The organism is Ureibacillus sp. 179-F W5.1 NHS (genome assembly GCF_045369345.1).
In the GTDB taxonomy this organism is placed as follows: Bacteria; Bacillota; Bacilli; order Bacillales_A; family Planococcaceae; genus Ureibacillus; species Ureibacillus halotolerans.
This window is the reverse complement of sequence record NZ_JBIQFG010000023.1, coordinates 1-51,983: the sequence shown is the minus strand read 5'-3', so window position 1 is coordinate 51,983 and position 51,983 is coordinate 1. Positions and strand designations below refer to the sequence as shown.

At 36.0% G+C, this 51,983-nt stretch carries 52 protein-coding genes and 1 rRNA gene; 4 read left to right on the top strand and 49 right to left on the bottom strand.

Annotated features, from left to right (window positions below; all coding sequences use genetic code 11):
• Positions 1-489: 489 nt before the first annotated feature.
• Positions 490-1,989 carry a lysine--tRNA ligase gene (gene lysS, locus ACH0B5_RS11410; RefSeq protein WP_174232682.1) on the bottom strand — a complete coding sequence of 500 codons (1,500 nt, stop codon included), beginning with the start codon at positions 1,987-1,989 and terminating at the stop codon, positions 490-492.
• Positions 1,990-2,383: 394 nt separating this feature from the next.
• On the opposite strand from lysS, the gene ACH0B5_RS11405 reads away from it, so the two are divergent.
• Positions 2,384-2,863 (top strand): DinB family protein, encoded by a 480-nt coding sequence (locus ACH0B5_RS11405; protein WP_122972257.1) that lies wholly within the window; start codon positions 2,384-2,386, stop codon positions 2,861-2,863.
• A 36-nt stretch (positions 2,864-2,899) separates the two neighbouring features.
• On the opposite strand, the gene dusB is transcribed toward ACH0B5_RS11405, so the two are convergent.
• The 8 genes from dusB to ACH0B5_RS11365 form a co-directional block, all read right to left on the bottom strand.
• Positions 2,900-3,913, bottom strand: coding sequence for a tRNA dihydrouridine synthase DusB (dusB, locus tag ACH0B5_RS11400; RefSeq protein ID WP_341362936.1), 1,014 nt, complete (start codon positions 3,911-3,913; stop codon positions 2,900-2,902).
• A gap of 91 nt (positions 3,914-4,004) precedes the next feature.
• Positions 4,005-4,535 carry a 2-amino-4-hydroxy-6-hydroxymethyldihydropteridine diphosphokinase gene (folK, locus tag ACH0B5_RS11395; RefSeq protein ID WP_341362935.1) on the bottom strand — a complete coding sequence of 177 codons (531 nt, stop codon included), beginning with the start codon at positions 4,533-4,535 and terminating at the stop codon, positions 4,005-4,007.
• Entirely contained in the window at positions 4,528-4,899 is a 372-nt protein-coding gene (gene folB, locus ACH0B5_RS11390; protein WP_122972259.1) for a dihydroneopterin aldolase, read from the bottom strand. Before folB ends, folK begins: the two co-directional genes overlap by 8 nt.
• 20 nt (positions 4,900-4,919) lie before the next feature.
• The gene (gene folP / locus ACH0B5_RS11385; RefSeq protein ID WP_406927840.1) at positions 4,920-5,783 is read right to left on the bottom strand and encodes a dihydropteroate synthase; all 864 of its coding nucleotides are present in this window, start codon (positions 5,781-5,783) and stop codon (positions 4,920-4,922) included.
• A gap of 178 nt (positions 5,784-5,961) precedes the next feature.
• A complete protein-coding gene (cysK, locus tag ACH0B5_RS11380; RefSeq protein WP_122972261.1) occupies positions 5,962-6,891 on the bottom strand; it encodes a cysteine synthase A in 930 nt (309 codons plus the stop codon).
• Positions 6,892-7,012: 121 nt separating this feature from the next.
• Positions 7,013-7,969, bottom strand: a complete 957-nt coding sequence (locus ACH0B5_RS11375; protein ID WP_122972262.1) for a peptidyl-prolyl cis-trans isomerase — start codon at positions 7,967-7,969, stop codon at positions 7,013-7,015.
• Positions 7,953-8,834, bottom strand: a complete 882-nt coding sequence (gene hslO / locus ACH0B5_RS11370) for an Hsp33 family molecular chaperone HslO (RefSeq protein WP_341362934.1) — start codon at positions 8,832-8,834, stop codon at positions 7,953-7,955. The genes ACH0B5_RS11375 and hslO overlap by 17 nt, the downstream gene beginning before the upstream one ends.
• 18 nt (positions 8,835-8,852) lie before the next feature.
• Positions 8,853-9,620, bottom strand: coding sequence for a type III pantothenate kinase (locus tag ACH0B5_RS11365; RefSeq protein ID WP_406927839.1), 768 nt, complete (start codon positions 9,618-9,620; stop codon positions 8,853-8,855).
• Between the two features lie 212 nt (positions 9,621-9,832).
• On the opposite strand from ACH0B5_RS11365, the gene ACH0B5_RS11360 reads away from it, so the two are divergent.
• The gene (locus ACH0B5_RS11360; protein WP_406927838.1) at positions 9,833-11,809 is read left to right on the top strand and encodes a methyl-accepting chemotaxis protein; all 1,977 of its coding nucleotides are present in this window, start codon (positions 9,833-9,835) and stop codon (positions 11,807-11,809) included.
• Positions 11,810-11,965: 156 nt separating this feature from the next.
• On the opposite strand, the gene ftsH is transcribed toward ACH0B5_RS11360, so the two are convergent.
• From ftsH to ACH0B5_RS11340, 4 genes are all read right to left on the bottom strand, one after another.
• Positions 11,966-14,026, bottom strand: a complete 2,061-nt coding sequence (gene ftsH / locus ACH0B5_RS11355; RefSeq protein WP_122972266.1) for an ATP-dependent zinc metalloprotease FtsH — start codon at positions 14,024-14,026, stop codon at positions 11,966-11,968.
• A gap of 131 nt (positions 14,027-14,157) precedes the next feature.
• The gene (gene hpt / locus ACH0B5_RS11350; RefSeq protein WP_122972267.1) at positions 14,158-14,700 is read right to left on the bottom strand and encodes a hypoxanthine phosphoribosyltransferase; all 543 of its coding nucleotides are present in this window, start codon (positions 14,698-14,700) and stop codon (positions 14,158-14,160) included.
• Positions 14,701-14,877: 177 nt separating this feature from the next.
• Positions 14,878-16,281, bottom strand: coding sequence for a tRNA lysidine(34) synthetase TilS (gene tilS / locus ACH0B5_RS11345; RefSeq protein WP_341362931.1), 1,404 nt, complete (start codon positions 16,279-16,281; stop codon positions 14,878-14,880).
• Positions 16,282-16,316: 35 nt separating this feature from the next.
• Positions 16,317-18,710: a SpoIIE family protein phosphatase gene (locus ACH0B5_RS11340; RefSeq protein WP_341362930.1), complete on the bottom strand. Its 2,394-nt coding sequence runs from the start codon at positions 18,708-18,710 to the stop codon at positions 16,317-16,319.
• 238 nt (positions 18,711-18,948) lie between these two features.
• Between ACH0B5_RS11340 and ACH0B5_RS11335 the strand changes: the two genes are divergently transcribed.
• On the top strand, positions 18,949-19,131 hold the full coding sequence (locus ACH0B5_RS11335; RefSeq protein ID WP_341362929.1) for a hypothetical protein: 183 nt from the start codon (positions 18,949-18,951) through the stop codon (positions 19,129-19,131).
• A gap of 136 nt (positions 19,132-19,267) precedes the next feature.
• Here the strand turns inward: ACH0B5_RS11335 and ACH0B5_RS11330 are convergent, their stop codons facing one another.
• From ACH0B5_RS11330 to metG, 25 genes are all read right to left on the bottom strand, one after another.
• Positions 19,268-19,690, bottom strand: a complete 423-nt coding sequence (locus ACH0B5_RS11330; RefSeq protein WP_122972271.1) for a S1 domain-containing RNA-binding protein — start codon at positions 19,688-19,690, stop codon at positions 19,268-19,270.
• Positions 19,691-19,889: 199 nt separating this feature from the next.
• Entirely contained in the window at positions 19,890-20,315 is a 426-nt protein-coding gene (locus ACH0B5_RS11325; RefSeq protein ID WP_341362928.1) for an FtsB family cell division protein, read from the bottom strand.
• 46 nt (positions 20,316-20,361) lie between these two features.
• Positions 20,362-20,859 (bottom strand): spore cortex biosynthesis protein YabQ, encoded by a 498-nt coding sequence (gene yabQ / locus ACH0B5_RS11320; protein WP_122972273.1) that lies wholly within the window; start codon positions 20,857-20,859, stop codon positions 20,362-20,364.
• Positions 20,856-21,155, bottom strand: coding sequence for a sporulation protein YabP (gene yabP / locus ACH0B5_RS11315; protein WP_122972274.1), 300 nt, complete (start codon positions 21,153-21,155; stop codon positions 20,856-20,858). The genes yabQ and yabP overlap by 4 nt, the downstream gene beginning before the upstream one ends.
• Before the next feature lie 142 nt (positions 21,156-21,297).
• Positions 21,298-21,588: an RNA-binding S4 domain-containing protein gene (locus ACH0B5_RS11310; RefSeq protein WP_122972275.1), complete on the bottom strand. Its 291-nt coding sequence runs from the start codon at positions 21,586-21,588 to the stop codon at positions 21,298-21,300.
• A gap of 3 nt (positions 21,589-21,591) precedes the next feature.
• Positions 21,592-23,058, bottom strand: coding sequence for a bifunctional methyltransferase/pyrophosphohydrolase YabN (gene yabN / locus ACH0B5_RS11305; RefSeq protein ID WP_406927837.1), 1,467 nt, complete (start codon positions 23,056-23,058; stop codon positions 21,592-21,594).
• Between the two features lie 8 nt (positions 23,059-23,066).
• Positions 23,067-24,671, bottom strand: a complete 1,605-nt coding sequence (locus ACH0B5_RS11300; RefSeq protein ID WP_122972277.1) for a putative polysaccharide biosynthesis protein — start codon at positions 24,669-24,671, stop codon at positions 23,067-23,069.
• A gap of 151 nt (positions 24,672-24,822) precedes the next feature.
• Complete coding sequence (gene spoVT, locus ACH0B5_RS11295; RefSeq protein WP_122972278.1) at positions 24,823-25,359, bottom strand: stage V sporulation protein T; 537 nt, start codon at positions 25,357-25,359, stop codon at positions 24,823-24,825.
• A 169-nt stretch (positions 25,360-25,528) separates the two neighbouring features.
• Complete coding sequence (gene mfd / locus ACH0B5_RS11290) at positions 25,529-29,053, bottom strand: transcription-repair coupling factor (RefSeq protein ID WP_406927836.1); 3,525 nt, start codon at positions 29,051-29,053, stop codon at positions 25,529-25,531.
• A gap of 182 nt (positions 29,054-29,235) precedes the next feature.
• Positions 29,236-29,463 (bottom strand): anti-sigma-F factor Fin, encoded by a 228-nt coding sequence (locus ACH0B5_RS11285; protein ID WP_122972280.1) that lies wholly within the window; start codon positions 29,461-29,463, stop codon positions 29,236-29,238.
• 74 nt (positions 29,464-29,537) lie between these two features.
• Positions 29,538-30,101: an aminoacyl-tRNA hydrolase gene (pth, locus tag ACH0B5_RS11280; protein WP_122972281.1), complete on the bottom strand. Its 564-nt coding sequence runs from the start codon at positions 30,099-30,101 to the stop codon at positions 29,538-29,540.
• A gap of 141 nt (positions 30,102-30,242) precedes the next feature.
• On the bottom strand, positions 30,243-30,872 hold the full coding sequence (locus ACH0B5_RS11275) for a 50S ribosomal protein L25/general stress protein Ctc (protein ID WP_341362925.1): 630 nt from the start codon (positions 30,870-30,872) through the stop codon (positions 30,243-30,245).
• Positions 30,873-31,057: 185 nt separating this feature from the next.
• Positions 31,058-32,017, bottom strand: coding sequence for a ribose-phosphate diphosphokinase (locus ACH0B5_RS11270; RefSeq protein WP_122972283.1), 960 nt, complete (start codon positions 32,015-32,017; stop codon positions 31,058-31,060).
• Positions 32,018-32,043: 26 nt separating this feature from the next.
• A complete protein-coding gene (gene glmU, locus ACH0B5_RS11265; protein ID WP_122972284.1) occupies positions 32,044-33,414 on the bottom strand; it encodes a bifunctional UDP-N-acetylglucosamine diphosphorylase/glucosamine-1-phosphate N-acetyltransferase GlmU in 1,371 nt (456 codons plus the stop codon).
• 181 nt (positions 33,415-33,595) lie between these two features.
• Positions 33,596-33,886: a septation regulator SpoVG gene (gene spoVG / locus ACH0B5_RS11260; protein ID WP_122972285.1), complete on the bottom strand. Its 291-nt coding sequence runs from the start codon at positions 33,884-33,886 to the stop codon at positions 33,596-33,598.
• 167 nt (positions 33,887-34,053) lie between these two features.
• Entirely contained in the window at positions 34,054-34,428 is a 375-nt protein-coding gene (locus tag ACH0B5_RS11255; protein ID WP_122972286.1) for a RidA family protein, read from the bottom strand.
• 1 nt (position 34,429) lies between these two features.
• Complete coding sequence (gene purR, locus ACH0B5_RS11250; RefSeq protein WP_122972287.1) at positions 34,430-35,257, bottom strand: pur operon repressor; 828 nt, start codon at positions 35,255-35,257, stop codon at positions 34,430-34,432.
• A gap of 127 nt (positions 35,258-35,384) precedes the next feature.
• The gene (ispE, locus tag ACH0B5_RS11245) at positions 35,385-36,251 is read right to left on the bottom strand and encodes a 4-(cytidine 5'-diphospho)-2-C-methyl-D-erythritol kinase (RefSeq protein WP_122972288.1); all 867 of its coding nucleotides are present in this window, start codon (positions 36,249-36,251) and stop codon (positions 35,385-35,387) included.
• A gap of 254 nt (positions 36,252-36,505) precedes the next feature.
• Positions 36,506-36,697 carry a small, acid-soluble spore protein, alpha/beta type gene (locus ACH0B5_RS11240; RefSeq protein WP_122972289.1) on the bottom strand — a complete coding sequence of 64 codons (192 nt, stop codon included), beginning with the start codon at positions 36,695-36,697 and terminating at the stop codon, positions 36,506-36,508.
• Between the two features lie 101 nt (positions 36,698-36,798).
• Positions 36,799-37,059: a biofilm formation stimulator Veg gene (gene veg, locus ACH0B5_RS11235; protein ID WP_122972290.1), complete on the bottom strand. Its 261-nt coding sequence runs from the start codon at positions 37,057-37,059 to the stop codon at positions 36,799-36,801.
• Positions 37,060-37,206: 147 nt separating this feature from the next.
• The gene (gene rsmA, locus ACH0B5_RS11230) at positions 37,207-38,094 is read right to left on the bottom strand and encodes a 16S rRNA (adenine(1518)-N(6)/adenine(1519)-N(6))-dimethyltransferase RsmA (RefSeq protein ID WP_122972291.1); all 888 of its coding nucleotides are present in this window, start codon (positions 38,092-38,094) and stop codon (positions 37,207-37,209) included.
• Entirely contained in the window at positions 38,087-38,653 is a 567-nt protein-coding gene (rnmV, locus tag ACH0B5_RS11225) for a ribonuclease M5 (RefSeq protein WP_406927835.1), read from the bottom strand. The genes rsmA and rnmV overlap by 8 nt, the downstream gene beginning before the upstream one ends.
• A gap of 189 nt (positions 38,654-38,842) precedes the next feature.
• Positions 38,843-40,048 carry a resuscitation-promoting factor gene (locus ACH0B5_RS11220; protein WP_122972293.1) on the bottom strand — a complete coding sequence of 402 codons (1,206 nt, stop codon included), beginning with the start codon at positions 40,046-40,048 and terminating at the stop codon, positions 38,843-38,845.
• A 132-nt stretch (positions 40,049-40,180) separates the two neighbouring features.
• Complete coding sequence (locus tag ACH0B5_RS11215) at positions 40,181-40,951, bottom strand: TatD family hydrolase (RefSeq protein WP_122972294.1); 771 nt, start codon at positions 40,949-40,951, stop codon at positions 40,181-40,183.
• 250 nt (positions 40,952-41,201) lie between these two features.
• Complete coding sequence (gene metG / locus ACH0B5_RS11210) at positions 41,202-43,166, bottom strand: methionine--tRNA ligase (RefSeq protein ID WP_122972295.1); 1,965 nt, start codon at positions 43,164-43,166, stop codon at positions 41,202-41,204.
• Between the two features lie 364 nt (positions 43,167-43,530).
• On the opposite strand from metG, the gene ACH0B5_RS11205 reads away from it, so the two are divergent.
• Entirely contained in the window at positions 43,531-43,809 is a 279-nt protein-coding gene (locus tag ACH0B5_RS11205) for a transition state genes transcriptional regulator AbrB (RefSeq protein WP_122972296.1), read from the top strand.
• 75 nt (positions 43,810-43,884) lie between these two features.
• On the opposite strand, the gene rsmI is transcribed toward ACH0B5_RS11205, so the two are convergent.
• The 11 genes from rsmI to rrf form a co-directional block, all read right to left on the bottom strand.
• Positions 43,885-44,757 carry a 16S rRNA (cytidine(1402)-2'-O)-methyltransferase gene (gene rsmI, locus ACH0B5_RS11200; RefSeq protein WP_406927834.1) on the bottom strand — a complete coding sequence of 291 codons (873 nt, stop codon included), beginning with the start codon at positions 44,755-44,757 and terminating at the stop codon, positions 43,885-43,887.
• Entirely contained in the window at positions 44,757-45,017 is a 261-nt protein-coding gene (locus ACH0B5_RS11195) for a GIY-YIG nuclease family protein (RefSeq protein ID WP_122972298.1), read from the bottom strand. Before ACH0B5_RS11195 ends, rsmI begins: the two co-directional genes overlap by 1 nt.
• On the bottom strand, positions 45,001-45,750 hold the full coding sequence (locus ACH0B5_RS11190) for a tRNA1(Val) (adenine(37)-N6)-methyltransferase (protein WP_406927833.1): 750 nt from the start codon (positions 45,748-45,750) through the stop codon (positions 45,001-45,003). The genes ACH0B5_RS11195 and ACH0B5_RS11190 overlap by 17 nt, the downstream gene beginning before the upstream one ends.
• Positions 45,751-45,953: 203 nt before the next feature.
• Complete coding sequence (gene yabA, locus ACH0B5_RS11185; RefSeq protein ID WP_122972300.1) at positions 45,954-46,310, bottom strand: DNA replication initiation control protein YabA; 357 nt, start codon at positions 46,308-46,310, stop codon at positions 45,954-45,956.
• A gap of 23 nt (positions 46,311-46,333) precedes the next feature.
• Positions 46,334-47,149 carry a PSP1 domain-containing protein gene (locus tag ACH0B5_RS11180; RefSeq protein ID WP_122972301.1) on the bottom strand — a complete coding sequence of 272 codons (816 nt, stop codon included), beginning with the start codon at positions 47,147-47,149 and terminating at the stop codon, positions 46,334-46,336.
• Positions 47,142-48,146: a DNA polymerase III subunit delta' gene (holB, locus tag ACH0B5_RS11175; protein ID WP_122972302.1), complete on the bottom strand. Its 1,005-nt coding sequence runs from the start codon at positions 48,144-48,146 to the stop codon at positions 47,142-47,144. The genes ACH0B5_RS11180 and holB overlap by 8 nt, the downstream gene beginning before the upstream one ends.
• A 92-nt stretch (positions 48,147-48,238) precedes the next feature.
• On the bottom strand, positions 48,239-48,679 hold the full coding sequence (locus ACH0B5_RS11170) for a YaaR family protein (protein ID WP_122972303.1): 441 nt from the start codon (positions 48,677-48,679) through the stop codon (positions 48,239-48,241).
• Between the two features lie 125 nt (positions 48,680-48,804).
• Complete coding sequence (locus ACH0B5_RS11165; RefSeq protein ID WP_341362923.1) at positions 48,805-49,134, bottom strand: cyclic-di-AMP receptor; 330 nt, start codon at positions 49,132-49,134, stop codon at positions 48,805-48,807.
• A gap of 62 nt (positions 49,135-49,196) precedes the next feature.
• Positions 49,197-49,835, bottom strand: coding sequence for a dTMP kinase (gene tmk, locus ACH0B5_RS11160; RefSeq protein WP_122972305.1), 639 nt, complete (start codon positions 49,833-49,835; stop codon positions 49,197-49,199).
• A gap of 19 nt (positions 49,836-49,854) precedes the next feature.
• On the bottom strand, positions 49,855-51,279 hold the full coding sequence (locus ACH0B5_RS11155; RefSeq protein ID WP_122972306.1) for an aminotransferase class I/II-fold pyridoxal phosphate-dependent enzyme: 1,425 nt from the start codon (positions 51,277-51,279) through the stop codon (positions 49,855-49,857).
• A 487-nt stretch (positions 51,280-51,766) separates the two neighbouring features.
• Positions 51,767-51,882: ribosomal RNA gene (gene rrf, locus ACH0B5_RS11150) — 5S ribosomal RNA — on the bottom strand.
• Positions 51,883-51,983 lie beyond the last annotated feature (101 nt).

Genomic DNA, 51,983 nt, shown 5'->3' with positions numbered 1-51,983 from the left:
AAATTTGATAAAGCTCTAAATTTACACTGGCATCATAATGATGTCCAAAATTTTGTTTCAACTGTTAAGTTGAAACTGTATTTCATTAACGTTTTGTTGTTCAGTTTTCAAGGTTCACGTTTCGTCGCCGCTTCAATGACAACTTTTATATTATATCAACCAACATTATATTAGTCAACATATTTTTAAAAAAGTTTTTTGCCGATACGAAATAGCAACTTTTAAATACTATCACTTTCAACTCTAGTTGTCAATAACAAATTAGAAAGCATTATCATTTTGTTCACCGCTTTTAGCGACGTATAATAATTTAACATCATTTCTTTTTGAATGCAAGTGTTTTTTTAAAATATTAATAGAAAAACGAAAAAAGTTGAATATAACTTATTATATCCGCTTTTTACTCTCTTAAACCATACGATTGAATTATATCGTCATAATAAAAAGCGAGGGATAATCACTCCCTCGCTCCTTTGCTAAAACGAATTATTAATCACGGTGACGCATAGTTGGGAATAATAATACATCACGAATCGATTGTGCATTTGTTAATAGCATAATTAAACGGTCAATACCGATACCTAACCCACCTGTTGGCGGCATACCGTATTCTAATGCTTCAATGAAATCATTATCCATTTCATGAGCTTCATCGTTACCAGCTGCTTTTTCAGCAAGCTGTGCTTCAAAACGCTCACGTTGGTCAATCGGATCATTTAATTCTGTAAATGCATTTGCATGCTCACGACGTACAATGAATAATTCGAAACGATCTGTAAAACGTGGGTCTTCCGGATTTTTCTTTGCAAGTGGTGAGATTTCAACCGGGTGACCAAATACAAATGTTGGCTGTACTAAAGTTTCTTCTACTTTTTGTTCAAAGAATTCATTAATAATATGACCCACTTCATGAGCTTCTTTAATTTCAACGCCATGCTCTTTCGCTAAGCTTTGTGCTTCCTCTTTCGTCATTGGCTGCCAGAAGTCTACACCTGTTGCCTCTTTTACTGCATCAACCATGTGTACTCGTTTCCAACCTGGCGCAAGATTAATTTGATCTTCGCCATATTGAACAGTTGTTGTACCGAGAACTTCTTGTGCAACATGTGAAATTAAGTTTTCAGTTAATGCCATAATGTCTCGATAATCCGCATACGCTTCGTACAACTCAATCATCGTAAACTCTGGATTGTGTCGAGTTGAAATACCTTCATTACGGAATACACGTCCAATTTCATAAACTTTTTCAAGACCACCAACAATTAAACGTTTTAAGTGAAGTTCAATTGCGATACGCATATAAAGTTCCATATCTAATGCGTTATGGTGCGTAATAAATGGACGAGCTGCTGCCCCACCTGCAATAGAATGTAACATCGGTGTTTCAACTTCTAAATAACCATGGTTATCTAAGTAATTACGAATAGCACGAATGATTTTTGAACGAGTAATAAATGTTTGTTTACTATCTGCATTCGTCATTAAGTCTAAATAACGTTGACGATAACGTTGTTCAACGTCTTGTAGACCATGGAATTTTTCTGGCATTGGACGAAGAGATTTAGTTAGGAACGTAAATTCTTCTGCCTTAACAGAAAGTTCTCCAACATTCGTTACGAATAAATTACCACGAACACCGACAATATCTCCTAAATCGGCAGTATTAAATAATTCATACGCTTCATCACCGACACGATCTTTACGTACATAGATTTGAATTTGACCACCTAAATCTTGAATATGAGCAAAACCAGCTTTTCCTTTTCCGCGTTTTGTCATAATACGACCAGCAATTGTCACTTCTTGTGGCGACTCTTCTAATTGCTCTTTCGTAAGTTCTCCAAATTGTTCACGAATCTCTGAAGATAAATGCGTACGTTCAAATCGACTACCGAATGGATCCATTCCATTTTCACGAATATTCGTCATCTTTTGGCGTCTCACCAAAAGTTGGTCGTTTAAATCTTCAATGTTTGACACGTTTATCACTCCTTATTTTCCTTTATTCAGTATAACACCAGCTATTACGGCATGGTAACTTGGACATTTCCTTGCTCAGTTCATTTTAATAAAACTGAAGATAAAGCTTCGACGGATATCATTCTGTAACAAAACAAAATTAGTTTATATGTTTTGCTTTCACAATGACAACAGACAACCGAATATAGCGGTATTACTTCAATTAAAAACAATTATATCCATGTATAATTCATTTTCCGCCGTTAGCGATCATTTAATCCATAATGTACCTATTGTACACAATTTCTTCGTTCTATTCACCTCTTTCGATTGAAAATGTTACGAGTTTTGTTTTTTCAAGATTGATTATTACATATTTCATCCTTAGACATGCTAAAATTTCTGATAAAAGGAGGGATTTAGTATGTATCGTAATATAAACGATTTTATTCAAGAATGGGAGCGCAATAGCTCAGGTACATTAGCTATTTTTGAATCTATTACAGAAGAAAAAAAGCATTTCTCAATTGTAGAAGGTCATAGTTCTCTCGAATGGTTAAGCTGGCACTTAACTACTGCACCAGCATATTTTATGGGGCAAATCGGTATAGCACTTAATGTGGAATTAAATCCAAAGAATACTCCAGATAAATTGAGCGAAATCATGAATACGTATCGTTCAGTAAGTGAAAACATCATTCAAATTGCAAAAGAACAATTATCTGACGAAGCACTTCTTAATGAAGTAAATAGCCACGGCCAACTAACGCCAATCGGAGCAATTCTTCGTATGATGGTCGATCATCAAACCCATCACCGTGCACAAATGCAAGTACTCCTTCGACAAGCGGGACTACCTGTTCCTGGCGTCATGGGTCCAACAAAAGAACAATTAGCAAAATAAACAAAAAGGCATCCTTTACAAGGATGCCTTTTCCTTTTAAATAGCTTCCGCCTGTTGTCGCTCTTCTAATTCATCGACTACACCATTAAGTAACGCCCGAAGTTCCTGAGCTGTTTCTACTTGATTAATAGCATTTCGAACTTTTCCGTTTCCACGAATACCTTTTAAGTACCAGGATGCATGTTTACGCATTTCACGTACTGCCACACCTTCACCCTTTAGTTGCATTAAACGTTCAAAATGAAGTAAGCAAACATCCATTTTTTCACGTACAGATGGTTCGGGTTTTAATTCCCCTGTTTCAAGGTATTGTACAGTTCGGTAAATCATCCACGGATTACCTAAAGCAGCACGGCCAATCATGACTGCATCAACACCCGTTTCATCTAACATACGTTTTGCATCTTGAGGTGTTTCCACATCCCCGTTACCAATGAATGGAATATGAATGTTTTTCTTTACCTCTTTAATAATATCCCAATTAGCACGACCCTCGTACATTTGTACACGTGTACGGCCATGCATCGCAATGGCAGATGCACCGGCACGTTCAGCTGCTTGAGCGTTTTCCACAGCAAAAATATGCTCATCATCCCAACCAATACGCATTTTTACACTTACAGGTTTATCTACTGCATCAACTACCGCTGAAACCATTTCATAAATTTTTTTAGGATCTAATAGCCATTTCGCCCCTGCTTCACATTTAATAATTTTGTTTACAGGGCACCCCATGTTGATATCAATTATATCTGCATTCGTATTTTTATCTACATATTTTGCTGCTTCTACTAACGTTTCTTTATCTCCACCGAAAATTTGTAATGAAAGTGGGTTTTCACGTTCATCAATATAAAGCATATCTAATGTTTTTTTATTGCGTTGTACAAGACCTTTATCGCTAATCATCTCTGCATATACTAAGCCGGCACCGAATTCTTTTACTGTTAAACGAAAAGCAGAGTTACAAACGCCTGCCATCGGTGCTAAAACAACACGGTTATCCATAACTATATTACCGATTTGAAACGGCTTATTTTGTGTAGTCAATGGGGACTCCTCCTCTTATATTAAAAACCCTTTATATTGAACGATTTAAATCTTCATCGTTTCATTTTAAATTGAGTAGGATTTAATACTCCTACCTAGAATCTTCCGCTATCAAAAATTCTTCCACATTGTTAATATGCTTCCACTTAAGAATGCCTTCCTTTTGCAAATCCATACTTTCAACACTCGCTTCTACTAATTGAAGCTTGTCAGTCAAAGGATATTGAAGGATTTCACGGAGAGGAACTAAAACGAAAGCTCGTTCATACATTCTAGGGTGAGGAACAATTAAATTCTCAACTTCAATATTCTCGTTATTAAACAGCAAAATGTCAAGGTCAATGATTCGTGGACCCCATCGAATTTCTCGTACTCTTCCTAATTCATTTTCAATCGATTGGCATACTTCTAGCGTTTCATAAGCAGAAAGGGATGTTTGAATCAATACCGCAATATTTAAAAATGATGGCTGATCAATATAACCTATGGGAGCCGTTTCGTAAATGGAAGAAATCGCTTTTACCGCGATATTCTTTTTGCCTTGTAGCATTTTTATAGCTTGCTTTAAATTTTGTTCCCGATCTCCGATATTCGTTCCAATAGATAAATAAACGTTATTCATAAAAACGCCCTCTTACAATTTCAACTGCTACTTCCTTATAGTGACCTGGGATAGGCGGATCTGGTTTTATAACTTCCACCTTGCAGCCGAATACTTGTCCTTCATATATTGATAAAATCGTCGTTGCAATTTTTTCCGCAACGGCTTCAATTAGCTTATATGGCGTGCCTTCAATAATTTCTTTACATATATCATAAACACCCACGTAACTTACGGTATCATTCAATTCATCGGTTAGACCTGCTTGTTGAATATCTACTGCCAACGAAACAGATGCACGAAAACGTTGACCTAACTTCGTTTCTTCTGGTAATACACCGTGGTATCCAAAAAACTGCATTTCTCTTAAATGTATATAATCCATCTTCATTCTCCTTAAAGCGGTTAGTGTCTTTTAGGTAGTTCTTCACTTATCGTAAATTTCCCCATTAAGGCATCTATCATTTTTACAGTCCGGGCCACTTCTTTAACATCATGAACACGCACTATATGACAACCTTTCATCACTCCATAAGCACATGTTGCTGCGGTTCCTTCTACCCGTTCCTCTAATGGTAAATTCAATATTGTACCAATCATTCGTTTTCGAGAAGTTGCAAGTAATACAGGGTAGCCCAACTCAACTAGCTCGTCTAAACGTTGCATCGTTTCAATACTTTGCTGCAAGTTTTTCACGAATCCTATACCTGGATCTAATATAATATGTTCATCAGGAACACCTGCATTTTTTGTAATGGCTATACTTTCTTTTAAGTCGTTTAAATAGTCTTCAAAATAATCGTTATACTGTTCCTCTTTACGGTTATGCATTAAAATAATCGGAACATGCAGCTCCGCAGCAACTTTTGCCATTTTCGGATCTGCCTTCGCACCCCAAATGTCATTAATTATGTGGGCTCCTGCCTCAATTGCTGCACGGGCAACAGCTGATTTATATGTATCAATCGAAATAATAGCAGGTACTTCTTTCAATAACGCTTTTATAATAGGTACAACCCGCTCAATTTCCTCTTCATCGGATATTCGAGTATAACCAGGACGAGTCGATTCCCCACCTACATCAATAATCTTCGCGCCATTTGTGACCATTTCTTTTGCATGTTGAACGGCAGCTTCAATCGAGTTATACTTTCCTCCATCTGAAAAAGAGTCGGGGGTCACATTTAAAATCCCCATTACAACGGTTTCTTTTGTATAGTCAAGCTCTATATTATTAAATACTAATGGTTTTGGATATTTAGAAAGCATCTAAACCCCTCTTTCACTTCAATCTATGTAAATCACTTTATTTACTCGTTCAAAATAGCTAAGTTTGTTTCTCTTTTTATCATATCATTTTACTTTATATTTCTTCATTCGTCTAAATATTAAAGAAATATAAAAAGGCATCACCCTTTAGAGGTAATGCCAAAATTAATTATTAATATTAGTCTTCAAAATTGTAAAGAGCTGTAGATAGGTAACGTTCACCGTTGGATGGGACGATCGCTAAAACGTTAGAACCTTTACCAAGGCGTTTCGCTGTTTCAATTGCAGCATAAATTGCAGCACCTGAAGAAATACCTACTAGAATACCTTCTTCACGACCTGTTTTACGAGCTACTTCAAAAGCAGTTTCGTTATCTACAGGGAAGATAGAAGTGTAAACTTCTGTATTTAATACTTCTGGTACAAAGCCGGCACCGATACCTTGAATTTTGTGGGAACCAGGGTTACCGCCAGATAATACTGGAGAATCCTTTGGTTCAACTGCGATAATTTCGATATCAGGATACTTCTCTTTTAATACTTCACCAGCACCAGTAATTGTACCTCCAGTACCAACACCAGCTACAAACGCATCTAATTTTAACCCGTCAAATGCTTCTACAATTTCTGGGCCTGTAGTTAAACGGTGTACTTCAGCATTAGCAGGATTGTTAAATTGTTGTGGTAAGAAGTAACCATTTTCTTTTGCTAAACTTTCTGCTTTTGCAATAGCACCTTTCATACCTTCTGGTCCAGGTGTTAATACTAATTCAGCTCCATATGCACGAAGTAATTTACGACGTTCAATACTCATTGTCTCTGGCATTACTAAAATTGCACGGTAACCTTTTGCAGCTGCGACCATAGCTAAACCAATACCTGTATTACCAGAAGTCGGTTCAATAATTGTACCACCTGGTTTTAAAGTGCCGTCTTTTTCAGCAGCTTCGATCATTGCTAGGGCGATACGATCTTTTACTGAACTTCCCGGATTAAAAAATTCTAATTTAACGTATACATTACCTTCATTTTCATTTGTTGCATGGTTTAATTTAACGATTGGTGTGCGGCCGACTAATTCAGCAACTGAATTTGCCAATTTACTCATAATTGTCATCCCTCTCCTTAATACCTACTATTTTTATAGGTTTTACCTATTTAGTATATTACCAACTTCCTATCCTTTATGTCAATAGATTGGAACTAAATATTGAGAATATTTTACACTTTTAAGATGACGCTTCTCCATAAAACCAAGTTGCATCAAATTCTTTCCAAAAGGCCTCTGGTGTAATAGTTGACGGTAATTGTTCTAAGGCTAACACCCGTTCAATTTGACCTTTCACTTCTTCATAAGCAAAGGATTTTCCATCATTTACTTCCTTCACATGCACAATACCATAGCGGCCATCATTCATGACAAAAGGTTCACTTGTTTCGTCTGAGTCTAATTTTTCCACCGCTTCTTGGATACTTTTATCTATATTCGTTTGTGTTGTCGTAATGAATCCGATATCGCCACCTAAACTAGCTGAAGTTGTATCAAGGGAACGTTCTCGAGCAAGAACGGAGAAATCTGACCCCTCTTCCAATTCCTTTTGAACACTTTTAGCATCTTCTTCGGATTCTACAACGATAATGCTCGTCCTGTATGTAGTAGGGATGTTATATAATGATTGATTCTCTTTATAATATTCTTCTATTTGTTGCTCATCGATTACAACATCCTTTGTCAGTACTTTCTCAAGTATTAATTGAGCACGGACCTCTTGTCGTAACTCTTTGTCCGTTAATTCTTGTATCGCTGTATCCGTCTTATCCTGAGCAGAGCGCATCAACGCAATTTCTAAATCTATTTCTTCATCGGTAACTTTAATATCATATTCCTTCGCAGCTTTCTCCATGACAGCCCCATTAACGAGTGTTTGTAATGTTTCTTTTCCGTATCGACTCTCCATAGCTGCCATCCACTGTTGACGGGTTATTTTTTCCCCATCAATGGTAGCGACTACTTCGTCGCCACCATTTTCATTATTTCCATCTGGCCATAGCCAAAGAATAAACCAAAAAATATTACCAATAAATAGTATAGCTAATAAAGTTAATACCGGTTTTGTTTTTAAACGTCTTTGAGAAAGAGGTATTTGGTTCGTTGGCTTATTTACATTATTATTGTTTGATTTCATTGATAAAACCTTCAAGCTCTTGTTGATTGTAGTGGTATTTTTCTAAGCAGAAATGACATTGCGCTTCTGCACCACCGTCTTCATCTATCATTTCTTGAATTTCTTGCACACCTAAACTAATAATAGCCGCACCAAATCGCTCTTTCGAACATTGACATTTAAATTGAACAGGAGTTTTATCTAATATTTGCACATTGTTTTCCCCAAGTACTACCTCTAGTATTTTTTCAGGAGTTAATCCTTTTTCGATCATCTTAGAAACCGGTTCAATATTATTTAAATGCTGTTCGATTTGTGAAATTGTTTCTTCATCACAGCCAGGCATTAATTGAATAATAAAACCACCAGATGCTAGTACCGTATTATCAGGGTTCACTAAAACCCCTAATCCTACTGAAGAGGGTACTTGCTCAGAAACAGCAAAATAATAAGTGAAATCTTCGGCAATTTCCCCGGAAACAATTGGTGTTTGACCGGAGAACATGTCCCGTAACCCTAAATCTTTTACAACGGTAAGCGATCCTTCTGTTCCTACACCACGACGAACGTCTAGTTTACCAACGTCATTTAATTCGAAATGAACATGAGGGTTCGTGACAAAACCACGTACTTCTCCCTTCGCATTAGAATCAATTATCATTGGACCGATTGGACCATTTCCTTCTATTTTTACTGTTAGCTTATCTTCACCCTTTAACATAGCCCCCATCATCACTGCTGCTGTCATGGATCGACCAAGTGCTGCCGTCGTCGTTGGCCATGTATTATGTCGGCGTTGAGCTTCCCCTACTGTTTCTGTAGTTCTAGCTGCAAAGGCTCGTACCTTCCCATTAAAACCTAATGCCCTTACTAAGTAATCACTCATGTTGTCATTCCTCATTTCTTATTGATTTCTTTTATAAATAACATGCAACCCTTTTAACGTTAAAAATGGGTCTACGACATCGATTATCTTTGTTTCGTTTGAGATTAATTTCGCCAAACTTCCCGTTGCAATAACAAGGGGCTCCTCTTTACACTGTTCTTTCATACGACCGACAATTCCTTCTACTTGTCCAACAAACCCATAAAGAACACCTGATTGCATTGCGGAAATGGTATTCTTTCCAATAATATTTGAAGGACGCGATATTTCAATACGCGGTAGCTTCGAAGCCTTTGTAAAAAGGGATTCAGTAGAAATGGCAATACCAGGAGCAATTGCCCCTCCCATATAGTCACCTTTTTCATTAATGTAACAATACGTAATGGCAGTACCGAAATCTATAACAATTAACGGCTGACCTCCATATTCATTTAAAGCTGCTACCGCATTGACAATACGGTCCGCTCCTACTTCTTTAGGATTGTCATACTTAATATTTAACCCTGTCTTCACGCCAGGACCAACGACATAAGGTTTAATGTGGAAATACTTTCGGCACATTTCCTCCAATACATACATGATTGGAGGAACTACAGAAGAAATAATAACTCCTTCAATTTGTTCAAATTCAGTCCCGACATGCGCGAAAAAGGACTTTATTTGCATTGCATACTCATCTTCGGTTTTATGGCGATCCGTCTCCATTCTCCAATGATAAGTTAGTTTATCCTTTACATATATCCCTAATGCAATATTAGAGTTTCCTACATTTAGCACTAGAATCATTTCTTCACACCCAATTCAAGTCCATTTGAAAAAATCATATCACATTACTGGCTAAATTAAACAGTGATAGCAATTAAATCTATTCGATAAATATTCACGAGCATAGGAATATTGTTATAACAATTCTATAGTCATTTCGATACATAAAATTAACAATTCAACTCAATATTTTGTGATACTATGTAGGAAAATACTATATTAAAGGAGTTTCTATGGGTAAGGTAAAATTACATAGCTTAAAAAGTAAATTAATCGTCGTTTTCTTAACACTTTCGGTGATCCCTTTAATTATCGCAACAACTACAATCTTCGCTTCAACGAATAATGGATTTAGCAAAGTGACAGAAAACCAGCAAGACAAAATGATACATATTGTACAAACAGAATTAAAAAACATATCCGAAAACTTATTAAAAATTACGGAGATGTATTCTCAAAATGATGAGATTATAACAACCTTCGAAAATGGTGATCGGGAACAATTATTAAGTTCTGTGAAAGATGTCTACTCCCGTCTATCAGCAGAACATCAATTATCTGTTTTTGAATTTGGAGATCCTACTGGAACTGTCATGTTACGTGCCCATAACCCAGAGAAGTATGGTGATGATAAAAGTGATTTAGCAGCGATTCAACAAGCTTTAAAGGGCGAATCCGTAGCAGGATTTGAATTTGGTAATAGCGGATTATCCGTTCGCGCCTTTACTCCTATTATTTCAAATAACGAAGTCATTGGCACTTTACAAACAGGTGTGGACGGTCAATTTATTAAGGATTTAAGCGAAATGTTACAGGGGGTTACAATTAGTTTATACGATATGGAAGGACTTATCGTTCAATCTTCCGATGAGTCAAAACTTAACACTAAAATGAAAAGTAATCTCCTAACATCGGTGAAAGAAGGTGAACTATCTTCCTACCAAAATGAAGAAATAATAGAATCCATTTTGCCAATTTATGATCCTACAGGAAATGAAATCATTGCAGCGATCGGTATTGAGCAAGATATATCTATTCTTCAAGAATCAAAACAAAATATCTTTTTATTCGCAGTCGTTTTAATCGCCATTACCATCATTATTGTTTTCGTTATCTCATTCTTTATGAGTAAAAGAATTTCACAGCCTGTTGTAGAAGTTGCCAATGTCATGAATGAGCTTTCTCAAGGTAACTTACAATTGAATATAAAAGAAAGCTCACAAAAAGGGGAAATAGGTCTACTTACTAATGCAACGAAAACGATGCAAGAAAACCTGCACGAAGCAATTGGAAAAGTTGCAAAGGCAGCAACAAGCGTCAATCAAAAAAGCGATGTTTTAAAACAATTATCGACTACAATACAAGTTGGTTCGGAACAAATCTCTTCCACTATGCAGGAATTGGCATCTGGAACTGAAGGTGAAGCCCAAAACATTGCAGATCTAGCGTCGAATATTAGTAACTTCACAGAAAGTATTGAAAAGACAAATGAAAAGGGCGAGCAAGTTCATAAAGATTCTTTAAAGGTACTTGAATTAACAAACGAAGGTACTAAATTAATGCAATTATCGAACGCGCAGATGAATAATATTAATCAAATTATGCAAGATGCCGTTGGAAAAATGGGGCATTTAGAAAGTCAAACAAAAGAAATCGAAAAGTTAGTTTTAATCATTGAACAAATCGCAAACCAAACGAATCTTCTAGCGTTAAATGCAGCGATTGAAGCCGCAAGAGCCGGTGAACATGGGAAAGGATTTGCCGTTGTCGCTGATGAAGTAAAGAAATTAGCAGAACAAGTATCCTTATCCGTAACAGACATTACGCAAATCGTTTCAAATATTCATAATGAAACAGCAATGGTTGAAACATCATTAAAAGACGGATATTCAGAAGTACGTCTTGGCACAACACAAATCCATGCAACGAGTGAAACGTTTACGCAAATTAGCCATTCAGTTTCCAATATGGTAAATAACGTAGAAGAAATAATCGTTTATCTTTCAGAAAATGTTTCCCGGGCAAAATCAATGAGTGAAGCAACGGAAGAAATGGCCGCGATGTCAGAAGAATCGGCAGCAGCAATTGAAGAAACAGCTGCTACTTCGAATGAGTTTACTCGTTCCATTGACGAAGTATCGAAAAATACAGCCGAGTTGGATACACTGGCCATCGAGTTAAAACAATTAGTAGATCGATTTAAAATTTAATATTTGCAAAACGAAAAAGTACCATTCAGCTTTCAATCTGAATGGTACTTTTTATGATTTTTTTAGACGAGAAAGCAATGTATAAAAAACTGAATGAGCAGCAACCTAGCTACCCATCCAGTTATACATCATTTTCCTTTCGGAAACGTACATATATTATTTATTACGATCTTCTTGAATACCATCAGCTGGTTTAGAAGAACTATCTTCCTTTGGTAAATCTGAAACTGTCGGATCTGTCGTTTCACCAACAATTTGTTTTTCTAACGAAGTAGAACCTGAAGTTTCAACTGCTGCTTCTGTAGTACCAGCTTCATCAGTAGAAACAACTTGTGTATCTTCATTCGTTGCATTTTCATTATCTACGTTAGAATAACTTTTACGCTCCGGTAAAGTTCCGTGATCTCGTAAGTGCTCGATTTGTTGAGCATCTAAAGTTTCTACTTCGAGTAATGTCTCTGCAATTAAAGTTAATAAATCGCGTTTTTCCGTTAGAATTTGTTTTGTACGTTCATATTGCTCAACAATAATGGATTGCATTTCTTTATCAATTTCGTAAGCAATAGAGTCTGAATAATTTTGTTCAGAATTAAAGTCACGACCTAAGAATACATTTCCACCTTGGCTTGAGCCAAACTGCATCGGTCCTAGTTTATCACTCATACCATATTCTGTAACCATAGAACGAGCAATACCTGTAGCACGTTGGAAGTCATTATGTGCCCCTGTCGATACTTCCCCGAAAGTAATATCTTCTGCAACACGACCACCAAGTAGTCCAGCAATTTTATCTAAAAGCTCCGGTTTTGTCATAAAGTAACGATCTTCTTTTGGAAGCATTACTGCATAACCACCAGCTTGACCACGAGGTACAATTGTTACTTTATGCACTTTTTCTGCTTGATCAAGAGTTAATCCAACAACTACGTGACCAGCTTCATGGAAGGCAACGATTTTGCGTTCTTTTTCAGAAATGACACGGCTTGATTTAGCAGGACCTGCTATAACGCGGTCAGTAGCTTCATCGATATCAGCCATATCAATTTTCCTCTTATTACGACGAGTTGCAACAAGTGCCGCTTCGTTTAATAAGTTTTCTAAATCGGCTCCTGAAAAACCAGGTGTACGTTGAGCAATCGCTTTAAGATCTACATCATCACGTAATGGTTTGTTACGTGCGTGTACTTTTAAAATCGCTTCACGTCCCTTAACATCTGGACGACCAACCGTAATTTGACGGTCAAAACGTCCTGGACGAAGTAACGCTGGGTCTAAAATATCTGGTCGGTTTGTAGCAGCAATAATGATAATCCCTTCATTTACGCCGAAACCGTCCATTTCAACAAGTAATTGGTTTAACGTTTGTTCACGCTCATCATGACCGCCACCAAGACCAGCTCCACGTTGACGACCAACTGCATCAATTTCATCAATAAAGATAATACATGGTGCATTTTTCTTAGCGTTTTCAAATAAGTCACGAACACGGCTCGCACCGACACCAACGAACATTTCTACAAAGTCAGAACCTGAAATTGAGAAGAAAGGAACGCCAGCCTCACCTGCTACAGCACGGGCAAGTAACGTTTTACCTGTTCCCGGAGGACCAACTAATAATATCCCTTTCGGAATACGCGCACCCATTTCAGTAAATTTACGATGATCCTTTAAGAAATCAACTACTTCCACTAGTTCAGCTTTTTCTTCATCTGCACCAGCAACATCATTGAAGCGTACTTTTTTCTTTTCGGAATCATATAATTTCGCTTTACTTTTACCGAAGTTCATCACTTTATTACCGCCACCTTGAGATTGACTCAATAGGAAGAAGAATAAAATGATAATAATTACGAATGGAATAATCCCGGTAAAGAACTGTACCCAACCACTCGTTTCAGGTGCTGGTAAAAATTTGATATCTGGATCATTTTCAACAGCATCTGTTAATTTTGTCATTAAAGCTTGATTATCTTGTGGAAGATTAACAGTAAATGTTTCACCATCTTTTGCTCCTGTTAAAGATCCTTCTACTACAAGCACTCCTGCATCAGGTTGAATAGTTGCAGATTCAATTTTACCTGTATCCAACGCATTTAAAAACTCATGATAAGTTAATTCTTTAGAAGGTGTATTACCTCCATTAAAAGTACCGAAAATACCGATTATTACGAGAAAAATTAATAAATAAAATATGGTGTATCGAAATATTCGATTCATCCCCAGCCTCCTCACAACATAACAGAAAAACTATAAGTAAAATCTTATCATATCATTATTTCATCATACAACGAAAAGCACCGGTAAAATGCGTTATTTACATTTTTTGTCGAAAATTCTACAAATCTCTATTAGAATGAGTAAACTTCTCTTTTTAAGATACCGATGTATGGTAAGTTACGATATTTTTCTGCGTAATCTAAACCGTATCCAACAACAAATCCATCTGGAACTTCAAAACCAACTATATCCGCTTTCAAGTCCACTTTACGTCCAGATGGTTTATCTAAAAGCGTAACGATTTTTATCGACTTTGCTTTACGATATTTGAATAAATCTACTAAATAGCTTAAAGTTAAGCCGCTATCGATAATATCTTCAATAATAATGACATCACGACCTTCAACACTTGTATTTAAGTCCTTTAAGATTTTTACTTCCCCAGAAGATACCGTCGCATTTCCGTAGCTAGATACATCCATAAAATCCATCTCTACATATGATTCAAAACGCTTCATTAAATCTGTCATAAAAGGCATTGCACCTTTTAAAACACCGATTGCTAACGGGAACTGTTCCTTATACTCTTCTGTTAACTGAGCTCCTAGTTCAGCAATTCTTTCTTGAATTTGTTCTTCTGAAATTATAATTTTTTCAATATCATTTTGAATCATGGGTGGTTCCTCCTTGAATTGTTCAAACACCTAAAGCAATAAAATGATTTATTGCACATTCCTTAATAAAATCTGTTCATCTGTTCAAAACTTTAATCGTTTTTGTTTAACTTTATACCCAAAAATTAATGAAAATCGTTCTATTTAATAATACCTTAATTAAGTAAAAAATCGTTACTATTTTCTTTCAACAATAAGGATAAAATCATCCACGATTTGTTTTCTTGTCGATAGTTTTTTACTAACCCGAACACCAATAACGGCAAGTACCTCATCGTTCGCATCGACAAGTACTGGCCATTGTTCTCGATCTTCCAAAGGTATTTTCTCATCAATAAAGAGTCGAGATAATCTTTTTTGTTGTTCCATACCTTTTAACAAAATACGATCTCCGCTTTTTCTAGTTCTTATATAAAGCGGTGTACTAATCAATTCCGAACTGAAGTAATACGTAGTGGAGTTATTCTCCGGAGTGTGTACTACTTTTGAGGCTTCTCCTATGTATAATCGAATGCCGTTTTGCAGTTGGATCCATTGATTCATGACAACTTGTTGAATGTTGTCATTTACATTTATTTTTTCACTTAATTTTTCAAATACAACTTCATCGTATTTACGATTTGCGATAATTTGCTCCGGTAAGTCAACCTTTGCACTACCATCTGTTGATTTGCATAAATTTAAAATAGAGGACGTCATTGTAAGCCCTTGGGTAAAATTAGAATTATTATAAATATAGTTTAATAGTATTAAAATGATTCTTCTTTGTAAAGCAACTGGTTCTTTCTGTAGCAAGGGAACAGATAATGTGTATATCTGATTGTCTTTTTGATTTACAATATGGGGGAAACGCTCTAACGCTAAACGGTTTAATAATTCATCATCTTGCTGTAAAGTTTCAGCAAAGTGGACTGCGTGGGAAGAAACATGCACATTTTCCTTTTTCAATAACGGTACAATATGGTGGCGGAAGCGATTACGAGTATAATCGTCCTTCTCATTGCTTGCATCTTCTCTGTAAGACCCTCCATTCCCTTCTAAATATTCCCTTATTTCTTCTTTTGTAACCGCTAAAAAAGGGCGAATAATTGTTCCAAAGGAAAAATCCCTTTTAGAATAAATTCCCTTCATACTACTTATGTTACCGGATTTAGTTAAAGCCATTAAAATTGATTCCAATTGATCGTCTGCATGGTGTGCGGTTACTAGTTTATTGATTTGATGGGTTTTCATCATCTCTTCAAAAAACGCATAACGCTCTCTACGGCAAATGGCCTGGGAGTTGCCCCCCTCTTCCTGTAGTAATTGTGGAATCGGAATTGCGGTACTAAAAATAGGAATATTATGTTGATGGCAAAACTGTTCTACAAATAATCGATCTTCTGCAGATGTCTCTCCTCTAAGCATATGGTCTACATGGGCAACAAATAATTCAATTTCTAAATTATGTTGAAACTTCTTAAAAAAATGTACTAACCCCATTGAGTCAATGCCACCTGAGCAAGCAATGAGAAGACGGTCTCCTTTTTTTACTAATTGTTGTTCATTTATATATTTTTGTACTTTTAATTCGAACGACACATCTTCTCACCTCTCTATAATCTTACTTAGCTGTTTCATGATATTCCTTTACTTAAAGGGCTAAATACAGCCCACTTCGGAACTACATGGGAAACTGAGAACATAATCACCGTACAATCATCATCTACTGGATACAAATTCCCAAACTCCTCCATTACATCATACAAAATAGCTTCAATCGGTATTTCATTTTGAATACGAGATTTTAATAAGTTAACTAAATATTTTTCTTGTTCCTCCCAATCAAACTCACTAGAAAAGACACCGTCCGATACCATCACAACAAAATCATCGGCTAATAAATTGACTTTCTCAGTTTCAATTGAAAACACAGGCATAAATCCAACGGGTGCTGCTGCCCCATCTACCTTTAATAACCTCTCTCCACGTAAAATGTAGGTAGACATACTGCCCGCTTTCCATGACCATAATGCACCCTTTTGTAAGTCCACAAGGGCAAAGTCAATCGTTGCATACATATCGACTTCTCTATTCAAAGACATGACATAATGCAACGTATGCATGGCCGTCTCTGGATTCATATTATAGCTTAAACATTCTCTCATTAAACGGACTAATCGTCTGCTTTCACGCTGCGCCTCCCTACTTTGCCCCATACCATCAGATAACATAACAGCTACAAGTCCAGGGTGAATATGGAAAATGGCATGGGTGTCGCCGGATACCCAAGCAGAATTTTTAGCTCTACTATATATATCATACTCTATTTCATAGCGAACCGCTGAACGAAAACGTATTTGTACGTGGGCAAATGGTACTTTTTGATCTGATATTTTTTCAACTTGAAACGGCTCTGAAAATACATCATATAAAATAGGCAAAATAATTCTCTCACATAGTAAATATTGATCCTCGTGGGTTTTATTTTTATTGGCAAAGGAACAAATAACAACTCGCTCACCAACTGTATTATTTAACACATCAATTTGGAAGCAATGAACTTGTGCTCTTTTTAGTTGGTATTCTAATTCCTCTTCAATTGTTTTGAAAGATAATGTTTCGTCCTTCATATCTTCCATTAATTTATTTAAATGATTGCTTAAATCCCTTAATTGAAGGGCAATCATTTTCTTCCCATGATAAAATTGACCATTCATTTTATCGTTATATAATTGATGATCTAACTCTTCCAACAATTTTGTAGACTTTATACATTTAAGCTTAATTCGCTCTTCTGCCATCATTTGTTCTGATTCTTTTATTCCAGACTTTGCAACGAACCAATCTTCAATCAACGGTTCCATTGAATTGCTCTCTCCCCAGCAGCGATCGTAACGAAAACAGCTCATACAAGTCGCACACGGTTCAATTTTTCGTGCTTCACTTATTGTTTCAGTGGAAGTAAATCGGTCAAATACTAACTCCTTCATAAATAAAACAAAGTTTTGAAAGGACTCTAATTTTTCACTCGTATGTTCAGTGAGCCATTGTTGTCGCTGGAGTAATACTTCATCTCGTTTAGGATGAATCATATCATGTAAAAATGTAAACATACTTTGAGGGAGTGCGAAAAACACAATCCCGACAACCGCAATGGAAACAAAGTAGACCGTATCAAGTGGTAAGGTGGCATCGTAAAAGAAAAAGAATATACTTGGTATTAAACTTCCTATTACAACGCCTATTCGTCCAAGACCACTAAACAAACCTGCTACAACACCGGTCATTGCATAAACTGATATCATTCCAGTAAAGGAGAGCTTCGCTATTCCTACTAGGGCTCCGACGATAGTTGCCACCATGGCCGCAATAGGAACCCCCCCTGCGAAAGCAGCAATACAAATAGCTAAATGTAGTAAAAACGGATACAATCCAAAATAAGAAACGACAACCGATTGAACACCGGTTAAAACCATCGCCAAGATTACAAGGCCAGCTCCTACTCGCTCATAGCTCCAACCAATCGTCCAAAAGCGGTGAGGTTGGACAAAAAAGAGCTTTACAAAAATAGTCATTAAAAAAGCTAAAATAACTTCATAATAAATATAAAGTTGAACAATTAAGGGTGGTATAGCAAGGTGGACAACGCCTTGCCAAATAAATTGTCCAAAAAAGATTGCTAACCCAACAGATACACCCGTCGGAAATTTCCAAAATTTAAATCGAGTAATGAGTTCATACAAAACGAGCTGCAATCCTAAAATTAGCGCTTGTCCTAAACTTAACGTGAATGCACCGAGTAAGCCTCCGATTAACACAGTCCATTTTTCATTTTCGTATCGTTGTTTCACAATTGCCCAAAGAGGTAATAAAAACGGAACGGCCGCTTCAAACATTACCGCTCTTGATAGAAACAACGCTAACAAAAAAAAGAAAATATGAATAAAGAAATTTACTTTTTTAATAGAGAAACGCTCCGTTAAATTTTGCCATGAAGATTTTTCATTGATCATTTCAATATTAGCCATTTTTACATCTCCCTTAATTTATAGTGTTAGCGCCTATTATATAAAAGAGATTGTGTAAAATTTGTCTAGTAGTGAAATAATAGAATTAAAATTGTTCGACGTAATCTTTGGTAAGACAACAACTCCAAAATAACTGTCGGAATATTGAACGATCGTTAGAGAAACTCTTTCTTTCAAGCGATTACAAGAGTACACTAACATAGGGAAAAGATTGATTGATTTTTTGGAGGCCATTTTTATGTTAAAAAAATTATGGGTGCTTGCTCTTTTATGTTCAACCGGCTCGATTTTAGTCGTTTTAGGTACCATTCTAAAAGTACACGTTATCCTTCAGCTCGCTATGTTATTATGCGGATTAATCCTTTGTGTTGTAGGGATTTTTGCATTAATAAAATCTTTATTAGACGAAAAAAGTAAATAAATGAAGAGCACCTTTGCTCGTAGCGTAAAATTTACATAACAAAAGTTAAAAATAAAAAAGACTATTAGTGACGTTGTTATCACTAATAGTCTTTAATCTATATTACACTTTTTCTACGATTAAAACAGACAGCAAACTACCCTCTTCTAGCTCCACGGCCACCGCGTTTTGATTCAGTTGCACGTTTTAATGTTGCAAGACGCTCGTCACTATCTTTTAAAAATCGTGCCATTTTTTGCTCGAAGCTTTCTTTTGATGGACCTTGACGATCGTTTGAGCGATTATCACGTCGTGGACGACTTGGACGTTCAGGTTTTTCAGCTTGAGGCTTCGCTTTTCGGATTGATAAACCAATTTTACCATCCGCTTCAACATTCATCACTTTTACTTCAACAACATCCCCAACTTTAAGATGCTCGTTGATATCTTTCACATAGTTATCAGCAACTTCACTAATGTGAACTAGGCCTGTTTTGCCATCTGGCAGCTCAACGAATGCTCCAAAATTTGTGATTCCTGTTACTTTACCTTGTACTTTGCTGCCTACTTCAATTGACATAAAAAAAATGCTCCTCCTTAAAATTTAAGCGGCTATTTAGCCCGAAATCAAATTTAGTGTTACGTGCAATAAATCAATTCACGTTTCTCTTTTATTATAGCCAACAAAAAAAGAGTGTCAACAAGACAACTCTTTTTCTATCGACCCAAAAACACTTTTATTTTTAACTTAAAACGAAAGAACTATACATCCATAACCATTATTTGTTATTTCCGTCAGCCTTTTCACCATCATCTTTGTCTTCATTCGGGATAGTAAAAATAATTTCACCATCATCAGATAAAAAATATTCTTTACGTGCTAATTTCGCAATATATTCATCATCTTCTAGTTTGGCAATTTGTAATTTAAGCATATCCTGCTGTTCTTTAACCGTATCAAGCTTAGCAACAATTTCTTCTTTTTGCTGTTGTTTCTCTTCTAAACGGTGATGTTGTGTTATATAAGAACTAACTAAAAACACTAACGTCACTGTGGCAAGTAAACCAAATACAACCATCCTTCTACGGAAAAGAACTTTTTGTCTTTTTTTATATTGGGCTTTGCTATCTGATGATCGGACATAGTCATTTTCAAGCGTTCGAACATTATTTTGTTGTCGTTGTCGATTATAACGCTTCACCATATCCGTCACCTCCTCAAATTTCTGTACTCTATATTATACTTTTAATTCAACTCTTTTTAAAGATAGTCCTTCTAATTTTTGTATAAAATTTTCGTAAATGTTTTTCTAGGAATTTATTATATAGTTTGTAAAACGGTTTTAAGATAAATAAAATAATACGAACAATTAGTTTAAGAATACCAGTAATAATCGAATAAATGAATCGAATAATAGCAACAATTGGTTTAATTATAAGAATAATAAATACTCGTCCAATAAAACGAATTGGTCTCTGAAAAATAGATTCGTAAAGAAAAATACCTAGCAATTGTGATAATGGGTCGACTAAACGCCATTCTCCACCCTTTATAATAAATAAAATATAAAATGTCAGGGCACCTAATAGTGCCCATACAATTAGCTCTACTCCATACCCCATTTTTCTTATAATAGACTTCGGGCTTAAGGCGCTCAGTAGATAGCGTGTAAAATCCACTATTGCGCCTACAAATAAGCCACTAATTACCATTATTAATATACTAACAACTTGTTCATTAATGGTCATCCAAATAATTTATGGAGGAAGCCTTTTGATAAACCATTTTCTTCATCATCATATTGTAGTAGTTTTACATTTCCTTCCAAAGTCAGTAAACCTTTATCGACGTCTAAATGGACAATTCGTAATTCCTCGCCACGGATTAATAAGTGGCCTTGTGCTGTTCTAATATAAAATTCCTCTTGGTCAAAACGCTCAATTTCCTTAACTGAAGTCATGTCCATTCTTTTTCGATTTCGCACTGTCACAAGATGGTCCCCAGATGTCATTGTGTAACGATTACTTTCTTGATGTAGTGTCATATCGTTCCTCCTTTTAGTGTTATTGTGATTGTTCTGTTCACTTTATGCTAAAAAGAAAAGAAGCATGACAATAAATTTTGTCATGCTCTAGAAATTTACTATTTTTTCCCTTACAGGAAATGTCAGCAAATAAGAAAATTATCTATTCTTCATCATCAATAAATTGAGGTTCAATCTTATCAAGTTTTTCTTCTTTAAGAATTGTGAACATGTTTTGGGCATCTTCTTTACGCACATTTTCCCTCAAATCTTCAACACGGGCAGTCACAACTTTTTGACCAAATCGAATAGTTAATTCGTCTCCAACTTTTACCGTGCTACCTGCCTTTGCAACTTTTCCATTGATTGTAATTCTTCCTTGATCTGCTACTTCTTTTGCTAAAGTACGTCTTTTAATTAATCGAGAAACTTTTAAAAATTTATCTATTCGCATCGACTAGTTCTCCTTTTTTTCTAACGTTTTTGCTTCATTCCAAAATTCATCTAATTGTTGTAACGTAAAATCAGCAAAGGTTTTACCGCTCTCTAATACCTTTTGTTCCACATATTGAAATCTACGAAGAAATTTCTCATTCGCATGAATCATAGCTTCTTCTGGTGAAATTTTGTAAAAACGGGCAATGTTAACAAGGGTAAATAACACATCCCCAAATTCGTCTAAACGGGATTGAGGAGCACCCTTTTCAACTTCATCCTTGAACTCTTTCCATTCCTCTAAAAACTTTTCCCATGCTCCTTCTGCATTTGGCCAATCAAAACCTACAGAGGCCGCTTTCTTTTGATAGTTATAAGATGTTTGTAAGGCAGAGGTTGGACGATACTCACCTTTTAATAGTGACTCCTTTTGCTCGCCCTTTTCTTTCTTTTTAATAGCGTCCCAATTTGCAACTACTTCATCCGCATCTTCAACGTTGACGTCACCGAACACGTGAGGATGTCTACGAATCATTTTCTCACTAATTGATTCCAATACTTCCTCTAAATTAAAATAACCATTATCTTCCCCGATTTGGGCATGTAAAAAGACTTGTAACAATACGTCACCAAGTTCCTCTACCATTCCAAAATCGTCCTCTTCATCTATGGCAGCTAAAAACTCATGGGCTTCTTCTAATAAATATTTTTTTAAGCTTTCATGGGTTTGTTTTTGATCCCAAGGACAACCGTTCGGACCACGTAACGTAGCGATAATACGTCTAAATGTCGTCCAATCGCGTAGCGCGTCTAAATCATTTTCAACCGGTGGTACATAAATCGTCGTTAAATTATTTATTTCGACCGCTTGATCCAATTCATATAACGGAACCGTTGTTAAACTTTCTAAAGAAGAGCCTGCAGCGGTTACGACTGTAACAGGATAATCATCACGATATTTTTCCATAAGGGTTAACTTCACTTCTGAAGCACTAAAGGAATCGTAAACTTGGGCAATTAACACATGTCCTCGCATGTTGACATCGTGAATCGAAAAACTCGTCCCATCTAATAATTGAAACCCTTCAATTGGATCAATTTTTAATGCACCAAAAATTGGATCTAAGAAGCTTTGGCCACCTTCTATGTTCAATTGAACTTTTCCTTGTCTCTCCGCTTCAATTAATAATTGCACTGTTTGTTCTGCCACTAACGGATGTCCAGGGACAGCATACATAATAGGTTCTTTACTAACAGCACTAATTAATTGTTCCGCAATCTCTTCATAAACCGGTTGAAATGTATCATATTTTTCATAAACAGCATCAAAACTAATGAACGCCATTCCCTCTTTCTGTAAATCTTGTATAACTGGGTGATCTATCGTTCGAACATAAATTTTTTCAACTGTTTTTAATTTTTTATAAACACCCATTTGTAGCTGATCAAGTTCAGCTGCTCCTAGGCCGATAATGGTTAATTGATGCATCTTTTCACCTACTTCTTTTTATTTAACAATAACTGATAACGAGCCATTTTTCTTCCAAAGGGCAATAAAAACCATTCCTTTACCGCTAGCATTTTCGTCTTTGCCACAATCGTTAAATAAACAAATGCTCCAATGCAAATTAAGCATCCCCCAATAATGACTGATTCCATTCTACCTGTGACAATAGGAATAACTGCCTGGATCACTTGATCCACCAAAGCAACAACGAATATCATACTACCGCTTGCTATACATAATTTTATGTAGAATGCTTTAGTTGCTAGTTTACTATGGACTAATTGTTTTAAATAAATCATAAGTAATCCGGCGCTTAAAAATAATGCAATATTGCTTGCTATCGCCGCCCCTAACACATCCCAATTCGGTATAAAATAACAATTCCCTATATACTTAAGAAGTATTGCACCAATTAATATTAGAGCTGGAATTTTCAGCTTATTCATTCCTTGTAAAATCGCGGTTAACGGTAATATGACCGATAATGGGACGATTTGTAAAACATATACCATTAATACATTGGATAATGCATTTGTTTCAAACAACATTTGATTTACATAAGGCATAACAATTACTAATCCAATAGACGCGGCAACTCCAAGTAAAATAGAGGCGCGATAGGTTAACTGGATAAACGGATTAGGTCCTCTACCGCCCTTTTTCTTTGACTGGAGTGCCACTAAAGGGACAATGGCAAGGGAAAGGGAAGAAGCGATAATAATCCCAAGTTGAACAAGTGGCTGTCCTCGGTCGTATATTCCCTTCATCTCCATTGCCTTAATAGATTCCATTCCATTATGGAGCAAAGTAGAAAAAACGGTAAAGGAATCGATTAATTGAAAACAAAGTAGAAGTAAACTGCTCATGCTAACACTTAAGCTTAATATCGTTACTTCTTTCAGTATTGGCCAAGTTCGCTCTGTTTTTTTTAATTTTTTCGGAACAATTTGGACTTTTTTACTGTAATAAAGTAATAAAATAACCGCTGCTATTTCACCTATCACTGTTCCAAAAACTGCCGCGTTTCCAGCCGCATATAATGATTTATTTGTATGCATAATAATGATTGCCCCGACTAGTATAAATGCGACTCGAATAAATTGTTCAAATACTTGTGCATACGCAACCGGCTCCATTTTACCTTGTGACTGAAAACGCCCTTTCATTAAAGCTAACATCGGCATAAAGAGTGTCACAAAAGAACCCGTTTTAAGAAGTGGAGCCAACTGTAGATCACCCATTAATTCCGATAAAATATTAGCTCCGAAAAATAATAAACAAAAGAAAATGATAGACAACAGTGTTAAGTAATAAAAGATTGTTCGAGAGATAAACCCTTTTCTTTCAACTGGATGAATACTTGATTCAGCGTCTGCTAACATTTTAGAAATGGCAACGGCAAAACCACCAGATGCCCAAACAACAAAGAAAGAAATAAATGGATAGACTTGTTGGTATATATAAAACCCTTGATCTCCAACTAAGTTTTGAAAAGGTACCCGATAAACTGCACTTAATGCTTTAACAATTAAGGCAGCAATCGTTAATAGCAACGCTCCCTTCATATATCCTTTCATGCCAAAATTATCTGCCATATTCACCCTATCCTCCATAACAATGCCAATAGTATAACATGAAATGTGAAACAAACTCGATTTACAAGAGATACGACTATTTCGTAAATATTTCATGTTTTTTAAAACATAAAAAAACGCCTCTATATCATTAGAGACGTTTTTTTCTTTATTAGTTTTCCATTTGTTTTGCAAGGAAGTTTGCTGCTGTTTCAGCAGCCTTTTGTTCCACTTCACTTATAAAATGGACTTTTGATAATAAATAAACCGCGCCAATAGCATCCCCATTAGAAATAATAGGTGCTACACAATAGGATTTCACTTGTTCATATTGTCCTGGCACAAGTTCAATTGTCGCTTCTGTCTTTTCTAAAACTACAGAACGTTGCTTCATAAAGTCTTCCGCGAATACGGATAATCGACGGTTCGTATATTCCTTTTTCGATAATCCAGCTACTGCTATCATTTCATCTCTGTCACTAATTAAGGCAGGTGTACCTACCGTTTCATATAATGACTCAACATATTCTTTTGCAAATTCACTTAAATCATTTATTGGTGAATATTTTTTTAAGATAACTTCTCCTTCACGGTCTGTGTAAATTTCTAAAGGATCTCCTTCACGAATACGCATTGTTCTACGAATTTCCTTTGGAATAACTACGCGACCTAAATCATCAATACGACGGACAATTCCCGTTGCTTTCATACTTTATTGCCTCTCTTTCAGAATCAAATTTCCTTTACATTGATAGTATGGTTATTAATTGGTCAATGTATGCAAAAAGTGAATGAAGAGGATAAAATTCTAATGTCGGGCAATAAAATGGAAAACATGGACAAGTTTTTGCTATATCGATATAGATAAATAAGCTTTTCTATTTTTGGACAGTTTCTTTTTTAGATTTTGCAGCGATTTCAATCATTTGTTCTAAAACATCAAAAGGTTGGTAGCTTCCACATTTTTTCTCATCAATCGTCAAAGTTAATTTGGCACCGTCCATGATAAAACCAACTGCTCGATCAAATTTCATTGACTCAGAGACGATGTAACTACCATCCACATTTTTTGTTCCTTCTTCAGAAAAATAAATCGAAATCATTTTTTGTTTTTCCTTAATAGCTGTTATTCCAGCTTCTATTGCCCACACTTTCATACGGGCAATACGTAATAACTTTTCAGTTTCTACTGGTAAATCACCAAATCGATCTAACATCTCATCCATTATTTCCGTATAGTCTTCTATTTGTTCCATCGATTTTATACGTTTGTACATTTGAATTTTTTGATAGCCATCTGGTATATATTGATCCGGAATATATGCATCCACATGTAAAATAATTTCTACATCTGGTCTTTCTTCTTTTACTACTCCAGTTTGACGCTCTGCTATTGCTTCTTCTAACATTTGAGAATATAAATCAAATCCGACCGAATCAATGAACCCATGTTGTTGTGATCCTAATAGATTTCCCGCGCCACGAATCGATAAATCACGCATCGCAATTTTAAAGCCAGAACCAAGCTCTGTAAATTCTTTTATAGCTTGCAATCTTTGCTCCGCTACATCTGTTAGCACTTTATCTCTTTGATACATGAAATAAGCGTAAGCGATGCGATTTGAACGACCAACTCGACCACGTAATTGATACAACTGGGATAGACCCATACGATCTGCATCATGGACAATCAGTGTATTGACGTTAGGCATATCTACACCCGTTTCAATAATCGTTGTCGTTACAAGTACGTCATATTCGCCTTCAAGGAAGTTTAAAATGATGGACTCCAATTGGGATTCCGTCATCTTACCGTGGGCATATCCAACCCTTGCATCTGGCACAAGCATTTGGATTTCCTCCACTTTTCGAGTCATATCCTCTACCCGATTATAAAGGTAAAACGTTTGTCCTCCGCGCGCCATTTCCCTTTCAATCGCTTCTCGCACAAGGGCACCGCTATATTCCATTACATATGTTTGAACTGGGAAACGATTTTGTGGTGGCGTTTCGATAACCGATAAATCCCTTACCCCGACCATCGACATATGTAATGTACGTGGAATTGGTGTAGCAGTTAATGTTAAAACATCAACATTTGTTTTCAACTGTTTAATTTTTTCTTTATGGGTTACCCCAAATCGTTGTTCTTCATCCACAATTAATAAACCTAAATCACGGAACACAACGTCTTTCGATAATACCCGATGCGTACCGATTACAATATCAACGGTTCCGTCTTTTAAACCTTTTAACGTTTCCGTTTGTTGTTTTTTCGTACGGAAACGGCTTAATAGACCAATATGAATCCCATAGTCCTCAAAGCGTTCCTGCATTGTCTCAAAATGCTGTTGGGCTAAAATTGTTGTCGGTACAAGAAAGGCCACTTGTTTCCCATCCATTACTGCTTTAAACGCTGCACGAATAGCTACTTCTGTTTTACCATAACCAACATCACCACACACAAGGCGATCCATTGGACGTTCCCGTTCCATATCCCGTTTTACTTCGAGAATTGAACGTAATTGATCTTCTGTTTCTTCATATGGGAAAGCGTCTTCAAAAGCACGCTGCTCATCTGTATCAGGAGAAAAGGCATATCCCTTCTCTGCTTCCCGTTTTGCATAAAGTTTAATTAAATCATCCGCAATATCTTTAACAGCAGAGGATACTTTTGCCTTCGCTTTTTTCCACTCGGCACCACCAAGTTTATGAAGCTTCGGTTCTTTCCCTTCAGAAGCAACGTATTTTTGAATTAAATCAATCTGTTCAACAGGCACATATAACTTATCATCTGCTCGATAGCGAATATTTAAATAATCTTTATGAGTACCATTTACTTCAAGGGTTTCAATACCAATATATTTCCCTATACCGTGATGAACATGTACGACATAATCACCAGGTTTAATTTCGGTATAGCTTTTAATCCGTTCCGCATTAGACATTTTTTGCGGTCTACGGGGCTTTCTTTTTGCCTGTTGTTTAAACAGCTCATCATCGGTTACTACCGCAATTCGTTGTAATGGCAATTCAAAACCAGAAGTTAACACCCCATCAACTAAATAAATGCCTGGTTCTGTGGGCGCCCCTAGCAAACTATGAATGTTGTATTCTTCCAACATGCTTTGCAGTTTTTTAATTCGTTCTTTCCCATCTGCTACAAACAATACTGTAAATTTCTCTTGTGTCCATCGCTCTATTTCATTTTGTAAAAGGCTTATTTGCCCGTGGAATTGTTGCATTGGTTTACAAGAAAAGTTTGTTGTTTTTTTAAAGGTAATACCCGAAAACGTTCGAGCGAATAAAGCAAAGTATATTTTTTGCTGGTCTAACATCGAATGAACTTCTTTAAAAGAAAAGGAAGATTTAACGTCATGAACAATTTTCCCTTCTTCTATTAGGGAAATAAACCATTCTTCTTCCTCCCGTTCCCATGCATCCATTACTTCTTGAATTCGTCCAAGCTCATCGAATAAAACAATGCCATCCTTCGCAAAATAATCCCCTAGGAAAGTTTGTTCATCATAAAGAAGGGATCCATATTTCGTAATATGATCAGGAATATTTCCTTGTCGTAGCATTTCAATATCATATTGGATATTTTGATATAACAGTTCTTGCGTTTCTTGTTTTTTTATTTTCTTCAAACTTTTACTTAAGGAGTTCTCTAGTCTTTCTGCTAATTCAGCCCGTTGACTTGTTGTTAACAATAGTTCTGAAGCCGGTAAAATACGTACGGAGTCCAATTTTTCTATGGATCGTTGATCGTCTGCAGAAAAAGTACGGATTGAATCGACTTCTGTATCAAATAATTCAATACGAATAGGCGACTCTGCATATGGAGGATAAATATCTAAAATCCCTCCACGTAATGCAAACTCACCAGGTGTTGTAACCATTTGGCTTCTTGTATATCCCATCGTCACCAAATGTAATAGCCATTCTTCAATTTCGATATCTTTCCCTATTACAGCTTCTAAATAATAATTTTTCCACTGTTGTACCGGTGTCATCATTTTTCGCATTCCAGCAATCGGAATGACATATATTGCTTTCTCCTGCTTCACTAATAGATCAAGGGTTGCGATACGTTGCGCCTTCAATTCCGGCGATGCAATTGTCATATCCGCTGCGATAAATTCATCTGCAGGATAATAATGAACAAACTCTTCCCCAACTAAGGAGGATAAATCATCAACTAATTTTTGAGCTTGTAAAAGATTGGCCGACAATATATAAAGAGGCTTATTCGTTTCCTTGAATATTGATTGAAAAAAAACTGGCCTTGCACTTCCTGTTAAGCCCGTAATAAGTTGAGAATCATAATTTTTTTCTCCAATTTGATTAATTAAACTATTTATATGTTTATCTTGAGAGAATAGTTGATGAAATACGTTCATTCATAAACCTCCTTCCATCATTCATACTTAATTTATGTAATCATTAATCAATTACATGTAAAATAACCGCTTTATTTTTATTTTCATAAACAAAGCGGAAAAAGTGGGTGACTTTAATAAAATAAGTCGCCCACATATTTGCAGTAATACAAAAAATGGTTTTTCTATGTTTTAAACTACTTTTATTGCAACCATTTTTTCAGTGCGTAATAATCGGGAAATTGTCTCAATGAATCTTCACAATGTTCACAAATACAATGCACTGTTGTATCACCGTGCTCATTTTTTTCAATATAATCGTCTACTTCTCCCACTTCGAATAAATGCAACTTACGTATAGTTTCATCCGCATCAAAGGGTAATGTCCCAATTTCCGTTTCACAATGACGACAACGATAACGAACAGGCATTAGTATCGTCCTCCTTTAAGTATGTAAAAGCATACGCTTTCTAATACTCAAAGTATTGACCTAATTTTGCCTATTTATGCACCGTTAAATTCAGTCATCACATCTAGAAATTTTTTGGATAGTGATGATTCTACTGCAGCGACGGTTTTATTAACGGCTTCATCAATAATTGGATCCTCTTCTTTTGAAAATTTTGCTAATACATAATCCGTTACTTTCATACCAGCAGGTGGTCGGTTAATCCCTACTCGAATTCGATTAAACTCTTGTGATCCTAAATGTTGTATTAACGATTTAATTCCGTTATGGCCTCCAGCACTACCTTTTTGTCTTAACCGGAGTTTTCCTGTTTCTAAATCTAAATCATCATATATTACAATGATGTCTTCTATATCAATATCAAAATAATCCATTAACGGGCGAACACATTCACCTGATAAGTTCATATATGTTAAAGGTTTTAACAAAATGACTTTCCCTTCAGGCCGATGAACAATGGCATACATTCCATTAAATTTTAATTGATTTAACGGAGAATCCCATTTTTCAGCTAATGCATCAATGCATTCAAAGCCAATATTATGTCGTGTATGTTCATATTGTTTCCCAGGATTCCCTAATCCAATAATTAATTTCATAATTGACTCATCCTTTTTTCACTAATCGTAGCTTATTTTATCATACGCTGTGTTGAAAAAGAAAAAACAAGTTTTGTTTATGTAATTTTCCTTTTGTTTTCAAAATAAAAATGTATGAGCATCGACTCATACATTTTTTGATTAACTTTCTGATTCGGGTGCTTCTGTTGCTTTAATATCTTGATTTTCATCGTCACCTTGTCCAGCTGTATCATCATTTACCACTACTGGAGGTGTAACGGTCACTACCGCCTCTTCATCTTGATTTAATATTTCGTATTGGACACTACTACGAATATCTCCTACAGAGATGGAATCATTCATCGTCAAATGGGAAATATCCACGTCAATTGACTCTGGAATGTCGGACGGTTTCACTTTAATTTTTAATACTCGTAATGGTTGAGTTAAAACGCCGCCTTCTTTTACACCGATTGCTTCGCCAATAGGAGTAATCGGCACTTCCACTTCTAATTCTTCTGACATATTAATGGATAAAAAATCTACATGTTTTACTGTCCCTTTTAGTGCACATCTTTGTACTTCATTTAAAATAGCGTTTAATTGTTTTCCTTCAACATCAATTTTAAATACTGCTGTACGTCCATATTGTTGGACAGCTTTTGCAGTATCCTTGTAATCAATTGATACAGGAATCGTATCGACATTATATCCGTAGATTACTGCCGGTAATTTCCCTTCATTTCGTAATTTCGTTAAAGAAGAACGAGCTCCTTTATCACGGCGAGTCGCTTGTAATACTATATCCAAAAAAATCGCTCCTTTCAGAAAATCATGACTTATACTATTATGTCTATTTTTCTGAATACTAAACTCTTTTATTGGACAAATTTGTATATTAGATTCACGTTAAATTCCAATTTATTTATATCTCAATTATACTAGAACATAAAAAAGACAAGGCTACTAATATAGCCTTGTCTATCTATATGGGATTAATCGAATAATGTACTTACAGATTTGTTTTCATATACACGAGAAATAGCTTCTGCCATTAAATTCGCTACTGAAAGTTGTTTAATTTTTGGAGACACTTTATCTTCAGTCAGTTGAATTGTATTTGTTACTACTAATTCTTTAATTGCTGAGTTTTCAATGCGCTCAATAGCTGGACCTGATAATACAGGGTGAGAACAACATGCATAAACTTCTTTCGCACCTGCCTCAATTAATGCATTTGCACCAATTGTAATTGTACCTGCAGTATCAATAATATCATCAATTAAGATACAAACTTTTCCTTCAATGTTCCCGACAATGTTCATAACTTCCGCCACGTTTGGTTTTGGACGACGTTTATCGATAATAGCAATTGGAGCTTTTAAACGCTCTGCCATTTTACGTGCACGAGTAACTCCACCGTGATCCGGAGATACAACGACAAGATCTTCTGGATTTAAGTTTTTGGATTTGAAGTAAGTAGATAAGATCGGTACTGCTTGTAAATGGTCAATTAAAATATCAAAGAAACCTTGAATTTGTGGTGCGTGTAAATCTAATACGATTACACGGTCAGCACCTGCAGTTTCTAATAAATTCGCTACTAATTTCGCTGTAATTGGTTCACGAGCCTTCGCTTTACGGTCTTGGCGTGCATAGCCATAATAAGGGATGACTACATTAATTGTACGAGCAGAAGCACGTTTAACAGCATCAATCATAATTAAAAGTTCCATTAAATGTTCATTTACAGGGGCAGAAGTCGATTGAACGATGAAAACGTCACAACCGCGGATACTTTCCTCAATACTAATTTGAACTTCTCCATCACTGAAATGTTTAACAGATGATTTCCCAAGTTCAACACCCATCAATTCCGCAATTTCTTGTGCTAAAGGGTAGTTAGAATTTAAAGAGAAGATTTTAAGTTTTGTGTCAGCATATTGATACGGCATGATGGCCTCCTAATAGTTTTACAAATTTATTTTGAATTTAATTTCTTTGCATAATCAAGTTTATTTTCTTGTCTAGAACGCGCGATTGCCAACGCGTCTTCTGGTACTTCTTTCGTAATCGTTGAACCAGCTGCTATAAACGAACCAGCACCTAATTTAACGGGTGCCACTAAATTTGAATTACATCCTACAAAAACATTATCTTCAATTACTGTTTTAAATTTATTTTTACCATCATAGTTAACTGTGATTGAACCACAACCGATGTTTACATTGTTCCCTACTTCCGCATCACCAATATAGCTTAAGTGGGAAACTTTTGTATCATTACCTAGCGTGCTTTTCTTCACTTCAACAAAGTTACCAATTTTCACGTGGTTTCCTAATTGAGAATCAGGACGTAAATGGGCAAATGGACCAACCGCAGTATCTTCTCCTACTACACTATCTGTTGCAACAGAATTTTGTACGATAGAGCGATCACCAATTTGACTATTAACAATTGTAGTATTCGGACCGATAATACAATCACTACCAATAATCGTCTTTCCTTCAATCATTACACCAGGCTTGATGACAGTATCACTACCAATTACTGCATCTGCACTAATAGAAGTAGTAGATGGATTAATAATCGTTACACCATTTCGCATATGCTTCTCATTAATACGAGCACGCATAATTTCTTCCGCTTGTGCTAATGCTACACGATCATTAACACCTAACGTTTCATCAAAATTGGAACAAGTATATGCTGATACAATTTCACCTTGTTGTTGTAATATTTCAATGACATCTGGTAAATAATATTCACCTTGTGCATTTTCATTTTTAACAAGCTTTAATGCTTCAAATAATGCTTTGTTATCAAAGCAATAAGTTCCAGTGTTAATTTCATTAACTAACTGTTGTTCAGGTGAAGCATCTTTTTGCTCTACAATTTGTTCTACTTGGCCATTAGCACCACGAATTACACGACCATAACCTGTTGGATTGTCAGCAACTGCCGTTAAAATCGTCGCTTTTGCCTTTTGATTTTGGTGATGTTCATATAGCGCTTTCATCGTTTCAGGACGAATTAAAGGAGTATCTCCACAAACAACTAACGTTGTCCCTTCCAATGAACCTAAAATCGCCTCAGCTTGAATAACGGCATGAGCCGTACCAAGTTGTTCTTCCTGAAGTACATATTCACTTTTATCGCCCAATTGATCTTTTACTTTATCCGCTCCGTGACCAACAACAGTAACAATACGGTTCACATTCAAAGTTTGAATGTTTTCTACAACATGTTCTACCATTGGTTTTCCACATACAGGATGGAGCACCTTATATAATTTGGACTTCATGCGAGTTCCTTGACCAGCAGCCAAAATGACTGCAAAAATGTTCGTCATTCTAAGTCCTCCAATTTTCCTCATATTCTCTTATGACTATATAGTAAATTCACCCGATTTTCAAGGCTTCCAGACTTGACAAATCCATGACATCCTCATTTGGTATTTCCTTCATTTTTTCTATTACTTTTATACATGAAAAAAGAGACTACTCTAGGTAAGTAGTCTCTTCATCTTTACATTATGCATTTGCCTCTTCAAGTTGAAGTGCTTCTTCTTCACTAGAAGCATGATAAGCAGCTAATACTACATCTTGAAGTTTATTTCTTGTTTCAGAGTTAATAGGATGTGCAATGTCACGGAATTCTCCGTCGGGTGTACGCTTGCTTGGCATAGCAACAAATAACCCATTATTTCCATCAATCACTCGAATATCATGAACCACGAATTCATCGTCTAGTGTGATGGAAGCAATTGCTCGCATGCGCCCATCAGTTTGAACACGTCTTAATCTTACGTCAGTAACTTCCATTCTCTCACTCCTCTCATCTAGGATGCCTTTTAAAGATATGATTCTACAAAAATTTCTTTTTTCCTTCTTCTTTTATAAAATTTTCGAAAAAATGAGAAATATTTTTTATATAAAAAAAATGACGAACTACTACTAAAGTAATTCACCACTTTTTCTTGTAAACTAGTTTATTCCACTACTGCTATTACTTCAATTTCTACCTTTACATCCTTTGGTAATCTAGCTACTTCTATTGCTGATCGTGCAGGTTTGTGATCTCCAAAATGATTAGCATACACTTCATTCATTGCTGCAAAGTCATTCATATCTGCTAAAAAGACAGTTGTTTTTACAACATGATTTAAAGAACTACCTGCTTCTTTTAAGACAGCTTTCAAATTTTCAAATACTTGATTTGTTTGAGCTACAATGTCGCCTTCTACTAATTCACCTGCTGCAGTTAACGGAATTTGACCAGAGCTATAGAACATTCCATTTACAATAATTCCTTGAGCGTATGGACCGATTGCTGCCGGTGCATTGTTCGTTGATACAGTTTTCATTTTATATGCCCTCCTTTAAAAAGTAATTCCCTTCACTTAAAGCAATGGTACGATCTTTTTCATTTACGGCATGGAGTTTTACTAATGAATAATAATCATCAACAAGCGTTTCATCTGCATGTTCTGCTTCTACAAGAACAGCAATCCCTGCAAGTTCACAATCAAACTCTTCCAATAAATTTTTCATTCCATTCATCGTACCCCCAACTTTCATAAAATCGTCGGTTATTAGCACACGTTGCCCACTCTTCATGCTACGTTTAGAAAGCACCATCGTTTGAATGCGACGGGAAGAACCTGAAACATAATTAATACTTACTGTTGAACCTTCTGTTACTTTACTATCTCGACGGACTACGACAACTGGAACATTCAAATGTCTAGCAATTGAATGAGCGATAGATATTCCTTTTGTCGCTACTGTCATAATGACATCAATATGTTGATCAGCAAAGATGCTAGCGAATACTTTCCCTACTCGATTCATAAGCTCCGGATTACCGAGTAAATCCGTCATAAACAAATATCCACCTGGCAATAAGCGGTCTGATTGGCTTAGTTCTGAAATTAATAATTGAATAATATCCCGAACTTCTTCCTTTGACATTTTAGGAATATATTTTACCCCACCTGCCGCACCAGGTACTGTCACCAACAACCCGATTCCTTTTTCTTCAAACGTTTCTTTTACAATCGTTAAATCTTCGCTAATTGAGGATTTAGCCGATTGATAAGTTTCAGAAAAATAAGTTAGCGGGATCAGCTGATGTGGATGCTCAAGTAAATAATAAGTCATATCAACTAGCCGTTCACTTCGCTTCCATTTCATGCGATCCTCTCCTAAACATTAAATTTGTACTTCAAGCTTTTTTGATTTTTTATACCCATACTTTTATTAATCAAGCAACTTTCAATAGACGAATAATTTATAGAAAAAGTATCATAAATGTACGCATTTAAGCAAGTGAATTTCTTTCCCCTAATAAACGAACTGCAAAAACTTCATCACAAAAACCTCGTAAACCATTATAAATACGAGGAAGTCTTGATTCGTTATCAACTAATCCAAATACAGTTGGACCACTTCCACTCATTAAAACTGCATCCGCGCCAAAACGTTTCATCTGTTCTTTAATCATGACAACTTCTGGATGAAGTTCAAAGGTAACGGATTCAAGAACATTCCCTACCGATTCACACATCATGAAATAATCATTTTTTTCTATCGCTTCAATCATTTGCTTTGTATTAGGGTGCTCAATCTCATCAACATTCAGTCCACCATAAACTTGTGCTGTTGATACGCCAATTTTCGGTTTAGCTAAAACGATCCAGCATGTTGGTGGTGCGGGAAGGTGATGAATTTTTTCTCCCCGTCCAGTTGCTAATGCCGTCCCCCCATAAACACAAAAGGATACATCCGAACCAATTTTAGCGCCTAATTCAGCTAACGTATCAATAGATAAATTTAAACCCCAAAGCTCGTTCAATCCTTTTAACGTTGCAGCTGCATCACTACTGCCACCAGCAAGACCAGCTGCAACCGGAATTTCTTTATCAATTACAATTGTAACGCCTTCTTTTATCCCATATGTATCTTTAATTAATTGGGCAGCTTGATAAGCTAAATTTCGATTATCATCTGGAATAAATCCATTAGTAGAATTGATTTTAATTTGCCCATCCTTACGGGACTCTAGTCCAATACGGTCTGATAAGTCAACCGTAGTCATAATCATCTCTACTTCATGGTAATTATCAGGACGTTTATATAAAACATCTAAAGTTAAATTTATTTTCGCTGGCGCTTTCACATAAAGCATACCGTGTCCTCCTCAATTGGCAACCAAATCTATAGTGAAACCCTTTTTGTTTTCATTTTAAAAATTAGTATAAGTTAACCATAAAAAGGTCCCTTATGTAGACAGTCTCATTACTTCCATATATTTTACCATAACGGAATCAAAAGTGTCTCAAACCCGTGTTACGAAATAGTTTAAACGTTTTTTTCAATAGTTATCAATGAAAAAGCCAATAAATCCATTTCAGGATTTATTGGCAAAATGTTAACTACTACTTACTTTTGATTGTTTTGGTTTTGCTGTGCTAGACCTTGTTCGGCCATTTCAATTGCTCGCTTTACCATATTACCTGCATCACGTGATTTTATTCCGCCCCAGCCTTCACGTTCGACTACATCATAAAATCCGAGTTCCTTGGCAATCTCTTCTTTTAGACGACTCGACATGATTCCTTTTCTTCTGGCCATGCAGTTATTCCTCCTTCAAAATAAGTAGGTTAACAACTGTAGTATGTGCGAAAGAAAACAAAAAACACTCAAAAATGAGTGTTTTAAAAATACAAATAAAACTATTTGGCAATGGCAACTTGCACATCGTCTAAAAATGTTATTTCTACTGCTTCAGTTAGAATATCTGTGTAGCTATAAGAAACGCGTTTACAAGCGTTATCTTCTTGATCGAGCTCAACTACAAATACTGCGTGATAAGTTTCACTAAGTACTCCATCACACTCAACCGTTTTCTTGCGACCTCCGTTTGCTTTTAATCGCAAACGTTTACCCAAATGACAATCTAGAGACTTTTTAATGTCAGCTAACGTTTTTGGCATTTTCGCATACACCTCACTATACCTAGTATAGCCCATTATTGGTTACTTGTCAACAAATTATAATATTTTATCAGCAGATAAAATTGTTGTCAACTTTTTTTGCATAAAAAAGTATTGGAATTTAATAAAAAAATGACACGTTTCATATTATTGTGTATTGCAAAAATGAGAATAAAGTGCATCTGCTAATTTTGCAAACTCTTGGATAGATAAAGTTTCCCCTCTTCTTGCCGGTTCAATACCACATTGTTCAAGGGCATCTAATATTTGTTGCTTCTTTTCCTTTCCTGAAGGAAGACCCGATTGCAAATTGTTCAAAATCGTTTTTCTACGTTGTGCAAAGGATGTACGGGTAACCTCAAATAAGAAATCTTCATCGATTACTTTAACTGGAGGTTCATCATGCTTAATTAATCGAATGACAGCAGAGTCTACATTTGGTTGAGGCATAAATACCGTTTTTGGTACAACCATTGCCACTTCTGCTTTTACATAATATTGAATAGCGATTGATAAGGAGCCATATTCCTTCGTACCAGGTTTTGCTGTTATACGATCAGCTACTTCCTTTTGCATCATGACAACAAAGCCGCGAATTGGTAAACGATCGTTTAATAATTTCATTAAAATAGGTGTTGTCACATAATAAGGTAAGTTTGCCACAACCATAATATCTTCAATACCTGGCATCTCTTTCTTTATTACTTTTTCTACATCTGCTTTTAATATATCGGAATGAATAATTTTAATGTTATCGTACGGACTTAATGTATCCTCTAATACCGGTAGTAAACGTTGATCGATTTCGAAAGATACAACTTTTTTGGCAGCCCGCGCAAGATGTTCAGTCAATGCCCCGATACCAGGTCCAATCTCAATCGCACCACTATCTTTCGTTAAATTAGCATGACTTACAATATTACGTAATATATTTGGATCAATTAAAAAATTTTGTCCTAAACTTTTTTTAAATGAAAATCCATATTTATTTAAAATTTCCTTTGTACGAATAGGTGTTGCGATATCTTTATACATTTTGCTCCTCCTGATCTAGTTGGGCTACTGCTTGACCAAATTGTTCAACAGTAATTTGAAACATGGTAAGTCGTTTATGCAATTGTTTGCCATTTGTCATTCCTATATTCAAAATTTCACCTAATCTTAAGCGACGATTTTTAGATTGGGGGTGTCCTATTAATCGAGCAACGAATAAATCTTCCATCGTAATTTCGGCTTCTATATGACCTTGAGCATTCGGTGTATAAACATTACTTAATGCTTCTCGAATATCTTCATCCCGGGCATGTTCAATTCCAAGTCCTTTGCCGTTTTTTGCAATGGTTTTTTCTTTAGCTAAAAATGCATGCTTTACTCCTGGTACTCTCTCCTCAATGATGGCACGAATACGCCGCCCTGGATAATCTGGATCTGTAAAAACGATAACGCCCCGTTTTTGTTGAGCATGCTCAATACGTCGAAGGATTTCCTCCGAAATAGCCGAACCGTTTGTCTCTATTGTATCAGCATTAACAGCACGTTTAATGGCCGTTGTATCATCTTTTCCTTCTACAACGATGATTTCTTGTATATTCAAAAATATACCCCTCTTTTCAAACAATCTGTGACTATAATAACATACAATAGTGTAAACGTCGTTTTATTTATAATTCATAACCAACGTATATAATGCATCCAAAAAATAAAAGAGTCTTCCCATTTACAGACAGGAAGACTCTTTTAAACATTTTGGTTGATCAACTAATCTTTTGAAAGCTTAATAGACTTAATTTAAAATTTTAATGCGGACTTTTTTCCGTCCCCAATTATTGGCTTCTTGTTTCGAGCTTACAAAGACATCAATTTTATTTCCTTGGATGGATCCACCCGTATCTGCAGCGATCGCATTACCATACCCTTCAACCCAAACTTTCGATCCTAATGGAATTACATTTGGGTCAACCGCAATAACTTTCATACCAGAATTGGCTTTTAAGTTAAGACCTGTGGCAGAAACGCCTGAACATCCTTTACAGTCTGCAGTGTAAGCAGTAGCCGTTACATAAAATTCTTTGCTATTTTTTGAAGAAGAACTATTACCACGAGAAACTGTAGCTGTTACTACTTTTGTACCAACTGCGACAACTTCTGTTTTTGGTTCTTTCAAAACTTCTTCTGTTTTTAGCTTTTTATCTACTACTTTACCATTTTCTTTCGTAACTTCATAAGTGCGAGCTATTTTTCCTTCCTCGCCCTCTGTGACTACCTTTTCTTTTCCTTTTAGTAACGAAGAGTCTGATTTCGTCTCTACTGCGAAATCAACCGATTCTTCCACTACATCGGTAACCTTTTCTACACGAACAACTGTGATTTTATCCTCTGGAGTGATAACAGCCTCCAAATCATTTTCAACACGATCAAACTCATTAAGCTGAATTCCCTGTTGTTTCAAAAAGTTAGCGACCGTAGTCGAAGTGGACCAAACTTGTCTTTCCTCTAAACCATCGACAAGCGTTAACTGAAACGCCTTTTGAATATCGATTTTGTTATCTGCTCCTACTTCTGCGTCCAAAGCAACTGATAATTTATCATGCTCTGTTACTTCGATATTTGCTTCTTCCAAAATGTTCTTCACTTTACTTTCAGTTGTCCAAACCTTTGACTCTTTTCCGTCAACTGAAATAGTTACTTCTTTAGCTTGTTCCCAATCAATCGTCATTCCACTGACGATCTTGGTGTTCAGTGAGGGTGATACTTTATCATATTCAGAAACGGCAATACCTTCTTGTTGTAAAAGTTCGCCTACTGTATTTGCGTGTGTTAATAATTCTTGTTCTTTACCGTTTGCATTTACAACAACCGACTCTTTTGTTCCTTGATAAGCAACAAAAGAAACTACTGAAACAAACAGGATAAGAGATATAATTCCTACCACTGTTCGCTTACTCCTCAATGATCCTGAGAACAAGTTTTTCATGGAAATTTTTGACATGAAAAACGCCTCCTTGACACTCGTTGGATTATACGGGCTACTTTTTTAGCTGTCAACCAATTAAATTTTTATAAAAAATAGTCCATTTATTTTAATCCGTCTTAAACGCAGTATTGGAGACGTTTCGGATTCTTATTCATCGAGTTTAAAAAATTTAATAGCATTTGAAGTTGTCACTCTTGCAACTTCGTCAACTGTTAACTCTTTTTGACGAGCAATTTCTTCAGCAACTAACGGTACATAGGACGGTTCATTCCGCTTACCTCGATAAGGATGGGGTGCCAAATATGGAGCATCTGTTTCAATCATTAAATGCTCTAATGGGATTTCTTTTGCAACTTCTTTTGGCTGGCGTGCATTTTTAAATGTGACAGGACCACCTAGACTAATCATGAAATTCATTGCAATGCACTCATGAGCTGTTTCAACACTACCGCTAAAACAGTGCATAACGCCCCCAACCGACGCAGCATTTTCTTCCCGTAATATTTTTACAACATCCCCAGTTGCTTCGCGATTATGAATAACGATTGGCAGTTTTAACTTTTGTGCTAGATGAATCTGTTTACGAAATAGTTCTTGTTGCACATCTTTAGGTGATTTATCCCAGTAGTAATCTAAACCCGTTTCTCCAATACCGACTACTTTAGGATGAGCGGCAAGTTGTTCAATCCACTCCAAATCTTCTGGTGTGCAATCAATTGCATCAACAGGATGCCATCCAATTACTGCATAAATAAATTCGTACTCATCTGCTAGTTTCATGGCTTTTTCGATTGTTTTTCGATCAAAGCCGACTACTACCATTTTTTCAACTTTCGCTTCAATTGCTCTCTCGATTACTTGTTGCAAATCTTCTTCATACTGATCTGCATTTAAATGGACATGTGTATCTATAAACATCTTCAATCTCCTCACTCATTTTATTGGAATAAAATATTTCTTAGTTGACATTCAAATTACAGATTTGTTACACGGATATCTTTTTATGTCATAAAACAATTTTTACATTACATTTTTTTAATAGAATTTACCTATTTCGACAGATTATGTTTTCTCCTTTATTATGACAATATAGTTTTAAAGTCACAATTTTTCTAGTGAAAAGCCTGTTGAACTTATCTTGTTCAACAGGCTTGAAAAGTTAAAATCCTTATTTAACTTTAGCTCCATTTTGCAACTTCGGATCAACGGTAGCAAGGGTTAATACACCATCATGGGAACCTGCTAAAATCATACCTTGTGAAAGCTCACCACGTAGCTTAACTGGTTTTAAGTTTGCTACAACTATGACTTTTTGCCCAACTAACTCTTCAGGTTTGTAATATTGAGCTATACCCGATACAACTTGACGTTGTTCATATCCAAGATCCACTTGCAGCTTTAATAATTTATCTGCTTTAGGAATTGGTTCACAAGCTGTTACCGTTGCAACCCTTAAGTCGATTTTCATAAAATCATCAATTGAAATTTCAGGAACATCTGAAACTTCAACTTCTGTCTTTTTCTCCTCTTCTTGAGGTGTTTTCACCGAAGCTCTCATTTGTTCTCTAATATAAGCAACTTCAACTTCAACATCTAAACGAGGGAAAATTGGTATTCCTTTTTCTACCACTTTTATATTTTCCGGAATAACATTCCCAAATGTTTCAATTGTTTCCCAATTTAAATAAGATTCGTCTAAACCTAATTGTTCGACAATTTGTTTAGGTGTTGACGTCATAAATGGTTGTAACATTACGGCAATATGACGTAAACTTTCAGCCAAATTATACATGACTGACGCTAATTTACCTTTATTTTCTTCATCTTTTGCCAATACCCAAGGTTGTGTTTCGTCAATATATTTATTCGTACGAGAAACAAGGGACCAAACATCGGATAATACAACGCTAAATTGCATTTTCTCCATATTTTGCTCGTAAATTAAACGAGTTTCTTTTGCGTGTACTTTAAGGGCAGCATCGAACTCAGTTTCTACTAGTTTTTTCGTTGGAATAATACCATCAAAATATTTGTTCATCATTGAAACGGTACGATTCAATAAGTTTCCTAAGTCGTTTGCTAAATCAAAATTCGTTCTTTCAACAAATGATTCTGGAGAAAATACGCCATCAGCACCAAAAGGTAGCTCGCGAAGTAAGAAGTATCTCGTTGCGTCTAATCCATAGCGTTCAATTAACATTTCTGGATAAACGACATTCCCTTTCGATTTCGACATTTTTCCATCTTTCATCATGATAAAACCATGGGCAAATACTTTTTTAGGTAATGGTAAATCTAAAGCCATTAAGAAAATTGGCCAATAAATTGTATGGAAACGAACAATATCTTTCCCTACAACTTGTACATCAGCTGGCCAGTATTTATTGAATAATTCTTCATTATCTGATCCGTATCCTAAAGCTGTTATATAGTTTGATAAAGCGTCCACCCAAACATAAATAACATGCTTTGGATCTCCAGGTACTTTAATACCCCAATCAAATGAAGTTCTTGAAACAGATAAATCCTCTAAACCAGGTTTAATAAAGTTATTTATCATTTCATTTTTACGAGATTCTGGCTCAATGAATTCAACATTTTTTTCGTAATATTGTAATAATCGATCCGCATATTTCTTCATGTTGAAGAAATATGATTCCTCTTTTACTTTATGAACTGGACGTCCACAATCAGGACAGTTTCCATCTACTAACTGGGTTTCAGTGTAAAAAGATTCACAAGGTGTACAATACCAGCCTTCATATTCCCCTTTATAAATGTCTCCATTATCAAGGAATTTTTGGAAGATTTTTTCTACACTTTTTGTATGGCGCTCTTGTGTAGTTTGAATAAAATCATCGTAAGAAATATCCATTAAAGACCAAAGTTTTTTTGCTGCATCTGCAATTTCATTAACGTACTCCTGCGGATGTTTCCCTGCTTCAGATGCCTTTTCTTGAATTTTTTGACCATGCTCGTCCATACCCGTTAAAAAACGAACATCATATCCTCTTAATCGTTTATATCGTGCCATCGTATCTGATGCCACAGTTGTATATGCTGTACCGATATGAAACTTACCACTGGGATAATAAATTGGGGTTGTTATATAAAATGTATTCTTTTCACTCACTTAAAATGGCCTCCATTGTCAAACTGTATAGTGTTTATTTTATCGAAGTAAGAAAATTGTTTCAATGAAAGAATATTATTACAGAATGTTGTCGAAAAATACTATTAGTAAAAGGTGTAAATTTGGTGGAACTTTCCAACTAAATTGAACGTTTTATATTAATAATCTATATTTTTAAATCAGAAATCCCGTTTATGTATCAAATGTTCACAACTATTTCACATCAATATTAAACCATTAATGCTAAATAATTGACGTTTATGGCATTACTTGGTATGATTCTAATCAGACAGAGAATAATGTCGAATTTTGGCGAAACAAAAGAAAATAATATAATAAACAATCCATAGGAGGAAATATTGTCATGAAATCAACAGGTATCGTTCGTAAAGTCGATGAATTAGGACGTGTAGTTATTCCGATCGAGCTTCGTCGTACATTAGGCATTGCAGAAAAAGATGCGTTAGAAATTTACGTTGATGACGATAAAATCATTCTTAAAAAATATATGCCTAACATGACTTGTGCTGTAACTGGTGAAGTTTCCGATGAAAACTTCCGTCTTGCTGGAGGCAAATTAATTTTAAGTCCAGAAGGTGCAGAAATTTTAATGAAAGAAATCCAACAACATATTTCTAAGTAAGAACTATAAAAAAGCGTTGCTAACTTTTAAATCATTAAAAATAGCATACGCTTTTTTTATTTTTATCATACTGTTTTATACATGATATTCCTGGTAAACATCTCTTTTTGCTAGCCCTCGAAGTTTAGCAACTTCTTTAATGGCTTCTTTTGAATTCATTTGTTTTTCTTCTATTAGATAGTCCACATGTTCTACTAGAGATAAACTTGTCCAATAAGATTCTTGCTCCTCTTCGATTTCACCATTTATATTCCCTTCAATAATGACACAAAATTCTCCACGTATTTCATTTTCACTTACCCATTGGACTGCTTCTGAAATTGTACCGCGCAAAAACTCTTCAAATTTTTTCGTGAGCTCTCGGGCTAACACAATCTTTCGATTTCCTAGAATAAGTTCCAAATCCTTTAAAGTTTCCTTTAAACGGTGTGGAGCCTCATAGAAAATGATTGTTTCTTCCCGCTTCGCCAATTTTTCTAACTGTTGTCGACGTTCCTTTTTATGACGATTTAAAAATCCAAAGAAATAAAATGGCTGCGGTGTAATACCTGATGCAATTAATGCTGTTAAAGCTGCATTGGCACCAGGTATAGGAACAACGGCAAAATCCTCTTCTATAGCTTTCATAACAATATCTGCTCCCGGATCCGAAATACATGGAAGACCTGCATCACTTACTAAAGCAACCGATTTCCCTTCCCGTAAATACCCTAAAAGTTTCTCCCCACCTTGCTCTAAATTATGTTCATGGTAACTTACTAATGGGGTTTGAATGTCAAAGTAATGACATAATTTTTTTGTATTACGGGTATCCTCAGCTGCAATGACATCTACTTCTTTTAAAATACGCAACGCTCGTACTGTCATATCTTCTAAGTTCCCTATAGGGGTTGCAACTAAATAAAGACAGCTTCCCTGTTCATGTTGACTGCTCTTTTGTGATTTCATCAAACGTCTCTCCCAATATATTTCAATTTTTCGCTTCGTTTTAACTGTTTAAAGGCATACTCGGCTCGCATTGCTTCTTGCTTTGTAGCATAAGTTTCAAAATAGATACACTTAACAGGGCGATGGGCCTTCGTATATTTCGCACCCTTTCCTGCATTATGGGTTGCTAATCGTTTCTCCAAATTGTTTGTATAGCCAGCATAAAGAGATTGATTTGCACATTCTAAAACATAAAAAATATGACTATTTTTTGTCTCCATAAAGAATTTCACTCACTTCATCCGTATATTGATTATTCTCATCATATACATACAATGGTGGTAATACTTTCAAATCAGGTTTCCCGTCCTTTATGCCTTCTATTAATAAAGTATTTGCTTCTTTCCCGAATTTAGGATACACAAAGCGGATTCGTTTTGGTTCGAGACGGTGAGCTCTCATTGAAGTAACAATATCTAAAAGTCTTCCCGGACGATGAACAAATGCAGCTTTTCCGCCTTGCTTTAACAACCGACTGGCAGATTCGATTGCCTCATCTAAAGTTAAATGAATTTCATGTCTAGCAATGGCATAATGTTCACTAACATTTTTATCGCTTAATTCATGGGCTAAAAAATACGGTGGATTACATGTAACCACATCATATTTTTCAATACCTAACTGGGGTGGAATTTCTTTCACATCACCTTGAATCATTTTAATTTGATCTTCTAACCCATTATACTTTATACTCCGCTCAGCCATATCATATAGTCGATACTGCAATTCTACTCCTATAATGTCTGCCTTTGTACGCGCACTTAAAAATAGAGGTATTACACCATTTCCCGAACATAAGTCCACTACTTTACCCTTATTTACTGGAACACTAACAAATCTTGATAATAACACTGCATCTAATGAAAAAGAAAAGACGGACGGACTTTGGATAATTCTTAAATCTTCAGCCAATAAATAATCCAGCCGCTCATCATCCTTTAACCATTGCTCCACAAAATATCCTCCATTCAAAAATACTCTTATCAAAAGAAAAGACTGAAAACCACATTTGTGGTATCAGCCTTTTGAACAAAATCTTTGGTGTATCGGCACCGCTTTGATGCATTTATGTATGCCTCTAGATAGTTATCTATGACATCACCAAACTAACCATTATCCACACTACTAACTTTTTTAGGTTTTGTAATGGATAAAGTTTAAGCATTTTGTTTATTTAAAAACGATAGACAAAACAAGCAATCTTCACCTTTTCGAGAACTACCAAAATGAACGTGACAAACGTGGAACCCTTCTTGGTAAAGACGCGCTAAATTATCATATCCTTCTCCAATATCTAACAAGCTCATTTTTTCATTTTCGCTACGTTCATCAGAAGTATCGTTGGATAATAGCTCTTCTAGACGTCTACGAAGGTGAAGATTTTCCGTTTGAATTGCCTGATGATCTTCCACCATATGTGCAACATATTTTTTTAAGTCATTATATTGTTGCTGTAGCGATTCGAGCTGTCGTTCGAATTCCATAACCGAATCTAAGAAATTGCGGTCCTTCACTCAAAACCACCCCACTTGTTCATCTATATCAAATTTTTCTCGCATTCAATAATTTCGTCTAATGTATATTCAACAGTTCGTTCCTGCTCTTCTAAAAACACTTGAATTAATCGTTCTAAAACATTTATCCCTACTACTTTACCTGGGCCATCAGGCGTCATCGTAGAGTCTCCGATATCTGGCATACCTTCTTTAGCCACTTCATAATCGTCATTTTCATATTTTAAACAACACATTAAGCGTCCACAAAGACCAGAAATTTTTGTTGGATTAAGCGATAAGTTTTGGTCTTTCGCCATTTTAATCGAAACGGGATCAAAGTCTCCTAAAAATGTTGAACAGCATAACATTCTTCCACAAGGACCTATCCCGCCAAGTAATTTTGCTTCATCACGTACACCGATTTGACGTAATTCAATACGTGTGCGGAAAATAGAAGCTAAATCCTTTACTAACTCACGGAAATCAACTCTTCCTTCAGCAGTAAAGTAAAAAATAATTTTATTACGATCAAATGTATATTCAACATCAACAAGTTTCATTTCAAGGTTATGTTCGCTAATTTTTGTACTAGCAAGTTCAAAAGCTCGTTGTGATTCTTGTGTGTTTTCCTCAACTTGAATGCGATCTCGTTCATCAGCAGGGCGTAGTACTTGTTTTAAAGGTAAAACAACATCATTTTCTCCCACTTGCTTCATTGGCACGACGATCTTTCCATATTCAACCCCTCTTGCAGTTTCTACAATGACATATTGCCCTTTTTCCAGTAGAAATACGCCGGGGTCGAAATAATATATTTTACCCGCTTTTTTAAAGCGGACTCCAACTACATTATACAAATGTATACCCCTCCTGCAGGTTAAGCATTAACTGCTCCATCATAAGCGTTCGATTCATGTTGCGCCCTAAATTTTGCCTTGCTTGCAATATTGCTTGCATTTGGTTAGATAAGCGATTATACGTTGTATGTAACGCTTGCTCCTTCCAGCTTTGTAACATATCCGGATATGTACAAGAACTTTCAGGATTCGCCTTTATTGCTACAATATCACGATATGCAAAAAGTAGTAAATCTAACGCTTGCTCCATCTCTTCTTTTTCTTTAAAAGAAGGTATCCAATCTTCGTACACAACGAGTAAAGCTTCGTGTACATTTTTTCTTACTGTCTCTACTAATTTTAACACTGTTTTTCTTGTATGTGCAAACTGCTCATCATTAGCTAATGAAATGGCAGTTTCTAAACTGTTGGTAACCATACTAACTGTTGAAGCCATTGAGAAAGTGATACCTTGTTCCTGTAGTTGCTTTAATAAAATATTTCGCGGAATGGAAGCAAATTTTATATGCTGGCAACGGGATTGAATGGTTGGAAGAATAGACTGATAACTTTCCGTTAGCAATAAAGCCGTTACTTCACCCTCAGGCTCTTCTAAAAATTTCAGTAATGTATTAGCAGAAGCTATATTTAGACGGTCTGCATGGTGAAGAACATAAATCTTACGTCCTTCTTCAATACTTGTTTTCGTCATACCGGAAATCAGGTTTCGAATTTGGTCGATTTTGATAAATTGTCCGTCTGGTTCTAACTGTTTTACATTTGGATGATTGCCAGTATCAATGCGTTTACAGTTTCGACATGTTTCACATGGAACATTTTTCGACGGGTTCAGACACAATAATAGTTTTATGAAGAATATTGCGAACTCCCTTTTTCCTGTTCCTTTTTCCCCATCAAAAATATACGCATGGCCTGTTCTATTTTTTTCAAAAATCGTTTGTAATTGCTTCATCACTACTGGTTGTAACACCTTCAGTTCTTCCACATTTCCTGCCATTTCTTTCACCTTTTTTCTTAAACGACTATTTCTACTTTTTTATTTCTTTTAGAAAAAACCCCGTGTCCCATACAGGAAAGAAGACACGGGTTCTACATATATAAATTAACTAACAATCCTTTAATTTCTCCAATTTTATCAAGCAAATCGATTGTATCCTTCTCTTCACTTAAAATATCTTGTGCAAGTTCAACTAGACGTTCATCTATTGTTTCCACAATTTTTAGACGGCGCCCTTCTCCAAAACGATTCCAAGTATGAGACTGTTTCATATCTAATCCATATTCAACTGCCTCTTGTAAAAAACGTTTGATGAGCATTTTAAAACGAGTAAGTTCCCGTAAGTTACGAGATCTAGCAACACGATCACCAGCAGCAGAAATATCGCCCATTAATCTTGTTAACTGTTCCGTTTGTAATTTCGAACCTTGTTTAACAAGAATCTCACCAAAACGATTCCCTGATTGGTGCATATGTTTTAACTCATTAGGATTCGCTTTTAAACCTACACGTAAATTTTGATCTATCTTCAATACCTTTCGCCTCCACCCAATCTCATAAAAGGCTAGTATATAAAGCAGAGATATCGATTTAAAAAATCATGAATCTCAGTCTAGCCAATCCTATTCATTCCTTCAATCTTTATAACTGAATAGGATTAAAAATGGTGGAACTGTTCAATAGGTAATACAAAAACTGTAGCTCCCCCAACTTCAACTTCAATGGGATACGGGATATAAGAGTCTGCGTTACCACCTAACGGAGATACAGGTGACACCATTTGTTCACGGGAACGGCAATTATCTCGAATAATATCAAGTAATTGAGGAATCGATGAATCCTCTGTTCCAACAATAAAGGTTGTATTTCCTGATCGTAAAAAACCACCAGTACTTGCTAATTTTGTCGCACGAAAATTATGCTTTGTTAATGCACTAGACAAACGGTTACTATCTTGGTCCTGAACGACTGCAACAACTAACTTCATCCGTACTCACTCCCCATATATTGAATTGGTGTTCTTATTATAGCATACATAGTATGCCTACTTCATTTACTTTCCTCTAAAGTCTCACTTAAAAGATGCCAAACATCTTCTACTACTTTATCTATAGGCTGGTCAGCATTAACTACTTTAATTCTATTAGGATAACGCTTTACTAATAGTTGATAACCTTCTCTTACCTTTTCATGAAAAGATAAGCTCTCTACATCAAGTCTATTCACTTCCCTGTCATTGTGTGAATGAATTCGGGCTAGTCCTACTTTCGGTTCTAAATCAAACAATATTGTCAAATCCGGCATTCGTTTTCCGATGGCAAATTCATTTATTGCTAAAACTTCATCTATTCCAATTCCCCGGGCATATCCTTGATAGGCTAAGGATGAATCAATAAAACGATCACATAATACAAGCTTTCCCTTTTGGATTGCTGGTTCAACTTTTTCAAAGAAATGTTGACTTCTTGCAGCAGCATATAATAAAGCCTCTGTTCTTTCGTCCATAGCGGTATGCTCCGGATTTAATATAACTTCACGTATTTTTTCCGCAATTTCAATACCCCCTGGCTCCCTTGTTGCCATTATGTCGATCTTTAGTTGTTCGAGACGTTCCACTATTTTAGTTAAAATCGTCGTTTTTCCTGCCCCTTCTGGACCTTCAAACGTTATAAATAAGTTTCTTTTCATTTCTATATTCCTCCGGCTGCTACTTTATGACGTATATGAGCTTTTCATTTAGGCGATGTTGTCCTTGAAAAGCTGCACCTACTGCAAGTAACTCTTCTAATTGGCTTAATTTTGATACAGTAACTTTTTCTCCAGGCAAAAATAATGGCACTCCAGGTGGATACGGAATAAGCATACTTGCTGATACTCTTCCAATGGCACGCATATAAGGCACCCATTCCTTTTCTAACTGTTCTATTTCGTCATAAGAGTATTCTGGAATGGAAACTGTCGTATGATTATGACTAGGTACTACTGATGGAATTAGCGTCTCATTTTCCTTTTTTAATGTTGATAACGCCTCTTTAAAACGTATGCGAGCATCTGCAAAGGAATATGGCTGTTCATGTTTTAATAACGGTAATATGACGAGCACTTGATATAGGTCTGCTAGTTCTACATAAATACCTTGTTGCTCAAGTGCCTCCTTTAATTGGAATCCGCTTTTACCAGGTATACGAATTAAAAGTTTTAATGGATCATCCACTTCAATTACTTGAAGCGGATGTAGTGAGCGTAATGCCTCAATCCATTGATTACGTTTTTCCATTAAATATACGGCATCACTCTCTAAATAACTACTTATATAATCTCTAGCATCATCCAGTGAAGCCAGTAATAAATAGGATGGACTACTAGATTGTAACATTCTTAAATAATGATTCACTTTTTCTACATCAATCAGTTGTGAATTTACATGTAAAAAGGAGGCCATTGTCATAGCAGGTAATGTTTTATGGGCTGATTGCACAACAACATCAGCACCTAATTGTAAAGCAGAAGTAGGAAAACTCTTACTCGCTATTAAATGGGCACCATGGGCTTCATCAATTAATACAGGAATGTCCATTTCGTGGCACATATCTATTTGCTGTTTTAATGCTTCTTCTCCCGCTACCCCATAATAAGTTGGATAGGTTAGTAAAACCGCTTTGGCATCAGGATGAAGTTGCAATGCCTCCTGTAAAGTGGCTGTTGGTACTTCTCCTGCTGTTAAAGACACTTCATCCCATCTAGGAGCAACAAATATTGCTTTAGCACCGACTAACTCCAACCCATGGAAAATAGATTTATGCGCGTTTCTCTGTACGATGATTTTGTCATTTCTTTTACACGTTGCATATATCATTGCTAAATTACCAACTGTTGAACCATTTACTAAAAAAAAGCTACGTTGAGCACCATAAGTTTTTGCTAATAAAATCTCGGCTTGTTTTATCGCTTCTTCAGAATGGTGATAATCATCCAAACCAGTTAATTCTGTTAAATCATATGTAAGGGCAGTTTTTATTTCATTTGGTAATGACGATAACAAACCGCTTTTATGTCCTGGAACATGCCAACTTAACGGCTTTTGTTCTACGAAATGTTGTAAAGCCGTAACGATCGGTCTTTCCCTTTTCATTGTCTCACTCCGTTCATTTCTCTTTCTATATTATAGTGCTTCTATAGAATTCACGCACGATTTTGAATGTATTTTAGAAGAATCCTTTATCTTTAATTTTCTCTATTTTGTAATCATCGGCGTACTGAAACTTCTAATTATTGGGGCTTTTTAGGTATAAAAAGACCACTGAATTTTCAGTGGTCTCTGTTGCCTAGCGACGTCCTACTCTCACAGGGGCACCCCTCAACTACCATCGACGCTTTCTGCGAAGCGCGATGACACGTCGGAAAACTGCGTCATCTTCGGCGGTCCGATGCTCATGTACCAAGTACACTGCGCTTCGGTCCTCCTTGATTCCTTGTTTTCCTCGGTCCTCCCACTTCTCGAGGTTTTCCTTCTGTATTTTTGATTGTCCTTAAACGCGCCGATTAAAGCCTTCGGCTTTTTGTACGTTGGGGGCTTTTTAGGTATAAAAAAGACCACTGAATTTTCAGTGGTCTCTGTTGCCTAGCAACGTCCTACTCTCACAGGGGGAAGCCCCCAACTACCATCGGCGCTAAAGAGCTTAACTTCCGTGTTCGGTATGGGAACGGGTGTGACCTCTTTGCCATCATCACTAGACTATTTAGTTGAGAGCTTGTTCTCTCAAAACTGGATAAAGACATTGAATGCATTCAAGATTTGGTTAAGTCCTCGATCGATTAGTATTCGTCAGCTCCATG

Bases quoted from the DNA above. Each gene is read 5' to 3' on its own strand.
- ACH0B5_RS11240 (WP_122972289.1), bottom strand. From the start codon at position 36,697: ATGGCCAGAAGAAAAGGAATCATGTCGAGTCGTCTAAAAGAAGAGATT.
- ACH0B5_RS11195 (WP_122972298.1), bottom strand. From the start codon at position 45,017: ATGGAGACAAAAAATAGTCATATTTTTTATGTTTTAGAATGTGCAAAT.
- hslO (WP_341362934.1), bottom strand. From the start codon at position 8,834: ATGAGTGATTACTTAGTAAGGGCATTAGGTTTTAATGGGAAGGTACGA.
- ACH0B5_RS11255 (WP_122972286.1), bottom strand. From the start codon at position 34,428: ATGAAAACTGTATCAACGAACAATGCACCGGCAGCAATCGGTCCATAC.
- hpt (WP_122972267.1), bottom strand. From the start codon at position 14,700: ATGATTCAAAATGATATTGAAAAAATTATAATTTCAGAAGAACAAATT.
- spoVG (WP_122972285.1), bottom strand. From the start codon at position 33,886: ATGGAAGTTACTGACGTAAGATTAAGACGTGTTCAAACTGATGGGCGC.
- ACH0B5_RS11340 (WP_341362930.1), bottom strand. From the start codon at position 18,710: ATGGCTAATATTGAAATGATCAATGAAAAATCTTCATGGCAAAATTTA.
- ACH0B5_RS11405 (WP_122972257.1), top strand. From the start codon at position 2,384: ATGTATCGTAATATAAACGATTTTATTCAAGAATGGGAGCGCAATAGC.
- ACH0B5_RS11205 (WP_122972296.1), top strand. From the start codon at position 43,531: ATGAAATCAACAGGTATCGTTCGTAAAGTCGATGAATTAGGACGTGTA.
- veg (WP_122972290.1), bottom strand. From the start codon at position 37,059: ATGCCAAAAACGTTAGCTGACATTAAAAAGTCTCTAGATTGTCATTTG.
- ACH0B5_RS11335 (WP_341362929.1), top strand. From the start codon at position 18,949: ATGTTAAAAAAATTATGGGTGCTTGCTCTTTTATGTTCAACCGGCTCG.
- yabP (WP_122972274.1), bottom strand. From the start codon at position 21,155: ATGACACTACATCAAGAAAGTAATCGTTACACAATGACATCTGGGGAC.
- ACH0B5_RS11300 (WP_122972277.1), bottom strand. From the start codon at position 24,671: ATGGCAGATAATTTTGGCATGAAAGGATATATGAAGGGAGCGTTGCTA.
- folP (WP_406927840.1), bottom strand. From the start codon at position 5,783: ATGCTTTCTAAATATCCAAAACCATTAGTATTTAATAATATAGAGCTT.
- ACH0B5_RS11330 (WP_122972271.1), bottom strand. From the start codon at position 19,690: ATGTCAATTGAAGTAGGCAGCAAAGTACAAGGTAAAGTAACAGGAATC.
- yabQ (WP_122972273.1), bottom strand. From the start codon at position 20,859: ATGACCATTAATGAACAAGTTGTTAGTATATTAATAATGGTAATTAGT.
- ftsH (WP_122972266.1), bottom strand. From the start codon at position 14,026: ATGAATCGAATATTTCGATACACCATATTTTATTTATTAATTTTTCTC.
- ACH0B5_RS11270 (WP_122972283.1), bottom strand. From the start codon at position 32,017: ATGCCGTATCAATATGCTGACACAAAACTTAAAATCTTCTCTTTAAAT.
- tmk (WP_122972305.1), bottom strand. From the start codon at position 49,835: ATGAAAAGAAACTTATTTATAACGTTTGAAGGTCCAGAAGGGGCAGGA.
- ACH0B5_RS11155 (WP_122972306.1), bottom strand. From the start codon at position 51,279: ATGAAAAGGGAAAGACCGATCGTTACGGCTTTACAACATTTCGTAGAA.
- ACH0B5_RS11220 (WP_122972293.1), bottom strand. From the start codon at position 40,048: ATGTCAAAAATTTCCATGAAAAACTTGTTCTCAGGATCATTGAGGAGT.
- ACH0B5_RS11375 (WP_122972262.1), bottom strand. From the start codon at position 7,969: ATGAAATCAAACAATAATAATGTAAATAAGCCAACGAACCAAATACCT.
- ACH0B5_RS11325 (WP_341362928.1), bottom strand. From the start codon at position 20,315: ATGGTGAAGCGTTATAATCGACAACGACAACAAAATAATGTTCGAACG.
- purR (WP_122972287.1), bottom strand. From the start codon at position 35,257: ATGAAATGGAAGCGAAGTGAACGGCTAGTTGATATGACTTATTATTTA.
- rsmI (WP_406927834.1), bottom strand. From the start codon at position 44,757: ATGAAATCACAAAAGAGCAGTCAACATGAACAGGGAAGCTGTCTTTAT.
- spoVT (WP_122972278.1), bottom strand. From the start codon at position 25,359: ATGAAAGCAACGGGAATTGTCCGTCGTATTGATGATTTAGGTCGCGTA.
- ACH0B5_RS11310 (WP_122972275.1), bottom strand. From the start codon at position 21,588: ATGCGAATAGATAAATTTTTAAAAGTTTCTCGATTAATTAAAAGACGT.
- pth (WP_122972281.1), bottom strand. From the start codon at position 30,101: ATGAAATTAATTATTGGATTAGGGAATCCTGGGAAACAATATGAACAT.
- holB (WP_122972302.1), bottom strand. From the start codon at position 48,146: ATGGCAGGAAATGTGGAAGAACTGAAGGTGTTACAACCAGTAGTGATG.
- yabN (WP_406927837.1), bottom strand. From the start codon at position 23,058: ATGCATCAATTAACCATTATCGGCCTAGGAGCAGCTGAACTTGATCAG.
- ACH0B5_RS11285 (WP_122972280.1), bottom strand. From the start codon at position 29,463: ATGCCTGTTCGTTATCGTTGTCGTCATTGTGAAACGGAAATTGGGACA.
- ACH0B5_RS11365 (WP_406927839.1), bottom strand. From the start codon at position 9,620: ATGATTCTAGTGCTAAATGTAGGAAACTCTAATATTGCATTAGGGATA.
- ispE (WP_122972288.1), bottom strand. From the start codon at position 36,251: ATGCTTTATGTGAAAGCGCCAGCGAAAATAAATTTAACTTTAGATGTT.
- ACH0B5_RS11165 (WP_341362923.1), bottom strand. From the start codon at position 49,134: ATGAAGTTAGTTGTTGCAGTCGTTCAGGACCAAGATAGTAACCGTTTG.
- rsmA (WP_122972291.1), bottom strand. From the start codon at position 38,094: ATGTATAAAGATATCGCAACACCTATTCGTACAAAGGAAATTTTAAAT.
- glmU (WP_122972284.1), bottom strand. From the start codon at position 33,414: ATGACGAACATTTTTGCAGTCATTTTGGCTGCTGGTCAAGGAACTCGC.
- folK (WP_341362935.1), bottom strand. From the start codon at position 4,535: ATGAATAACGTTTATTTATCTATTGGAACGAATATCGGAGATCGGGAA.
- folB (WP_122972259.1), bottom strand. From the start codon at position 4,899: ATGGATTATATACATTTAAGAGAAATGCAGTTTTTTGGATACCACGGT.
- ACH0B5_RS11215 (WP_122972294.1), bottom strand. From the start codon at position 40,951: ATGTTTATAGATACACATGTCCATTTAAATGCAGATCAGTATGAAGAA.
- cysK (WP_122972261.1), bottom strand. From the start codon at position 6,891: ATGAGTAAATTGGCAAATTCAGTTGCTGAATTAGTCGGCCGCACACCA.
- mfd (WP_406927836.1), bottom strand. From the start codon at position 29,053: ATGAACGTATTTCATCAACTATTCTCTCAAGATAAACATATAAATAGT.
- ACH0B5_RS11360 (WP_406927838.1), top strand. From the start codon at position 9,833: ATGGGTAAGGTAAAATTACATAGCTTAAAAAGTAAATTAATCGTCGTT.